This window comes from Pseudocolwellia agarivorans, from assembly GCF_002000085.1.
GTDB lineage: Bacteria > Pseudomonadota > Gammaproteobacteria > Enterobacterales > Alteromonadaceae > Pseudocolwellia > Pseudocolwellia agarivorans.
In genome coordinates this window covers 115,343-173,013 of the sequence record NZ_MUZU01000008.1, presented here as the reverse complement: position 1 = coordinate 173,013, position 57,671 = coordinate 115,343, and the positions used below count along the sequence as shown (strand labels likewise).

Below are 57,671 nucleotides of genomic sequence, written 5' to 3'. Positions count from 1 at the left end.
TGAATTAATTAACTTACCTGAAGACCATGTTATTAGTATGTTTGTGGCGATTGGTAAAGCTGAAAAACCTGCTTTTCCAAGGGGGGGGCAGTTACCTTTAAACCAAGTGGTTATTGAAAACACATTCACTTAGTTTTTGATTGCTTATCTCAAGTTCAGGTTACTTAAGCGCCTCTACGATGGGTCTAAAAACAATTTATGTTTCGTTATTAACTTTAGTCAGGTTCTTACATGGATGTAGACCTTAGATTTTGTTTGGAACGTAAAATCTGTGCCTAAATTGTTTTTAGTTCCCACTGAAACCTGCATCTTGAATGGTTACGGGGATAGAGGAGGGAATATGCAGTGGTTAGTTTTATAATCATCTAAAACCTTATTTAAACTTTTCTTGTTTAATGGTCTTGAGAAATAATAACCTTGTACCATATCTGCACCTAACTTTTCGATTACATCAAACTGAGCTTTATGTTCAACACCTTCAACAACCACGTCAACTTCAAGCTCTTGTAGCATTCTAATAATCGATTTAGCTATTTTTTGTTGGTTTAAATCTTCAGGAATATTTTTAATTAAAGAACGATCTATTTTTACCGTATTAAAAGGAAAAAGGGTTAAATAGGATAGTGATGAGTAGCCGGTACCAAAGTCATCAATAGATACTTTAAAACCTATGTTTTGGGCATTACTAATCCAGTCTTTAGCGGCTTTAAAGTTGGAAATTAATGAAGTTTCTGTGATTTCTAATTCAATTAAATGATAAGGCACAGTGTTCTTATCACATTCATCTTTAATAAATCCTATTGAGTTATCATCAGAAATTTGTGCAGCACTTATATTTATTGAAATAATAATCTCGTCAAAGCCACTATTTCTGAGCTCAACAAGTTGTAATATACATTGTCTAATAAGCCAGTAACTTAAGTCTTGAATATAAGAGGTTCCCTCAATGATGGAAACAAAAATATCAGGTCTGATAAAACCAACTTGTGAATGATTCCAGCGAGACAGTGCTTCTAACTTCATTATTTTTTGTGTTTTTAGATCAATGATGGGCTGAAAATTAAGATAAATATCGCCATTTTGAAGTGAGGTTATAAAGTCATTAGTAATGGTAAAACGTAGATTTGAATACTCCATCATCGAAGATTCAAATACGCAGAATCGATTTTTACCGAGTTTTTTAGCTTCGTACATTGCAATATCAGCTTGGCGAAGTAATTCACTATGGGATGATGTTGATAAATTACCTATTGCAATACCAATACTCGCCGTTATTTTTATGGTTGTACCGCTAATAATAAAGTTATCATTAAATAGTGATAATAATTGATCATATAAACGTTGTTTGTTGGCTATGTTTTCAATGCTCACTACAAACTCGTCACCACCTAAACGGTATGCAACAACCTTATCGATGGAAATGTTATTTAACCGTTGACCTACTTGTTTTAATACATCATCTCCAGCTTCATGGCCTAGATTATCGTTTACAGGTTTGAACCCGTCTAAGTCAATAAGGGCTAATGCAATCTCATTATGCTGCGGGTCTTCTTGTAGTTCTGTTAAATTTTGAATGAAAGCATTTCTATTTAAAAGTTGTGTGAGGTTATCTACTGTGGCTTGCTGTTTGAATGCTTTTTGGTTGGCGACTATTTTTTTTTCGTAACCTTCAATACGGTGCAGCGCTTTGTTCATTGCAAATGATAAGGTACTTAATTCATCATTACTGTCTGAGCTTTTAAGGTCTCCTAATATTTTTTTCGCTTGGTAATAGTTTTTAGCTCCAATGGCTTCAATCACATCGGTTAATAGGTGTAATCTTTTTAAAGGGAAAAAAACTAACATGACAATAACAATAATAATACCAAAGGAAATTGCAGCGCTATGAAAAAGTATGCTCTTTTTCTGAGTTTGATATTTGTGCATTGTGAGAGTTACATCTTTTAGGAAAATAAAAGTAGCTTCATTGCCTTTTTCGCCAAAAGTTTTCCCCCAAAAATAAATATTTTTATCTGTTACTTCGTTATGATAAAGGTAACCTGTTTGAAGTGTTGCTAACTCCTTTTTCTGCTCCGCCATTTGATTGATTATCGGCGCGTTATCTTTGATGTTGGTTAATATTTCAAAAGGGTAGGTTTTACTTATTTCATTGTTTTTAAATAATTTAGTTTGGTTAATAAGGCCAATATCAAGATCTAAAGATTCGCTGGCATAAACAATTGCAGGTAATAGTTCTGATGTTAGGGTGAGAGAGGCTGTTTTACCATGAATATAAATAGGAATAGATATTGCAATTTCGCAAGACAAACCACAATAAATTTGATGAAAAGGTTGCAGGTTTTGCCTAGCTTTCATCCCTTGCTGCATTAAAAATTCAGGTAGAGGTTTGCCAAGTAATAACTCTTTTTCTGAATCAAGATAAAGGCTGGTAAGCGAACGGTTAATTTTTACTTTTGGCCATATATTTTTTAAATGGTCTAACGAACTTTTTGTTTGCTTAGTACTGTTCTCTTTTAATAAAAACATTTCTTCAGCAAGAGATGTTAATTGTTCAACCCTTTGCTGAAGTAATACATTTAACGCTTGGTCAACTTGGTTTTTTATTTGATTAAGTTCATTCTTAATACCAATTTCTTGGCTGTAATTTGTATATAAATAGCTTAAATAAAAGGTAGCCAAAGCTATTGAAAAAAATACGGTAACGGATTTAAATAATAGCCCTTTGAACAATCCTTTCAATACTTAACCCTTCAATAATCTATTTTTTTATATACATTTATAATATCAAACTAAAATACATAAACAACTTCAAAAGCAGCCAGTGTCCAGTGCTTTTTCTCCACGGATTCAGGTACTTGATATGAAAACGGAGGAAGCCAACCCGAACCTTCTACATAATGTATATCAGCAATAACACTCCAATGTTCGTCAATATTGTAATTAAAGCCTATTGAAGACGTTGTCGCATTATTATACCACGCTGGATCTATGCCTATTAGTGTTTCTAAACCATTTTTGCTTTCAGCAAAGCGATAAAATTTCTCATGTCTTAACATAAGGTTGAGTGATGACGTTGCTGCATATTTTAATTGTGCGTAATAACCTTCCATTGGGCGGCTATTCGGCGGGGTTGGAGTATAACCAGAAACGACAACATCTCGATATGTATATTCACTGGTTATTTCAAATCGATTTATGTTGTACTGTATAAATGCAACGTAAGTACTTACTTCTACATCTCCATTACTTATTGAAGGTATTTTATTTCCTATAGGGTAAATAGGTAATGTATCGCTAGAGACTTTCAGGTATTCAGGATGAACATGATTATATGAAAGACCAAATAAGAGGTCGCCTGAATTATAACGTAGATCAAATACCGTTATATTACCTTCTGCCCAATCACCTGAAGTTTCAGAACCTAACGTTACATCACTGAAATTATCATCAATATGTAATTTACCGTACCCTAAAGTTAAATCAACGATACCCTGTGTTAATTGGTGTGAAGAAGATAGCATTACACCGTCGGTACTGAGCCAAAGATTACGAAATAAATCTAAATAGGCTGATTGAGGCATAATAATACTAGGGCGTGTAATAGGAGTATCTCGCGACGAGTTATACACACCACTGGGGATTTTTATGCGACCAATAGATAGAGACTGTTCAGAATCGTTAATAAAACTATCGGTATAGTTTAATTTAGCGTAGTCAATTCTTAGTGTTTTATCCGTAAAGTATTCACCAAATTCACGATAGGCGACTTGTCCTGCAAATGAAATATTATTGCTGTATTCGTAAGTTAGGTTTAATGCACTTTCAATTAATTTATTACTATCTTTTTCTGAATGAATAAAATTGTTATCTGATTCATAAACATAACCTACGCCTACATAAGCATTAATATAAATATCATCTGTGGCTTTACCTGCAGCATTAACGCAAAAAAGAAGAAAAACAATGTTAACCAATAATCGCAATAACATTATACATCTCCTTTAATTGTGTAAGTTCCGAGGTTTTAATAATCAAATAACCAATGGCATTATCATTATTTTTTATAAAAGCTAATAGGTCTTCTGTATTATCAAATGATTTCGGTCTTCTTGCTTTACCTGAAAAAATAGCTTGATCCCAGATACGCTTTAATTGGTATGGGTAATAATTAAAAAACTTTTGTGTAAAGCCTATTGTGTCTTCTGAATTAAGGGGTAAGGAGGTTAGCTGTACTCTTTCACTATTAGGCATTAATTTTTGTCTAAAAGTATACAAGTTACTAATAGCTTCAAGGCTAATTGTTTCGATGTTATTACTGGCTAGGATAATAAGCTTTTTATCTTCAGCTACAGCGTTTGCTGTATAGCAACATGTTAGATGAAATAACATATAAATGATGAGTTTTCTAAATTTCATATTAAATAAATACGGAGATCTAAGATATATAGTAGTGTGGCACACTTTAAATTAATCACCAATTAATTACTATAATTCCTTGTAAAAAATAGGGTTAATGTATTGTAATTTTAGTTGAAGAATAATTAGATGAATTTAATTCACGCTCTAATATGAGTGTTCATCTTTTTATCAATTACTTACATTTTTAAACAGGTTAAAAACATTTTTCAAACAGCTTGGCTCGAATGAATCACAGATAATAGTTTCATCTTAATTAAATATGATTTTACAAGGATCAAACATGAAACTATTCACTTCATTAACAACAAGCATTATAGCGTTAACCATTTCTACAGCAGCACTTGCTGGAACTCAATCACCTCACAGTGTTGGTATTCAACTCGGTGGTGGTAATATGGAATATAAAGGTGAAGAGGGGGAAGCTTACGGTACATCTTATTTATTTTACAACTACAAATTCGCACCTTTTTATTCAGTAGAAGTGGGCTTGTTAGGTGGCACTGATACGGATTGGGATTGTAAAGAAAGGTCGGGTGAGTGGAAGTGTTATTCTGACGATGACAGACACGACTTGTTTGAGTTAGCAGCAGATGATCTTGAATTAAGTGCTGTAGTGGTTGCATTAAAAACAGACTTATCTTTATCAAAACGTAACAAGTTATATGCTAAAGCAGGTTTAAGTTATTACAACTATGAGATTGAGTTAAACAAAACAAAAATTGCTGATGAAGATGGTGTTGGCTTTATGTTAGAAGGTGGTTGGGAATATCGTTGGGATATGGGAATTGGTATGAATGCCGGTTTGCAATACCATAAAATGGATGACCTAAAATCAAGCACCTTAAATGTAGGAATAAGCTACGCATTTTAATATTTTTAAGCGCGTATATACCCGTTATCATTCTAAGTGGTAACGGGTATATAATACGCGTTCATTTTGGGCTAGGTTATTCTTTAATTAAAGGTAACTTAGCGTCAACCCAACCCAGCATGTCGCCATCAAGGTGACGAAGATTCGAAAAGCCATTTTCTTTCAGTACATGTTCAGCGATTAGTGCTCTTTTACCTGAACGACAATGTACAACCACCATTTTATCTTTATATGTGTTTAACACAGACAAGTTATCTTTAACCGTATTATGACTCACGTTAATTGCGTTTTTTATATGTCCTTCGTTAAATTCTTGTGGTGTTCTTACATCTAATACAATAAAACTAGAGTCGTTTGGTTGCGTTAATAATTTCACAAGTTCAGCTTGGGAAATTGTAGGTGTTTGTTCTGCAAATACATTCAATGAAAGTAAGCTAAATAAAGCGAAGGATAATAATTTTTTAATAAACATATGTGCTCCGATGAAAATAATTGATTTAATACCAGTGTACTATAAAGGTTACTAGAACCTAGCTTTTTATGGTTAAAATTAAGTAAAGTGTGATTGAAAAAACAATAGATAAAAACGAAAAATAAAGTACTTGGTTAATACGTTTTGTTGCATAAATAATATCACTAGGTTCTGGCTCTAATGCACTGTCGTTAAAACTTAAACGCCTAACCTTGGTGCCGTTATACATGGCAACACCACCGAGTTTTTTACCTATAGCAAGTGCTAGCGCGTAAACCGCAATTGAGTTATTAAGGGCGAAGAAATGTTTTGTGATCAGCCGCCAATATAAAATAAAGTTTTGCCCTAAAGTACCTAGCATTAAAAAGAAAACAAAAAGTCGAGTAGGTAACCATTGCAATAAATGAACACACTTATTTACAAAGGCTCCAAAAGCTTTATATTGCGGCTGTTTTATATTCCAACTGTAATGCATTTCGAGTAGTAACCTGAAAGCTAATGCGACATAAGGCCCTAATAAAAAATATAAAAAAGCTACAGTAAAACATTGTTGAATAGTTTGTAATAACTGCATTTCAATGCAGGTTTTGGTTATACCTAAAGAAGATAATTTGTCGGTGTTTCTTAATGTAACAGGTGCAATGAATTGTTTAGCGTCGTAAGTATTCTTGGCCACCAAGGCTTTAGCTGTTTTCAGTGATGTGCGAGTTAAGCCGAATGACCCTAAAGCAAAATATAATAAAAATCCTTGCCAAAGCCAGTTGACTTCAATAAAGCTTTCAAATAACCAAAGTATAATGAGTAAGGGCGATAAAGTGATTAATGTTGCCATTAATCCAGCCACTTTTTGTTGGTTTACGCTGTTGTTTTGATTGTTCACTTTTTTTGCTAATTGAGTGCAAAAAAAGCGAAAGAGATGCATGGGTTCTTTAATAAAGAAAATAGAAAGAAATATTTTTACTAGAACAACCATAACAAATACTGTTAAGGGATAAACAAAAGGGCCGTCTAGTAAAAAATGATTCATGTATGCGATCTATTTATTTAAGTTAATGACTTATTTTTTAATACGTTTAGCATATTTATAACAAGCTGAGACGAGTTGATTGAAGCGGTTTCTAAGTAAGCTTCAAATGACGAAGGAGACTCTTTACCTGCAATATCAGACATTGAACGAATGACAACAAATGGAACGTTTAATTGATGACAGGTATGCGCTATAGCAGCACCTTCCATTTCAACGGCTGCCATGGTTGGAAAGTTTTTACGGGCTTTAGCAATATCGTTTTCCGCCGTCATAAAAGTATCACCCGTTGTAATTAAACCCAATAAGGTTTGTATGGGGGTATCTAAAGTTGAGCTTAGTGCATCAATACCTTCTTGCGCTGCTTCTACTAACGTTTTATGAGGGAAATAGGCTGGTGGGTTTCCAGGTAACTGGCCAATTTCGTAACCAAATACGGTTAAATCAACATCGTGATATCTTACTTCGTTACTTATTACAATGTCGCCCACTTTTAATGATTGCTCAAAACCACCCGCAGAACCCGTATTGACGATATAATCAGGTTTGAATTTATCAATTAAAAATGCGGTGGCTAACGCTGCAGCTACTTTACCTATACCTGACTGCACAATAACAACATCGTTACCGTTTAAAGAACCTTCGTAGAATGTATAACTCGCGTGTTCAGTGATTACACAGTTTTCGAGCTTACTTTTTAAAATGGCAACTTCAGGCTCCATTGCGCCAATAATTCCTGCTTTCATTAAATGTTTCCGTTAATTTTTTTTGAAATATTGGAGTAATTATAGCGGTAATGTTAAGGAAAAGCAGGGAGTATTTTTAGGGAGGCAGAACAGGTAAATAGCGATAACAACTCAGTCGTGAGTGGTTATCGCTATATATTGATTAGTAAAGGTTATATAAAAATTAGTGAGGTAAAGCCGCTACGTTGGGAGCGGGTATTTGTCTTGCTGACTTAGGCTTGTTCATGGCTTCTAATTGAGAGCGAGCAGCCGCAGGAGTTAATACACCTGCTGTATTTTTAGATCTTACGCGCACCATAGGCGCAGGGATCACACTGCCTTTCATTTTAGGTTCTGGTTTAGGCGTACCAATTAAACGTGTATTGATACATGAACGTATTTCTTCAACGGTATAATTGGCCTTTACTTTAATTCTTAAATGAGGAATTGAAGCGGCTTCTAGCGCACCACTCACAAACCAATCTTTTTTGATTTTGTAGCCTTTGCCTTGAGTATCAACTAAGTCTATCGCACCTAAAAGTTTCATAGAGTTTCGATCACAAAGAACAAAATCTAAATATTTTTTGTCAGCATTTTTAGCTGCTGCTTGACTTGCTTTACTCGATACTCCATTTCGAATGGTTAAAATATCAGACAGTTTAACGCGATTAAGTACGCGATAATCTGATCCCATAGCTTGCTCAACTAAGTTTTGAAAGTTTTTTTCGGCTGGCGTAAAAATGGCACTTTTACGATCAAATGGAAAAGGAAAGCTATTATCATTTAACCTACTAGCGAGTAGGGCAACAATAACAACAAGGCTTACCATGGCAAATAATATTAATTCCATAAGCTTCTCCAAGGATTCAAATGTTTGACGGTTTATTTTTATGTAATGAGTAAAGCACTATTTATGCCAAAAAGTAGCTTGTTTTTTTGCTAATAAATTGTATTTAATTTATATTGTTGCCGTTTTTACTCCCCTTATTGATAATTTTAGTTAAAAGGACTTTTCATGAAAAAAATCACACTCGCTTTATCACTTGTTTTATCTTTTCAACTACATGCTTTTGAAGAAACAGAAATGGTAACCGAGGCAGAAAATATCTATGTAGTAGATAACCAATGGGAGTGGAGTATTTCAGTTAATCAAACCAACTTTGATAACAGTGTGGGGCTTTATGGTATTGAAGATTCAGCGTTAGGGTTTAGTGTTGATGTTGATTATATTAAAAGCCATTGGATAACAACGTTGTCTGCAAGCTATCTTGCTTATGATGATAATTGGGAGTTTAGCCAAGAAGTTGTCGGTAAAGGATTTGGAAATAGAGGCGATAGATCAAATGAAACTTCAGATGCGAGCGGGGTTTTATTAGGTGCGGCGATAGGGCGTATCCACTTTTTTGGTGAAGCAAGTGATGTCGCTATTTATGGACAACTTGGTGCTGATTTCATGGTGTATTCTGAACGCTCAATTGGGTTTTGTGATGACTGCTATTCTGAAGATATTGATGTTGATGGCGGTGTGTTTTTAAAAGTAGGTGCAGTAAAAGATACTGATATTTTAAATATTGGTTTTCACGCTAAAACGTATCTGAGTGGTGATTCTATCGATACGGTTTTTGGTATTTCAGTTGGTTCAACTTACTAAAAATTAAAGAATAAAAAAAGGGAAGCGTTAGCTTCCCCCAAAACAACCCTATCAAGAGGTTGGCTAAGTAAACGAGCAGATAAATTTACTTTTTATCTTAATTTGTTAATTACAACGATAACTACAACGTATATTTGGCTGAAAACTGGAAGTAATTTGAGTCGGCGTCTAGTTCTTCCATTTCAAAATTACCTACCTCTAAGCCAAAAGAAAGTTCTTTGGTGTAGTCTTTAAATACATTAATTCCCCAATGAGTTCTATCACGGTCAGACTCGTCTGTAGTGGTATTGCCATAAAATACTGAACTACGAGTGTCTTCTGTCCAGAAATGACGATAAGCAACCATAACCGAGGTGGTTTCTTCTACTTCTTCTCCCACCATGTCTGTTGATGCGGTTACACCTACATAACGACCTACATTACCGCCATGAAGTTGAAAGCGAAAATCGTCTTTACCGTAGGTGTTTATACGACCAGCAACCCCGTAGCCTAATGCTGATTCTGTATTACCTGTTGCTGATTCTAGCTGGCGAGCAACACCAGACACCGATACATTACCCCAGTCACCTGAGAAGGTGTATTTAGCGATAACGTCAGGTGTGCCATCATTTGCTGTACCACCTTGGGTAATATTATTACCGCCGTAGGTTTCTGGGTTTTCAATCGCAACTTGTAATCCGCCCATGGTGTAACGAATTTGTCCTTGTCGAATAAAGGCCGAAGCAACTAAAGGTCCACCAAAGTCTGCTGACTCAGCTAGAGAGCTTGTGTTTTGAAAAGTGGTCCAGTATTGGCCAACTAAAATGTTTTTGTATTTTATAAAAGCATGGCGTAAGCGTGGTTTTGATGAATTAGAAACAATTTCATTACCGCCACCTGAAACAGCATCGCCGTAAAAGTCCATTTCAATAAAGCCGGTAACATCGCCATGCACATATTTAGTATTGATGCGTGTTTCATTGGCGGCAATGCCAAAATTAGAATTATCTTCAGTAAGTACTTTACCACCACCATACCAATAGTTATTCGCTTGAATGTTACCATCAGTATATCGCGTATCTACTTTGATATAACCGCCAAAAATCAGCTTACTATTTTCGCCGGTTTTTATTTCATAACTTGCATTTGCACTGCTGGTTATAGCTAATAAACCACTCATGATTAATACTTTATTTACGTTGAACATTTTATCCCCTTATTTAGCGTTAAAGACGATGCTTAGTATCTTTTGGCTAATTTATATAATGTGTAATGTTTTGTATTTTTAAGGTATTGCTGTTTATGTTTTATGTGGAGCTAGTGCTCCACATAGTGTGCTTTGTTTAATTAATTATTCTTCTAAGGTACTTAAATCACCTTCGTCTTGCCCTAATGCACGAGCTTTTAAAACTCTACGCATAATTTTTCCTGAACGTGTTTTAGGCAAAGAATCGATAAATTTGACACATTCAGGCATGGCGATTTTCCCCATTTCGGTGCCTACATGGTCGCGTAGTTCTTGTTCAAGAGCTTGATCACCTACTACACCTTCCTGCAAAATTACGTAGGTATGAATAGCGTTACCTTTTAATTCGTGTGGTAGGCCAACGGCTGCTGCTTCGGTAACTTTTGGATGACTCACTAAAGCACTTTCAATTTCAGATGTACCTAAACGGTAGCCACTGACTTTGAGTACTTCGTCCATTCGACCAATAACCCAGATGTAACCGTCTTCATCTATTTTTGCGCTGTCGCCCGCTAGGTAGTGCCATTCGCCATTTTCTTTTTGGGTCCAGTACAAGTCAGCATAACGTTGATCATCTTTAAATATGGTTCGTGCCATACCGGGCCACGGATTTTTTATAATGAGTTTACCTTCTTCATTAGGTGCAACTTCGTTACCGTCGTCGTCCATTACTGATATTTCGTTACCGAAGAAAGGTTTGGTTGCTGATCCCGGTTTAAGCGGGGTAATAGGTAGTGGACAAATCATAAAACCACCTGTTTCGGTTTGCCACCAAGTATCAATAATAGGGCATTTGTCTTGACCTATAACATGGTGATACCAACGCCATGCTTCAGGGTTAATGGGTTCGCCCACACTACCTAATAAACGTAAGCTTGATAGGTCGTGTTTTTGTGGCCAACGTTCACCAAAGCGCATCAAACCACGGATGGCTGTTGGTGATGTATATAAAATATTGATGCCGTATTTTTCAACAATTTGCCACCAACGATTCGGGTAAGGATAGTTTGGTGCTCCTTCATATAACATGATGGTTGCGCCATTAATCAGTGGGCCATAAACAATGTAACTATGCCCTGTGATCCAACCTGGATCTGCAGCACACCACCAACGATCTTGAGGTTTTATGTCAAAGGCCATGCGATGGGTTGTAGAGGTATAAACAGCGTAACCACCATGAGTGTGTTGCATACCTTTAGGTTTGCCTGTTGTGCCTGATGTGTACAGGATAAAGAGTGGATCTTCAGCTGATGTTTTTTCTGTTTCACACTTAGGGCTAGCGATAGGTAAGGCTTGTAGGTCGTGCAACCAAAAATCGCGAGAAGGTTCCATTTCTACGTCAAGTTCGTTATTTTTTACACAAATACATACTTCAATTGATGGGGTACGTTCCATTGCTTCGTTTGCAATGCTTTTCAGGTTGATTTGTTTACCTCGGCGCCAACCACCATCAGCCGTAATTAATACACGAGAATGAGCATCATCAATACGAGATGCCAGAGCATCGGTACTAAATCCGCCATAAACAACTGAATGGATAGCGCCAATTTTGGCGCAAGCAAGCATAGCAAAAATAAGCTCTGGAATTTGTGGCATGTAAATGGTGACGATGTCGCCTTTTTCTACACCCATACTTTTTAATACATTGGCAAACTGACACACTTCGCGGTTTAAACCATTATATGAATAGTTGCGTACTTGGCCGTTTTCTCCTTCCCAGATAATGGCCATTTTGTTGCGGTTAGCATTTTCAAGATGGCGGTCTACAGCGTTATGTACAATGTTTATTTCTCCGCCATCAAACCATTTATAAAAAGGCGCGTTGCTGTCGTCTAATACGCTGTCCCATTTTTTATACCAGTCTAGGGTTTCTGCTTGTTCAGCCCAAAAGCCTTCGCGGTCATTAATTGAATAGTTATACATAGCTTCGTAATCGCTTACGTTTGCCTGAGCGATAACTTCTTCACTTGGATAAAAAATGTCAGATTTATTTAACTCGTTCATGAGTTGCCCCTTTGCCGCTAAAATTTTAGCTAATGAATAGTTTGAAATTACCCAATAAACTAAACATTTCTTTGGCAATTGAATATTAGACCTAAGTCTAAAATTTCATAAAAAGAGCTATGACTTTAGTCTAATGGCAAGTCAATTAGGGGATTTAAAGTAATAGGTCAGACAGTGTTACTTTATTGGGGCTTGCCATAGCATTAACTTGTGCCATAAGTAGTTCAGCTGTCGCTATCGCATCATTTAAAGCATTATGTGCATGATGTTCTGGTAGATTATATTGCTGTCGTAATGCTGATAATCTAAGGGTGGAAGGATCGTAAGCTACGTCTCTATTATCTAATCGTTTTTTGGCTACCATTAAGGTGTCTATCATTGGAAACACGGGAGCCATGCCATAAAGATTTATACACGCTTGCTGTAAAAATTCACGTTCTATTCTGGCAAAATGCACTAACATGACTTTTCCGGTTAGGGCTTTGAGTAGAGCTTCAATAGCGACTCTAAGTGGCTCACCCTGATCTTTTTGGCTATCGGTAATTTGATGAATGGTGACATTGTCTGATTTTAAACGACCTTTGCTGCGCACTATTTGATGATAACTACTTTTTAGTGGAATGGTATTAGCAAATAAATCAACAAAGCCTACGCTAAGTAATTTGTCATTTTTGGCATGTAACCCGGTTGTTTCAAAGTCGACAGATAAAATAGGAGTATCAATCAATAATTGTTTTTTATCTGGGAAGGGGACAGATAGAAAGTCATGTAAAGGTCCTGCTGGCGCGCGTTTTAATAGGCGTTTTCTTTTTGCTTCATAGCCAAATATGTTGTTGAAAATCATTAACTCAAGCCCCTAATATGACGTTTGTCTGACGTCTTGCATGGTTTTTATGACTTTAAATGCGTCTTTAAGATGCTCTCTTTCTAATTTAGATAAGGCTTTGGGAGGCAATAAGTTATTAGGTTTTTTGTTATTTTGCATTCGTGTTGATTGGTTTTGCATACGTAGCATAGAAATAAACTCGTAAGCATCAATTAAGTTTGCCGCAGACTCTTTTGTTAATGAGCGTGAACCTGCGACTTGTTTTAATCGTTCTATGGTGTTTGTTGCGCTAATGCCTTCTGCTAACGCATAAATTCTAGCAAGGTCTACAATAGGTGCTATGCCGTTATGTTTTAGATCGAGTACTGATTTATTTTCTCCATCATGTTTTAGAACAAAATCTCTAAAAAAACCTAGAGGTGGCCTTAATTTTAAAGCATTTTTCGATAAGTGGGCGATAAATAAAGTGCTGCGTTTGGTTTTTTCTAGCATGCTATTACGCACATTTTCTAATAACGATGCATCACCATACACCGTGGTTAAATCAAAAAAAACGCTTGCGTTTAATAAGGCTTCAGAACTTGGTGTGTTTACCCATTTGTCGAAATAACGATGCCAAACCTTTTGGGGCTGTCGCCATTTTTGATTGGTAGCCATAATATCGCCAGGGCAATAAATAAAGCCACAAGCTGCTAAGCCATCGGAAACAAAAGTGGCTAAGTCAAAAAACCAAAAGCTATCTTCGGGTTTCATTTCATCAGATATGATCAAGGCATTGTCTTGATCTGAATGGGCAAGTTGTTCTTGACGAGCTTGCGAACCTGCGGCTAACCAAGCGTAGGGGACAGGCGCAGGGCCTAATAGCTTTTCGGCCATTTCAATTAAGCGAATAGTAAAGGCCATGGTTATAGCACTGATACTTTTACCTACGTGATCGGCTGTTGTGCCTAATTTAGCCATACGTATTTGTAACTTAGGTAGCATTTTACTTATTTTAGCTAACTCACTTACGGTAGTAGCCTTATGAATAATGCTGGTTAAGTTAACAGCGTTTTGACCTTCGTAATTCATTAAGTCAGTAACGGTTACCATGCCTTCAAGTTGACCTTGATTTGTTACAGGCAGGTGATGGATATGTTTACTGGTCATCACCATTAGCGCGTCATAAGCGTTGCTGTTGATATCAATAGTTATGGGGTGTTGAGTAATAATATCGGTAATGGGTTGGTTAAAAGGTAAACCTTGGGCAACACATCGACGACGAATATCTTTGTCGGTTACTATGCCGATAAAACTATTGTTATTTAATACGATTAAGCAAGAATAGCCCTGATCTGTCATTTTTATTGCGGCTTGTTGAATGGTGCTTTTATGAGAAATACTGGCTACAGGGGTGTGATAAAAGTGTGTTATGGGTGTGTTCATTAACGATGAAGAAATAATTGCGTCTTCATTAACACGGGTCATTTTTTTGTGTAGGCGTTGTTCTGCACTTTGCTCAAAAAAAGCAATAACATCAGGAAAGTCTTGTAATGTTTTTTGTAATGCAGGATACGACAAAGCGTACAATAACGTATCTTCGTTACTACATAATCTAATATTTATATTGGTTTGAGGGTGGCAGTAAAGTGTACAAATATCACTTTCACTAAACATGCCTAATAGCTCATTACTGGGAGAGTAATAGCTTAAAGCACCTTTTCTTAAAATAAATAAAGATTCTGTTACTAATGTGTTGGGGGGAATATCTTCTTGTTTTCGTAAATAGCAAATATCTATTTCTTTTACGACCATCTCTAACTGAGTGTCAGGCAGTAAGTCAAAGGGTGGGATCGCTTTAACAAATCCCAAAATGTCGGCGAGTTCGTTGCTCATATTATACTATCCTAGATAACGTTACCTATGTTTTAGGGTAAATAGCCCTATGCCGTCAACAATAATCCATCCACTTTAGACTAAAGTGTAATACTCCAATTGAAAAAAGCTTGTTAGTGTTGAATATAGATAGGCTTAGTATTCACCTGACTTTAATGAGTTACTCATTAGGAGCTAATTATGAATCTTTGACCTTTCTCAACATACATAAGCTGTTAACTAAGCGTACAAAAATAATAAACGCTCAATCGCTAGGAGAAAATGATGGAAGGTGAAACTACATATTGGCAGGAAAATCTGCGCTTAATATTTATTAGTCTTGTTATTTGGTTTGTCGTCTCATTTGGTTTAGGCATATTGCTTGTCGAACAGTTAAATGAATTTCGATTAGGTGGATACAAGTTAGGTTTTTGGTTTGCACAACAAGGTTCTATTTATACTTTTGTTGCTTTAGTTTTTTGGTATTCAGCAAAAATGAATGCTCTTGATAAAAAATACAAGGTGGAGGAGTCGTAATGGATGAGTTAAAACTATATACCTATATCGCTGTATTTGGCTCATTTGCTTTATATTTTGCTATTGCTTGGTGGGCTCGTGCGGGTTCTACTAGTGATTTTTATGTTGCAGGGGGAGATATAACACCGTTACAAAATGGTATGGCAATTGGTGCCGATTGGATGAGCGCCGCGTCGTTTATTTCAATGGCAGGTTTAATTGCTTTCTTAGGGTACGGTGGTTCAGTATTTTTAATGGGTTGGACAGGCGGTTATGTATTACTCGCCATGCTTTTAGCTCCTTACATGCGTAAGCACGGTAAGTTTACGGTGCCTGAATTTATTTCAGATCGTTACTACTCAAAAACAGCACGTATTGTTGCGGTTATTTGTTTAATTATCGCTTCGTTAACTTATATCATAGGTCAAATGAAAGGTGTAGGTGTTGCTTTCTCTCGCTTTTTAGAAGTTGATTACGGTTTAGGTTTAGGTATAGGTATGGCTGTAGTTTGGGTATACGCGGTACTAGGTGGTATGAAAGGTATTACTTACACGCAGATTGCCCAATACTGTGTATTAATTTTTGCTTATACCATTCCTGCTGTATTTATCTCATTACAATTAACCGGTAATCCCATTCCACAATTAGGTTTAGGTTCTACACTTGCTGATGGTAGCGGTGTTTATTTACTTGATAAATTGGATATGGTTGTTACTGATTTAGGCTTTAAAGAATACACCACTGACAACATGGGCGGCACATTAAATATGTTCGCCTATACTATGTCGTTAATGATCGGTACCGCAGGTTTACCTCATGTAATCATGCGTTTCTTCACGGTTCCATCTGTGCAAGCGGCTCGTTCATCTGCTGGGTATGCTTTAGTCTTTATCGCATTACTTTATACGGTTGCTCCAGCTGTTGGTGCAATGGCTCGTTTAAACTTAATGAATACTATTGAACCTGCTGCAGGTCAAAACCTTGAATACGAAGCTCGTCCACAATGGTTTAAAGATTGGGAAACAACGGGCTTATTGAAGTTTGAAGATAAAAACGGCGATGGCAAAATTACTTATGTAGCAGACGCTGAAAAAAATGAAATGGTTAAAGTTGACCGCGACATTATGGTACTTGCTAACCCAGCTATTGCTAACTTACCTAATTGGGTTATTGCACTAGTAGCTGCTGGTGGTTTAGCTGCCGCACTATCAACCGCTGCCGGTTTATTGTTGGCGATATCTTCCTCTATCTCCCATGATTTAATGAAAGGGGTGTTAACACCAAACTTGTCCGATAAAAACGAGTTACTCGCGGGGCGGATTGTAATGACAATTGCTATTCTGATCTCCGGTTATCTCGGGCTGCATCCTCCTGGCTTTGCCGCCGGAACCGTCGCCTTAGCATTCGGTTTGGCTGCCTCGTCAATATTCCCTGCATTAATGATGGGTATATTCGCTAAGAAAATGAGTGGTACTGCTGCTGTATGGGGTATGTGTTCTGGTATCGGTGTAACTATGTTGTATGTATTTCAACATAAAGGCATCATGTTTATCCCAGGTACATCGTTCTTAGGTGATATGGGGCCTGATTGGTTCTTTGGTATTTCACCTAACGCGTTTGGTGCTGTAGGTGCTCTTGTAAACTTTGCGGTAGCATTTATCGTGGTAAGATTTACAGGCCCAGCTCCAACTCATATTCAGGATATGGTTGATAACTTCCGTAGCCCTTATGGTAAAATTGAAGCTGCACATGATCACTAATTTGTAGTGGTATGGGTATCAAAGGCTAGACGATTTATCGCCTAGCCTTTTATTTTTTAACCTTCAGATAAGAGCATTATTATTTTATGAATAAACACACTAAACTTGCTTTATTAGTTGCCCCTTTTCTTATTTTAGGTGGGTATATTGCTTCTGATTTATATATTGAAAACGAAGCGGAAAAAACACGTGTTTTTCAATTAGAGCCGTCGGGTAATTGCGATGTTATTAATAAAAGCTGTATTTTGAAATCGGGTGAATTTGAAGTAAACATTTATGATGAAGAGGGTATTACTACGGTTAATTCAACTTTTCCGCTTGATACCGCAACTTTGTTCTTAGTGAGTGAAAATGAAGAAGTGACCGTTTATCCACTAGGTATGATTGATAGTGCCTATTATTGGAAAAGTTCTACCGCATTACGCCAACTTGCATCAACTCAAGGTGCGCAATATAAGCTACGTTTAATTGCTAATATTAAAGGTGGTCAATACATTAGTGAATTTACAACTCGCACTATGTAATAGATAAAACTTACAGTAGTTTACTCATAATGATTAAAATACAATAAGATGAAATACTGTAAGCATGTATTATTTAGCTATTTAATTACAAGAGAATACCTATGTTTCCTAATTGGCAATTAACAACATTAAGCTTCTTTTACATCTGCTTATTATTTTTAATTGCTTTTATTGGAGACAAATATCGCAACAAACTTCTTGAGCGTTACCAATCAAGTATTTACGCCTTAACACTTGGGGTTTATTGTACTTCGTGGAGTTTTTTAGGAACAACAGGGCAAACCGCCAATAATATATTTTCTCATTTACCTATTTATTTAGGCCCTATCTTTCTCTTCTTTTTTGCTTGGCCTTTTATACAACGCATTATTCGCGTTAGTTTAAAGTTAAATTTAACCTCTATTGCTGATTTATTAGCAGCTCGTTACGGTAAATCTCATAAGCTTGCGGTTTTAGTCACCTTAGTCGCTTTAGTAGGAACCATGCCGTATATCGCTTTACAGCTTAAAGCGATTGTTTATTCATTTACACAATTACAAGCTGAGCAAGACTTTAACGATTGGCAATTAGGTTTAGCGATTAGCTTAGTATTAGCTGGCTTTACTATATTATTTGGTATTCGTAATATTGATGTGACTGAACGCCACCCAGGCATTATGCTGGCGATAGCGTTTGAGTCGCTAGTTAAGTTGTTTGCATTTTTAGCCGTTGGTTTATTTACGACCTTTTTCCTTTTCGATTCACCTGCTGATTTATGGGAGCAAACCAGCGTAACCATTAAGTTAGAAGAGCAATTTAGCTTACCCAGTATTGCGTCAGTGCTTGCTATGTTGGTGATTACGATGGCGGCTTTTTTGTCTTTGCCACGCCAGTTTCAAGTGATGGTGGTAGAGTTAAAAGAAGAAAAAAACATTTATCTTAGTCGACGTTTATTTCCATTATATTTATTTATATTTGCATTATTTGCTATTCCGCTTGGGTTAGCGGGGCAGCTGTTGTTAGGTGATAGTGTACCTTCAGATGCTTACGTACTGTTTTTACCCAGCTTAAAAGATCAAACATGGCTAACATTATTAACTTTTCTTGGTGCTATTTCGTCTGCGAGCTCTATGGTGATTATTGCGGCTATCGCATTAAGTACTATGTTGAGTAACGAAATTGTTTTTCCTCATTTATATGGTACTAAAAAATCCAGCAACGTTGATTACGATAGTTTCAGATTACGTTTACTTCATATTCGTAAGTTTTTAGTATTTAGCGTTATATTGTTAGGCTTTGGCGTTTCGTTAATGTTGCCGTCAGAAACCTTATCTTCATTAGGTGAGGTTGCTTTTGGCGCTTTTGCCCAACTAACACCCGCATTAATTGCAGCTTTTTATTGGCGACGAGCAACATTAACAGGGGTTTATGCGGGGATATTAGTTGGTTTTATGTTGTGGTTAATGTTTAATTTTTTACCGCAATTTGGTTTATATATTCCGCCTTTTTCTGACGGTATTATTCCAGCGAGTAGTATGGCCACTTTGTTGAGTTTAGTGGTTAATATATTTGTGCTTTGGAGTTTATCGCAAGTCAGCCGACAAAGTGTACAAGAGCGTGTGCAAGCATCTATATTTTTAGAATGGCAATCTCCTAAAGTATTAACCTCACAAAAATATCGTCATCTTGATTTTCGTGAATTAGAACTGTTAGTTTCACGTTTTGTAGGTGAGCCTAAAGCAAGTCATAGTTTTAGTGAATTTCAGCAGAAAACTCTTCAAAAGAAAGTGGGCAATAATAATTATAATCAATTATTGCTGGAACATACCGAAAATACGTTAGCCAGTGTTATGGGAGCATCTTCAGCTCGGCTAGTGCTTTACTCTGCATTAGAAGGGCGTGATATCGCACTTGATGAGTTAACGGTTTTAGTTGAAGAGGCATCAAACCATAGACAAAAATATAGTCAAAATTTATTACAAAGTGCGATAGAAAATGCCAGTGAAGGCTTTTCAGTGATTGATGCCGATTTAAAACTAATGGCATGGAATAAAAAATATATCGACCTTTTTAATTACCCTAAAGAGTTAGTTTACGTAGGTTGCCCTATAGAAAGTTTACTGCGCTATAACGCTAAGCGAGGTTTGTTTGGTACGGGCAATGTAAACAAAGAAGTAACGAAACGACTCGAATATTTACGTAAGGGAAGTCCGCACTCAACGGAACGCCAATATGATAATGGGCGAGCTATTCGTATAGAAGGTAACCCTTTACCTGATGGTGGTTTTGTAATGATGTTTTCTGATGTAACAGCATACAGAAAAGCCGAGCAGGTATTAAAAGAGGCTAATCAAGATCTAGAAACTATTGTACAAGAACGTACTCAAAAGCTTGAACAAGCTAATCAAGACTTAGCAAATGCTCGATATAAAGCTGAGCAAGCACATGTTAATAAAAGTCAGTATTTAAAGGCCTGCAGTCATGATTTAATGCAACCATTAGAAGCTGCTAGGCTTTTTACTTCAGCACTGGCCGATCAGAAAAATCTTAATGAATTACAAGAGCGTCAAGTTAATAATATTGATCACTCATTAAAAGTAGCTAGCGATTTGCTGTCTGATTTAAGTGAAATTGCACGTATTGAAAGTGGCAATATTAAACCTCAAATAGAGACTTTTTCGGTGAAAGAGTTATTTGATAATTTAGCCAAAGAATTTTCAGCTTCAGCAGTAGAGGCTGAGGTAGATTTTAGGGTGGTTTCTACTTCTGTATGGATCAAGTCAGATAAGCGATTATTACGACGTATATTGCAAAACCTGATTGGCAATGCTTTCAGATATGCCAGTTCAGGTAAAGTACTGCTTGGCGCCAGAGTGGTAAAAGGCGAAGTAAAAATTCAAGTGTTAGATAATGGCCCAGGGATCCCAGAAGATAAACAAATATTGGTTTTTGAGCAATTTACGCAATTGGATACGGCAACAACAAAACCTAATCAAGGTTTAGGATTAGGCTTAAATATAACGCAAAGTCTTGCACAATTGTTAGGACACAAATTATTGCTTCAATCGAAGGTTAACCAAGGTTGTAAATTTACATTATCTGTTGCTCAGGCTGTTAAAGGTGATGTTAAAAAAGTTAGTGCTCCTATTGTTAGCTCAGGTTTTAAAGATGTAACCGTATTATGTATTGATAACGATCCGGACGTATTAGCCGGAATGGTGGCGCTTTTAGAGGCTTGGCATTGTAATGTACTAACCGCTGATTCATATGTATCAGCCCAAGAAATATTTGTTAAAGAAGGTGAACTTATACAAATATTATTAGTGGATTACCAATTAAACAATAATGAAGACGGACTAACTTTAATCGCAATGTTACGTGAACAATGTCAGCATTATTTACCTGCTATATTAATTACTGCCGCCACTGAAAGCGATGTTGACCTAAGGGCTGCTGAAGCTGATGTAGGGTTTATGAGAAAGTTGGTAAAACCAGCAGCATTGCGTGCAATGATGAGTGCTAAGTTAGCAAAAAACCTACAAAATAATTATTTATCTTAGAGGTTGTGGTTGGGTCAACTGATCTTAATCTAAATTAAGCTCAGGAATATCTAATTGCCCAATAGCAATAACTGCCTGTGTACGATTGCGTACATTTAACTTACGAAAAATAGCGGTAGCATGTGCTTTAATTGTTGCTTCAGATACATGTAAATCATACGCTATTTGCTTATTTAACATACCTTGGGCAAACATTAATAAAATTTTATATTGTTGTTGGGTTAAGCTCGCGACACGCTCAGAAATATCAGTGCTTTCGTTATTATTTTCTGAAGCTTCAAAAGCTTCTGGCACCCAAACATTCCCTAATAATACTTGCTGAATAGCGGTTACAATAAGATCAACAGGTGTTGATTTAGGAATAAAGCCTGCTGCACCATATTCCATTGATTTACTTATAGTATCTTGATCTTCGTGTGCTGAAACAATAACAACGGGTATTTGAGGGTAGTGGTTTCTAACATGTATAAGAGTATTAAAGCCGTGTGCTCCAGGTATGTTTAAATCAAGTAAAAGTAAATCACAGTCACTATTGTTAGTGAGTAATTGTTCTAGTTCAGGGATCGTTTGTGCTTCTAACCAACCTGTAGTAATAAATTTTGACTTTAATGTGCCCAATAAAGCTTGTCTAAATAAAGGATGATCATCAGCTATTATAATTTTTTCTGGCTGAATCATAAAAGTATTCCTTAAGAGATATCGTCTTCAGTATAAACGGTTTTCTGAAAAATATTTATTAGACTTTAGACTAAAAAAAATAAATTGTGGTGAGACTTTACATTTATTTCACTTAATAGTGAATTAGCAGTTTGTAGAAACGAAAAAGCCAATCGTGAATCTAGTTAACGATTGGCTTTTTCTTTTATTTGTATGCAGTTTATTTAGGGTATTTGGCTTCTAATGCTGCATATAATTGTTGTTGAAAGTCAGTGGCGCTTGGATCAAGTGTAGTAACAACATTTGCTAATACTTCGTTGTCTTCTTCGCCATTCCAAATTTTAATGTATGTACCTTCTTTGTAGCCATGATCTTGGCGGAAAAAGTTTAAGGTGTTTTTACCTACGTATTGGCGAAATAATTCGTTTAAATCCATATTCATTAATCGCATACAATCAGCAAGCGCAACAGCATCAAACGCTTTGTTTGAAACCGCCGCAGAGGCTAAATTTTCTAATGCTATTTTAAAATCTGTTTCAGATGTTTTTTCTGTTAACTCTTGAGCTAATTCAGCTGTAATACTTTCTACTGAAGCGCCTGTCATTAAGCGTAGGCTTAAACCAAAGTGAAAAATATCGACTAATTCTAATTGTACTTGAGGTACGTCAATCTCTTGATGTTTCCACCATTTCCAACCGTGGTGATCAAGCATTTCAGCACATTCAACCCAAATTGCGCGATACCATTCGTAGTTATTATCTCTCCACGTTTCGCTAACGCGAGAATTCATTGCATCTTGCATGGTTAACATTTGTGTAATTTGTGTAGTTGCAGTAGATAAGTTGCTCATGCATTGTCTCTTTAATGATTTTAATTAATATTCTGTTGTATAGGCGATATCCTACAAGTATTTACTGGATAAATCAGTATAATAGTTTAATTATTCGCGATAATTTTTCTTCAATTTTACGATAACTATTTATGAATCAAACAGCTTCCAAAGAAACACAACAAGATGCACTTAAAGTGGCTAAATCTATTCAAAAGCCTGGGCAAACTAAAGAGCAAACAAAGCTTATTGCACAAGGTATCGAAAAAGGCATTAGCGAATATAAAAAACAACAAAAAATAAAAGCTAGAGAACGTGACAAACAGCGAAAACAACAGCTTAAAGCTAAAAATACAACCGAAGAGAATAATGAAAAAAGCGTAAATGAATCAACAGAGTTAAACAAAGTAACCAGTAAGGTACTAATACCTTGGCTTTTACTTATTACAAGTTGGGTATTATTTGCCTTTTATATTCTAAATTGATCATTGAAAAATGTAATTAACCCCCTCATCTATAGCATCATCATTATGGGTAATCAGGACTTAATCAGGATTAAATTATGCGTAAAGCGTTAGAAATATCTAACTTAAAAAAAATATATAAAGGCGGATTTGAAGCACTTAAAGGCATTGATTTAACGGTTGATGAAGGTGATTTCTTTGCATTGCTTGGCCCTAATGGTGCTGGTAAATCAACATCTATTGGTATTATTACTTCGTTAGTTAATAAAACGTCAGGCTCGGTTAGTGTTTTTGGTAAAAACATTGATACAGAGCTTGAAGCGGCAAAAACCTTTATTGGTTTAGTACCACAAGAATTTAACTTTAATCAGTTTGAATCGTTAATGACAATATTAGTGAACCAAGCGGGTTACTACGGTGTTGATCGTAAAACTGCGTATCAACGTGCTGAGAAATATTTAAAACAGCTCGATTTATGGGATAAACGAGATAACGCATCACGTATGCTTTCTGGTGGTATGAAAAGACGCTTGATGATTGCGCGTGCCTTAATGCATGAACCTAAAATTCTTATTTTAGATGAGCCTACTGCTGGCGTAGATATTGAACTGCGTCGTTCAATGTGGGAGTTCCTTAAAGAACTAAATCAACAAGGCATCACAATTATTTTAACAACTCATTATTTAGAAGAAGCTGAAATGTTGTGTCGTAATATCGCGATTATTGATAAAGGCATTATCGTAAAAAATACCGATATGAAATCGCTATTAGCCTCGTTGAATGTTGAAACGTTTATTTTAGATTTAGATAGTAACGATGTAGCTGACCATTCATCTATCACGCTAACCGGTTTTACTAGCCGGCTAGTAGGGGAAAGTACATTAGAAGTAGATATAGATAAATCGCAAACGATGAATCAAATATTTACTCAATTAACTGACTTAGGCATTAATGTGAAAAGTATGCGTAATAAGAGTAATCGTTTAGAAGAGCTTTTTGTCAATATGATCAACCAGTCTCAAGATGCAGTGGAGGAGAAATAATATGAGTTCTTCAGTTAACGTTATTGCATTAAAAAGTATTTTGCATAAAGAAATACACCGTTTTATGCGCATATGGATACAAACACTTGTACCACCAGCAATTACCATTAGTTTGTACTTTGTTATTTTTGGGGAATTGATTGGCTCTAGAATAGGAGAAATGGGCGGCTTTGATTATATGTCGTTTATTGTACCTGGCTTGATCATGATGAGTGTTATTACTAACTCATACTCCAATGTAGCATCGTCTTTTTATAGCGCTAAATGGCAACATAACATTGAAGAAATGCTAGTTGCTCCTGTGCCTAATTGGGTAATTGTTGCAGGTTATGTTGGCGGCGGAATGGCACGCGGTATTTTAGTGGGGTTAATTGTTACCTTGGTATCCTTGTTTTTTGTGGATATTCAAATTCATAATATTTGGGTTATTATTTTAACGGTTTGTTTAACCTCTGCGACTTTCTCTTTAGGCGGTTTAATTAATGCGATATTTGCTTCAAGCTTTGATGATATTTCTATTATTCCAACCTTTATTTTAACGCCGCTAACATACCTTGGTGGTGTGTTTTATTCAATTAGTTTGCTGCCTGAATTTTGGCAAGGTGTTTCACAAGCTAATCCCATTGTTTACATGGTAAATGCCTTTAGATATGGGTTTCTAGGGATAACAGACGTAAGTTTAACTATTGCATTTTCTGTTTTAGGTGTGTTTATTGTGACTTTATACACGCTAGCAATGGTGTTGATCACTAAAGGTGTAGGATTACGTACTTAATGACAGAAAAAATAAATAAAATGGGGGACTCTAAAGCGATTGTTACTAATCAAGACGGTATACATGAAAAGCTTGAAGAGATTGTTTTAAAACATATAAAACATCCATTTAAAAAACCTTATCAACAACATACACAAGACGCTTTCGATGAAATAGATAAAGTGGTTCAGGCATTTGATGGCGAGATCATTTTAGACTCGTGCTGTGGGGTTGGACAAAGTACGCGATTACTTGCGAAACGAAACCCTAAAGCTTTAGTTATAGGGGTAGATAAGTCGGCTAATCGCATCAATCGTAATGTTGATGAGTTGGTTAATGAAGATAGTTTTCAAAAGGTTGAGAACTTTTATTTAATTCGAGCTGACTTGAACGATTTTTATCGTTTGGTATTAGCGGCTAAATGGTCTGTTACTCAACATTATGTTTTGTACCCTAACCCTTGGCCTAAGTCTAAGCATGTACAGCGTCGTTGGCATGGTAGCGCGGTATTTCCTGATATGCTTAAAATAGGGCATACCATGATTTTGCGCAGTAATTGGCGCTTATATTTAGAAGAGTTCAGCTTTGCGGTATCACTCTTAAAGTTGACCGGTGAGTTTTCTACAGTTGATGATAAAGAACCCTTAACCCCGTTTGAAGCTAAATATCGAGCAAGCGGCCAAGAATGTTTTCAACTAACCATTAAAATAAAGTAATCATAAAGGAATGTTTTCATTTTTGATTACATTTTGATTTTTGTCCTATACTTAACGCTTTGTTAAAAGTTACAATTATTGGCGAATTTAACAAATTTTTATATTATTTTAAATTATGATTTTATTTTATTGAATAAAATCATATGGTTATTTTTGGTGTGATATTTGAATCCTATTTACTTATTCATAATAAAAAATAGGATTTGATATGATTAGCAAGATAAAAAAACAAGTTTTCCTCTATTCTCTTTTCTGTCTTTTGATTTTAGAGTTAAGTTTAATGTTCATTTCTAGCGCTTTAACATAAAGCTCGCTTATAAAAAGTAGAGACTTTTTAGTTAATTTTTATTAAAGTGCCGCAATAACAACAAATCAAACTTATATTAACCTGAGTTCAGGTTATATTAGAATAAGTGATAAGTATGACAGCGAATAAGCGCAAAGCTAAAGCAACTCACAAATCTCTACACCGCATTTTTACTATTCCTGAAGCGCCAGACTCAACATTAGGCGCTATTGAAAAAGAAATGTCTCAAAATCTTGCGGGTTTTCTTGGTAACCATATTGTGGCAACCAATCAAGCGTTAACAGATATTGAGAAAGATTTTGCGGGTTCTAGCATTCCTGAAGAACCTAGCTTTGTTTCTGATCATATGCGTCATTTATTAGATAAGCTGGTTTCTCAGTCTGTTCACACCTCAAGCCCTAGTTTTATTGGGCATATGACCTCAGCTTTACCTTATTTTATTTTGCCGTTATCTAAGTTAATGGTGGGATTAAATCAAAACCTTGTAAAAGTTGAAACATCTAAAGCATTTACACCACTTGAGCGGCAAGTGTTAGGGATGATGCATCGTTTAGTATATCGAGACGATGAACCTTTTTATGAGCAATGGATGCATAGTCCAAATCACTCATTAGGCGCGTTTTGTTCGGGTGGTACTGTGGCTAATATTACCGCGCTTTGGGTTGCTCGAAATAACTTATTAAAGCCCGATGGCCATTTCAAAGGTGTCGCAAAAGAAGGTTTATTTAATGCTCTTACCCATTATGGTTATAAAGGCTTAGCTATTTTGGTGTCTGACCGTGGTCATTACTCTCTCAAAAAATCAGCAGATATTTTAGGTATTGGTGAAGAAAGTGTAATTAGAATACCTACCGATGAATATAATAAAATAGACTGTGTAAAATTACGTGAAAAATGCCAAGAACTCGCCAATAAAAACATTAAAGTACTCAGTATTGTTGGTGTGGCAGGTACTACAGAAACAGGTAATGTGGACCCACTTAATAATATGGCGGATATTGCACAAGAGTTTTCGTGTAATTTTCATGTTGATGCTGCATGGGGGGGAGCAACGTTATTATCAAACAAATACCGTACGATCCTCAACGGCATAGAACGCGCAGACTCAGTGACTATTGATGCTCATAAGCAAATGTATATTCCGATGGGGGCTGGATTGGTTGTTTTTAAAAATCCAAAATCTGTTGCTTCTATTGAGCATCATGCAGAATACATTATTCGTAAGGGCTCTAAGGATTTAGGTAGTCATACGTTAGAAGGTTCACGCCCTGGTATGGCTATGCTTGTGTATGCTAGTTTACATATTATTAGCCGTCCAGGTTATGAATTATTGATTAATCATAGTATTGAAAAAGCCAATTATTTTGCAGATATGATTAATGATCATGATGACTTTGAATTAATAACACGACCTGAACTGTGTTTATTAACGTACCGTTATGCGCCTAAAGTTATTCAACAATATCTTGCTACAGCGACTCTTGAACAACAAGATGAAATAAATAGCTTGTTAGATAAGTTAACTAAATTTGTTCAGAAGCGTCAGCGTGAAAATGGTAAGTCATTTGTTTCAAGAACACGTATAGAAGTGTCTCGCTATCAAGGTAAGAAAATTTTAGTTTTTAGAGTGGTATTAGCAAATCCACTTACATCAAATAAAATATTGCACAGCATCCTTGAGGAACAGTGTATTCTAGCAAATGAAAGTGTAACTTTTCTTCCTGAGTTACATGCTATTTGCGATTAATTTTCACGTCTATTAATACTTCATTATTTGTACCTATTTTAAAAACTATAAAAGACAATGCCTTACAGGTTTTGTCTTTTTGTTTTTAGACTATGTCTGAACTTTTTATCTTAATTCTAGTTACGGAGTGGTTTCGTTTTTATTTCGATGTTGTTTCGATTTGTGTTTTATTTGTTGATTTTTGTAATTGATTCTGTAATGATACAGCTCTAGTTACAATTATATTAGGTGGTGATTTATGGAACAATTTAATAACAGCGTCGCAATGCAATCAGTAGCAAATGAACAAATAAACTATGCGTTAATACAACAGCAGTTAGTTGAAGCAAATAAAAAAATTGAAGAATTAGAGTATGAACTAGAGTGGACTAATCGCTCTTACGAATAATTTCAAATTTACTTCATATATCAATTTTGAATTATGTCTTCTTGCTTTCGCTAAGTAGTCAATTAATCAATTAAGTATTACCACCTGTTTACTTATTAAATAGGTGGTATTTATATTACCAGGGTATAGCGCTTACCCTGTTTTTGCGTTTTGAAATAAAATGTTACACTTATGCTGGTTGAAGTGCTTCCATTCAAATAAAATAGTTAATATTCAATTTGTTAAGTGTTTGTGTTCGTATTCTTTCGTTGGCCTAAATCTTACTTTCCTCAACCAACCTCATACGTCATATGTTTATGTATTTGATATCTATCTTGTCGGGGTTTACTATTCTTATACAACTAAATCGTTAAAAATAAAGTGTATCTAATGGTATTTAAAAAGCTTCCTTTCATTATTTGTTCTTTCATGCTCGTACAATCAGCTCATGCTGTAGAGCGTGGTATTAATCACAACGCAGATAGTCCATACGTTAAGTTCAAAAATATTAATATTGATGATGCTAAATGGACTACGGGCTTTTGGTCAGAAAAATTTGACATGCTAGAGTCAACAATGATCCCGTATATGGGGGAATTGTTAAAGGGTGATATTGGCCATGGATATAATAACTTCAAAATAGCCGCAGGTTTAAAAGAAGGTAAAGCGAAAGGTTTTCCGTTTCATGATGGTGATTTTTACAAGTGGATGGAATCGACCATGTACTTATATGCCATTAATAAAGATGAAAAATTACTTGAGCAATTAGACGAAATTATTGCCGTTATTGCTAAGGCACAACGACCTGATGGCTATTTACAAACACATAGTATTATTAAAAATATTAAGCCTTATACTAATCGCCAATACCATGAAATGTATAATAGTGGTCATTTAATTAATGCTGCTGTTATTCATCATCGTGTTACCGGCCAAACTAACTTCTTAGATATCGCGACTAAAAATGCCGATATGATCTATAAGCTATTTAGCCCACGACCAAAGCATCTTGCTCGTTTTGGTTTTAATCAAACTCAAATTACAGGGTTGGTTGAATTATATCGTGAAGTAAAAGATCGACGTTATTTAGAGCTGGCTGAATTGTTTATTAATATGCGAGGCCAAGTAGAAGCAAATTTAGACGATACAGTTAGAATTAATATGATCGGTGATATGGTTCAAGAGAAGAAACCATTTCGTAAAGAAAATGACGCTGTTGGGCATGCCGTATTAGCTATGTACTTTTATGCGGGTGCAGCAGACGTATACGCAGAAACAGGCGAAAAAGCGCTTTTAGATGCTTTAAATCGTGTGTGGTCAAGTGCGAACGAACGTAAAATGTATATAACAGGTGCAATTGGCCAAGCTCATCATGGTGCTTCTGGTCACGACTCTGTTCATGAGGCTTTTTTACAAGATTATTTAATGCCTAATGCAACAGCATACAATGAAACCTGTGCAAACATTACTAATGCTATGTTCAACTGGCGTATGTTGGGATTAACAGGTGACGCTAAACATGCTGATATTATGGAAACCGTACTCTATAACAGTGCATTATCAGGTATTAGTGCTGACGGTAAGCATTATTTTTATACTAACCCTTTGCGTAGAAGTTTCGGTAGCGATACAAGCCGCTTTGGTAAAAAGGGAACAACAGCGACGTTAAAACGTGATTCTTATCTCAATTGCTTTTGTTGTCCACCAAACTTAATTCGTACCTTGGCTAAACTCTCGGGCTGGTCTTACAGCTTACCTGAAAATGGGATTGCCGTGAACATTTATGGTGGCAATACATTAGAAACCAATCTATCTGATGGTTCTGTGTTGAAACTTACACAAAATACGCAATATCCTTGGGAAGGGCGTGTTGATATCACTATTAATGAAGCAAAGGCGGAAGCATTTGATGTACTTTTACGTATACCTGGTTGGGCTGAAAATAGTACGTTAAAAGTTAATGGTAAAGCGACAGGCGTTAACGTAGTCGCGGGTACTTTTGCTAAATTAACACGTGAGTGGAAAGCCGGTGATATGATCACTTTAGATATGCCACTGAATATAGATTTTGTAGAAGGAAACTCACGTATTGAAGAAGTCAGAAATCAAGTAGCGGTTAAGCGTGGTCCTATTGTTTATGTTGTAGAAACACCAGACTTACCAAAAGAGAATAATATTTTTGATGTGTATTTAGCGGGCGACTCTACGTTTACCCCTACACACACTAAAGATTTTTCGGGGTCTCACGATAGTGTCACTACATTAAAAGGAAAGCTTCTTTTACGCAGTAACAATAAGAAAGAAAATATGTATAACAAAGTAAGTAAACCTGAGTTTACTGCTTACGACACACAGCTTGTTCCATATTATGCTTGGAGTAATCGTGGCGTTGCCGAAATGACTGTATTTTTACCGGTTGTTTGGGGAGAGTTAGATAAAGAAGCCAAAGATAAAGAAAGTAGTTGGTGGCCTTTTTAATACCAAACGCATAATGAATTGACCATTTAGGAATATAAATGATCAATTGGTTATTGTGATTGATATAAGACAGACTAACCGTTTACTTTAAAAGTAAAACGTATGAAATAAAAAATGGAAGTTAGGTAACTAACTTCCGTTTTTTTAAGATAGTGTTATGAATATTTAACGTTTATTTTAAAGAAAACCGCAAGTTATCTATTAAACGTGCTTTACCACAAAAAGCGGCAGCCAATATAACAAGATCAGTATCATCTTCACTGGCGGGTTGTAATGTTTTTGCATGACAAACGTGAATATAATCAGTTTTTAAACCTGCATTATTGATATATGATGCGGCTGTTTTAGCTAAACCAATAAAATCAGTGTTGGTTTTTAATTCGTTAGCAAGCCATTGAATATTTTGGCTTAATGCAGGAGCTATTTTAAGTTCTTCTTCAGTTAAATAACCATTGCGAGAGCTTAACGCTAAACCAGAGGCTTCTCTAATTGTATCAACAGGAATAATTTTAATCGGCATTGATAAATCATCAACCATGGTTTCAATAACCTGTACCTGTTGATAATCTTTTAAACCAAAGCAAGCAACGTCTGGTTGTACTAAGTTGAATAGCTTACAAACGACTGTTGACACACCTCTAAAATGGCCTGGACGGCTTTCACCACAATAACCTTCTGATACATTAGGTACTTCAACGTAGGTTTGTTTATCTAGCCCTTTAGGGTAAATAATTTCAGGCGTTGGCATAAATAATAAGTCAGTGCCCTCGGCTGCAAGCTTTTGTTGGTCAGCCTCCATGGTTCTAGGGTAGTTGTCTACGTCTTCATTTTCACCAAACTGCATTGGGTTGATGAAAATACTAGCAACAATTTTGTCTGCATGTTTATGGGCTTCAGTCACTAACGAAATATGACCCGCATGCAAATTACCCATAGTTGGCACAAAGCCAATTTTTAAACCTTGTTGGCGCCAATCTGTAATTATTTGGCGTAAATCATTTATGTTATCAACTGTTTTCATTATAGCCCCAAACTATTCGAAAATGTGTTCTTGACCAGGGAAGTTACCTAAAGATACTTCTTTAATATAAAGCTCTATCGCTTTTTTTATGTCGCCAGTATCGATTAAAAAATTTCTTGAAAACTTAGGCATATAACTACATGAAATTCCTAAAGCATCGTGCATTACCAGTATTTGACCATCAGTACTCTTACCGGCGCCAATACCTATAGTAGGAATTGTAACAGCTTCTGTAATCGCTTTACCTAAACTGTCAGGTATGCATTCTAGTACTAATAATTGTGCGCCCGCTGCTTCTAATTGTTTAGCGTGTTCAATCATTTCTAATGCTTTTGTTTCGTCACGTCCTTGCACCCTAAAGCCACCAAAGACGTTTACTGATTGAGGGGTTAAGCCTAAATGAGCACAAACGGGAATACCACGCTCAACTAAACCTTTAATGGTATCTACTAACCAGTTTCCACCTTCTATTTTAACCATGCTAGCACCTGCTTGCATAAGCTTAGTTGCGTTTATATAAGTTTGCTCTGTTGTGGCGTAACTCATAAATGGCATATCAGCAATAACGAGTGTATTTTCAACGCCATTACGTACACATTTAGTGTGGTAGGCCATATCGTCAATACTTACAGGTAATGTATCGTCTTCACCTTGTAAAACCATGCCTAGTGAGTCACCGATTAAAATGGCGTGAATACCTGCTTGGTCAAATAATTTAGCAAAACTTGCATCGTAAGCGGTGATTGTGGATATTTTTTCGCCTTGCTGTTTCATTTTGATCAAGGTTGAAGTTGTGATCTTAGCCATAAGATTTTCCAGTAAAATAAGTAGTGAACAATTAAGACAATATTAGCTTAATTGACTATGAATTTTTAGCCCGTTTGCAGGAATGTTCTGACTCAGTTTTTCAATGCTTTCACCGTCAGGAAGACATAGTCTGGGCGCTATTTCGTGAAGAGGTAATAGTACAAATTCTCTATCTTTTAGTCCGTAATGAGGAACGGTTAAGCGTTCAGAATCTATTACGTGATTATCAAATAAAAGTATGTCGAGGTCTAAAATACGTGGTCCCCATCGATTATCCTTTCGAACACGACCTGCTTGATTTTCTATTTTTTGGAGTTCATCCAGCAAAGTAAGTGGAGATAAACTAGTGGTTAACTCCGCTACGGCATTCATATAATCAGGTTGATCTTGAGGTCCCATAGGACGACTATAATAAAGAGAGGAAATACTCGACATCACGGTGTTTTCTATCTCTTTTATTGCTTTTATTGCATTTATAATTTGCAGCTTAGGGTTTTCTAAATTACTTCCTAAGCCGATGTAAGCTTTAACCATTTATGAGTTTTCTGTCGTTTTAATTCTTGGCTTACGTTTCTTTCTAGGTGAACGTCTCGCTGTTGAACGGTTGTGTATAACACTTTTAATCATTAACTCTCTTGTTTCATGAGGAGTCATTTGAAAATCTGTCCACCATTTTGCTAATTCTTCAAGTGCAGATGGACCGTTAGATTTATCTACATTAGCCGATTCAATTTCAGCGCGTAAAAGTAAGAAGTCGTATCCCGCTCTAAATTTTGGGTGTTCAAAGGTTTTATAAGCCTTTTTACCCTCTCTTCGAGATAACTTATCTTGCAATATTAAAATATCTTTCATTACTGCTTGGAAGCGCTTAGGTATAGCAATGCTACGTTGTTGCTCTGCCATAATCTCACTCATGGCTGCAAAAAAAGCATCTTGTGGAGTAAGTTGTGCGGTTTCATTTAATTGTTTCATTTGCTTTTGTAATGGATACCAAAGCATAGCGGCAAATAAGAAGGCTGGTGTTACACGTTGATCGTTGTTAACGCGTGTATCTGTGTTCTTTAATGCTTTTTTAATAAAAGGATATAAATAAGGTTCAGCGTCTTGTTTTAGTATTTGATCAACTAATGGGAAAAAGTATTGAAATAAATTGTATTCTCTTAATAGTTCAAAGTTTGCTTCGGCTTTACCTGACATGAAAAGTTTTAAAAACTCTTCAAACATTCTCGCTGGAGGAATATTGTCTAACAACGAGCCTAATGCTTTTATAGGTGCTTTAGTTTCAGGGCTTATTTCCATATTAAGTTTTGTCGCAAAACGTATTGCTCTTAACATGCGCACCGGATCTTCTCGGTAGCGTGTTTCTGGATCGCCAATTAATCTAATTTGTTTCGCGTTTATATCCGCAATACCATTGGCAAAGTCGTGAACGGTAAAGTCTTTAGCTGAATAATAAAGCGCGTTTATAGTGAAATCTCTACGCTCTGCATCTTCATCAATAGAGCCGTAAATATTATCGCGCAGCAACATGCCTTCATCACTTTGCTTAGACACTTTTGAAGCTTTGTCGTCTTTAGTAGAATCGTGATGCCCTCTAAAAGTGGCTACTTCTATTATTTCACGCCCAAAAACAATATGGGCTAATCTAAAACGACGACCAATCAAACGACAGTTTCTAAATAAACCTTTGATTTCTTCAGGTGTTGCATTAGTAACAATATCAAAATCTTTTGGAATAACACCTAATAATATATCGCGAACACCGCCTCCGACTAAGTATGCATCGTAACCACCGCTGTTTAATCTATACAAAACCTTTAGGGCATTGGTACTCATCAGCTTGCGTGATACGGGGTGCTGATCTCTTGTTAATACAACCGGCTTTGTTATTTGCGGTGCTTTAGATTTTTTAGTCGTACTTTTTTTAAGTACTCGTTTGCATAAATTGATAACGCTTTTGATAGTGCAGGCCTTAGAAAGTGGATAAAGAAAATAATTTAATTTAGGTTTTTCATTATAGTGCTAATGATATAACACAGTGTTTAAAAATAGAATGAAAACAGTGTATTTTCCAACATTCAGCAGCTTATTGTATAACTATTTGTTGCTTTTGGGTGATTTTACTCATACACCAATGAGTTATTGCCCATTTTATGATGTTTTCTACTGATTCAAACCTAAGATCTTCAGGTGGATTTTGCCCTAAATACCGTAATGCAGAAATAAGTGCAGGCTGAGGTTTTTGATTGTTAATCGCGGGAGCTTTATTTTGTTTACTTAATTTATAACCTGCGGGTGTTACTGCTAATGGGATATGGCTATAAATAGGTGAATTAGTCTTTAATATTTCGAAAAAACTTAATTGGCGCAAAGTGGGCTCTAATAAATCACATCCACGTACAACATGGGTAATGTTTTGAAAAATATCGTCAACAACTACGGCTAGTTGATAGGCAAATAATCCATCTTTTCTAACAAGTATGAAATCTTCTTCAGCAACTTTTTTATCGCCAGTAATTAAGCCTTGAATTGTATCGTTAAATTTAAAAATGCCTACCTTGTTTATAAGGCGAATTGCGTTATTTAGTGGTGGTAAATTTAAGGAGCGACAAGTTGATGGGTATATTCCGCCAAGCTTTTTAATTTGTGCGCGAGTACATTGGCAGTTATAGGTTAACTGTTTATGTGCTAATTGCTTAAGTGTTTGTTGGTAAATGTCTGTTTGTTGGCTTTGATATAAAACACTCTCATCCCAATGTAATCCATAAGATTCTAATGTTTTTAAAATTTTACTACTCGCACCAGCTAATTCTCTTGGTGGATCTATATCTTCAATACGGACAAGCCAAGTACCATTATTATGTTTTGCGTCTAAATAACTGGCAAGCGCAGTAACTAAAGAACCAAAATGGAGTAAACCAGAGGGGGAAGGAGCAAAACGACCACGATATAATGCGTGTGGTCGTTTATCGTCAAGATTTACCATAAGTAAACCAAACTACTAAAGTGATAATAATGTAACTAAAGTAATTAAGCAGAGATTAGCCTGCCATTTGACGTTCTTTGATTTCTTGAAGTGTTTTACATTCAATACATAAATCAGCAGTAGGACGCGCCTCTAAACGACGAATACCAATTTCAATACCACATGATTTACAGAAGCCAAAATCGTCTTCTTCAATTAATTGTAATGTTTTTTCAATTTTTTTAATAAGCTTACGTTCACGGTCACGAGTACGTAGTTCTAAACTGAATTCTTCTTCTTGAGCCGCGCGATCTACAGGATCAGGGAAATTTGCAGCTTCATCTTGCATATGAGTAACCGTGCGGTCTACTTCCTGACGTAACTGAGAACGCCAAGCATCTAAAATTAATTTAAAATGCTCAAGTTGAGGCGCTCCCATGTATTCTTCGTTAGGTTCTTCTTGGTAAGGCTTTACGCCAGCTAATGCCAGAAGTCCTAATGCTTTATTTGCGGTGTTTGGCATGCTTTTTCTCCTAATACGACTTAACCTATATTGAAGTGAATAACCTTTGTATTTGTTCACAACAACTTAAATTATAGTTATTGCCTACATGTAGACATTAAATATCCCAACTATATGGTGTTTCATTTACTTAAAAACAAGTTTTTTCATGTAAAAAATAAATTTAGCTTTTATAATCAAATAATTAGGCTGTAAAGTTGAAAAATATTTGATTGTAGCCAATTTTTACCATGACCTTTTAGCAGTCTTTACCGTGCATAGTCAATCTTTTTCACCTTTTATACCATATAAAGGTGATTTAAACGAAAATTGATGATTATTTTGTAAAATCATAAAAATCGAGTAATGGAACATGATATTCGAGAATGCTTACACCTCTGTGTTTGGCTTGTTCAAATAATTCAGCATATTTTGCGTCAAGGTGTTTGGCAGGTAATACAGATTTGATGCCTGAATGCATTACCGCAAAAATAAGTATGGCTCCTTCACCGTTTGCTGCAACGGTTATTAATTCTGTTAAGTGCTTTTGTCCGCGCACGGTTGTTGTATCGGGAAAGTAACCTTGGCCATCTTCTAATAGGGTTGCGCTTTTTATTTCAACGTAATGATCCGGCTTGTCTGCGTAAGTTAATAAAATATCTATTTTACTGTTTTCTATACCGTATTTTACTTCTCTTTTAAGCTCTGAAAAGCCAACTAAAGCTGGGACCTCATTTTTTTCTATGGCTGTTTGTACAAAAATATTAGCTTGATGAGTATTAACACAAATAAGGTCACCATTAGCTTTTTCTGTTAATTCCCAGCTAAAAGGGTATTTTCTTTTTTTATTTTCAGATGTGCTATACCAAATGGTATCTCCGGGGCTACCACAACCGCTCATCGCACCTGTGTTAGCTACATGTATAGTGGTTTCTTCGCCATTTTCTAAAATTACATCAGCAAGAAAACGCTTATAACGTTTAATTAATGTGGCTTTACGTAATGATATTTTTTGGGTCATAGTTTTTAATGCTTACTAAAAGAAGTTAACGATTCTGCCTTAAGGGATAGGGTAATGAAAGTTTTATGATTGGATTTCCTCTAATGATTAATATCTTTCACTATACTGCTAACATCACCAGGATATGATATAACGCCCTTAACGTTATTTTAGCTGTACTTTTATGATTCAACACTTTCCGATAGATGCGATTAAAGATGAATTTCTTTCTGCTTTAAAACAACATAATACTTTGATTTTAACGGCTCCTCCTGGCGCGGGTAAATCAACACGCTTACCTTTGTGGTTGCTGTCGTTAGCGCAATATAAAAATAAAAAAATCTATTTATTACAACCTCGTCGTGTCGCCGCTAAAAACATCGCCTGTTATTTAAGCCAGCAAATAGGAGAACCTGTTGGGCAAACTATTGGTTACCGATTAAAAAATGAATCTAAGATTTCTAGTAGTACGCGATTAGAAGTGATAACCGAAGGCATTTTAACGCAAATCATTCAAAACGATGCTGAGCTCAATGGTTGTGGTTTAGTTATTTTAGATGAGTTTCACGAACGTTCATTGCATGGTGATCTCGCTTATGCTTTGGCAAGAGATGTTCAGCAAGCCTTAAGAGAAGATTTACAACTGGTCATTATGTCGGCAACGTTGGCGATTAAATCATTAACACAAAAGCTACCTGATGCGATTACACTCGCGAGTGAAGGACGAAGTTTTCCGGTAGAAGTTGAGTATGTACCCAATGTAACTTCAAAACGTTTACAACAACATTATTCAGTAGCCAATCAATGGCGCGAACATGCCTTAAAAGTTATTACACAACAAGCTGTTGAACATGATGGATCTATTCTGGTGTTTTTACCGGGTGTTGCTGATATTAAATACTTGTGTCAAAACTTAGCCGATAAGCTCATCAATTCTGCTATTCAATTGTGTCCATTATATGGAGAGCTTTCTATCGCTGAACAACAAAAAGCGATTGCTCCATCAGCGAATGGCGAACGCAAATTGGTATTGGCGACTAATATTGCTGAAACCAGTTTAACCATTGAAGGTGTAACCTTAGTGATTGATTGTGGTTTCGAAAAAACAGCCATTTATGATCCTAAAACCTTAACTAATAAATTACAGCAGCAAGTTATTTCAAAAGCTTCAGCTATACAAAGAGCTGGGCGTGCTGGGCGCTTAAGTGCAGGTAAGTGCTTACGTTTGTATGGCCAAGAAGACTTTAGTCGACGCGATGAAAACAGTAAAAGTGAAATTCAGCAAGCCGACTTACTGCCATTTGTTATTGAAGCTGCGCGCTGGGGAGTAACTCAATTATGTGACTTACCTTTGATTGAATTACCTAATGAGGTAAAAGAGCAGCAAGCTTGGCAAGAGTTGCAATCACTCAATATTGTAACGCAGCAAAACCAATTAACTTCTCATGGTAAACAAGTGGCTAGCGTGGCATGTCATCCTCGTTTTGCTCATATGATCATTATGGCAAAGTCGTTAGAACAAAAGCATAACGTTAAAGGCCTATTATCTTTAGCGTGTTTAACTGCTGTATTATTAGAAGAGCGAGATGTATTTACCCGCGAACAAAGTCGCTTTGATTGTAATTTAACCCATAGAATTGATGCTTTATTACATGAGAAAGTTCGCGGTCATGTTGCGCATCAACTGTTTAAACAAGCGGATCAACTCGCTAAAAAATTTAGCAGCAGCGTAAAAGCACGCAGCCAATTACCTGTTCATTACACTGGCGTATTACTTGCCTTAGCGTACCCCGAACGTGTTGCTAAATATCGTTATGACGAAAGTTTATCAACTAAAACAACGAATAAAGGCAGCCAGCAAACAGGCGAATACCTAACAACGGCAGGCAAAGGTATAACGATAAATCACGAAGATGCATTATTGGGCGATGCCACTATCGTTGCGGCGCAAGTAAGTGAAGTTAATTTAAGAGCAGGGCAAGCTAAGGCCGGTCAAAAAGGCTTGATGGTGCAGCTTGCCGCACCTGTTGATATTGAACAGCTTATCGATTGGGATATTGTGCAAACCAGCACTGAAATCGACACTGCCTATAACGCTAAGGTCGATCGTATTACCGCGCAAAAGTTAACTAAAATAAACGCCTTAGTGATTGATGAACGAGGCGCTCCTGAGCAATTAACTAACGACTTGGTCGCACAGTTATGGGCAAAAGAATTAACCAAGCAAGGTTTACGTTTTTTGGCTTTAAAAGAGAAAGATCAAGCTCTTTTATTAAGATGGCGTTGGTTAACTTTATATAATAAAACAATAGACTTACCAAGTTGTGATGAGGAAAATTTACTGGCAACCATAGATACCTGGTTTTTACCTTTTGTTGGTGATATTAAAAGTAAAAAACAGCTAGATAAATGTAACTTCTCAGAGATGTTTTTGTCATTGTTAACTTATCAACAGCAGAAAACCTTAGAGAAAGCCGCGCCAGAATACTTTATCGGTCCTACTAAAAGGCAATGTGCTATTCGTTATACCGAAGACAAAATGCCCATTGTGTCGATGCCAATGCAAGAGCTGTATGGTTTAACGGAAACACCATGTATTGGAAATGATAAAGAAGGGGATAAGTCGGGTATTCCGCTTATATTAGAAATACTTTCACCCGCTAAACGTCCAATCCAAGTAACACAAGACTTAGCCGCCTTTTGGCAGGGCAGTTACAAAGCGGTTCAAAAGGATATGAAATCGCAATATCCACGCCACTTTTGGCCTGACGATCCTGCTAATGCGAAAGCGACTCGAAAAACAAAACGACATATGATGAAAGATGAAGACTTGAGCTAACAATAATTTCTTTATTTTCACCTCGGTATCTAGGCATGCTGTTTTTAAGCCTTAACTAATAAACTAAATGCCAGCTTAAGTGAATAGCTTAGTTAGAAGGAAGCTTTAGTTAGTCGTAGAGCTTAGTCAATAGGTGAGCTAAGTTGTAGGCCTTTAGCCATATAAATGTCGTCGTATCTTATTCCGCCATTACCATAAGGTTTCTTTTTAGGGCCTGTATTGCAAATGGCCATAAAATGCGTAAGAGCTTGTTCCCTTTTCATTCTAAAGTCGGCTTGCGTAAATACTTTTTGTTGTGTGTTAAACTCTCCGCCCCGAACATATAAATCGTAACTTTGGCCGCCGTCTTTTCTGGGCGAGTTATTGATAACGTACCATATTTCATACCACTGATTTTCCTGTAAAGGGGCTGCTTTTTTACCTGTTATTGGGTTTGTTATAGATTTATATTTCTTATGTGCGCCACTTAATACCATTAATGAACCATCGTTTTTTACACCATTAGATTCTGCTTTATCTGTAATACGTATCATAGGTTCAAAGGCATTGTAGTTTGCGGTTTTAATTTTTTCTGCAGATAAATTACTTAAACCAAATGAATGATTGTTAGGAAAGTATTCCACATTTACTCGAGTATAAAAGGTGAAAGTGTCTCCCACATTTACTTGCTCAGGTAAGGGGAGGAAACTGATGGCTTTTCGGTTGCCTACTACACCTTCAGCCGCTGGTTTTCTTAATAAATATTTATTATTTTTATCAGACTCACGCTCAATAATAGTAACTTGTGGATTTTCAATAAAAGGCTGTGTTTCGTTTTGAACATCCGCATTTACCCATTGATTGATGCTGGCTGGCGATTCAAAATTATCTATAAGTATCCATGAGTTTTCTGTGTAAGCGAATGTATAAGATGTAAAAAAAGTCGTTAGCAGTAAGCTAAAAACGGTAGCCGTATTTGAAATTGATTTGGCGCTCATTATTAACTCCTAATGCATTATTGAAATATGTTTCATTGCTTGTTCTAGTGTTGGTTTATTACCATCTAGCCAATGAATTTTCGTACCATTTTTTTCTAAGCGTCTTAACCAAGTGGCTTGTTTTTTAGAGAACAAATGAATAGCACTGTTGAGCTTTTGAAACATATCGTTTTTGCTAAGTTGCCCTTGTAAATATTGCGCGACAAAGCGGTATTCAAGGCCATAAAAATTTAATGTTTCCCACGATACGCCTTGCTGATGAAGTTGTTCTACTTCTTCAATTAAACCATGTTCTAATCGTTCTTTTAAACGCTGAGTTATACGTTGTTTAAGTATTTCTCTTTCCCAGTTAATCGCGGTTATAAAAGGAGTTAATTTAGGGAAGTAAGCAACATTTTCAGGCGTGTTTTTTTCACCTTCTGCAATTTCGATAGCTCTAATTAGGCGTTGTGTATCGATAAGATCTGTTGTGTTGTGTAAGTTGGGTTTTAATTCTTTAAGTCGTTCAACAAGTTTTTTGTGATCTTGTTCAGCTAATTCTGCACGTAATTCAGGGTTTTCAGGTACTTCAACTAATCTATAGCCTTTTATAATTGAATCGACATACAGTGCTGAACCACCCGCTAAAATAGGGAGTTTATTTCTACTGGTGATGTCTTCAAATGCACTGATAAAGTCGCGTTGAAAGTCGAAAATATTATATTCGTAACCGGGCTCTACAATATCGATTAAGTGATAAGGGATCTCCTGATATTCTTGAAGATCTTTACCGCTGCCTATATCAAGGCCCTTATAAACTTGTCTGGAATCAGCTGACATTACTTCGCCATTTAAAAATCGAGCAAGATCTACGGCAAGCTTGGTTTTACCTGAAGCTGTAGCGCCGAGAATAACGAGTAGGTTGAAAGCAGACATATAATTTCCAAGTAAGTATAGTAAACGTGATTATTATACGTGTATAGGAATAGTAAGGGCTAGTATATAATAAGGGCATTAATCATCATTATCGCAATCATTTAACTTAAATTATTTATGACAGTAAAAAAAGCTAGCACTAAAGATAAAACACAGAAGTCATCATCAACCCCTGAAGAAAACCGTAATCCTTCAAAAACTAGGCGAGTATTAGTTTGGGGCGCAATAACGTTTGCTAAAGTGCTTTTTATTCTTGTATTTTTTCTGGTGATTTATAGCATTTATCTTGATGGAAAAGTAAGAAACAAGTTTGAAGGCCAACGCTGGGAAGTGCCTATTCAAGTGTATGGCAAAGCTGAAGCTTTTAAGCGTTCACAAGCTATTAATTTAGCCATTTTATCTTCGTCACTGCAGTTTTCTGGTTATAAACGAGTAAGTAAAGTAACTAAGGCGGGTGAATATGCCCTGTCAGGTTCACGTATTGTAGTTTATCGCCGAGCTTTTAGTTTTGACAATGATATGCAGGTGGCAAATAAGGTTCAAATTGATGTAAGTAATGGCCGCGTGAGTAAAATTTACATTGATAATCAGTCGGTCAGTTCAGTTCGAATGGAACCTGTATTAATGGACCGTATTTTACCCTCAAGTAAAGAAGATCGTGTACTTACGCCTATAGGCGATGTGCCGGTGTTATTACTCGATACCTTACTATTAGTTGAAGATCGTAATTTTTATTTTCATAAAGGTATTTCTCCGTTAGGTATATTAAGAGCACTTTATAGCAATATTTTAGCGGGTAGAACGGTTCAAGGGGGCAGTACACTTACGCAGCAGTTAGTTAAAAATATGTTTTTAACCCGAGATAAAACCTTATGGCGAAAAGCTAATGAAGCGATTATGTCGTTAATTTTAGAGTATCGCTATAGCAAAGATCTCTTGTTAGAAGCTTATATTAATGAAGTCTACTTAGGTCAAAATTATGCTAATGCTATTCATGGTTTTGGTTTAGCCGCTGAGTTTTATTTTGGACAACGTATTGAACAATTAACAGCAGAACAAATGGCCATGCTAGTAGGAATTGTTAAAGGGCCTAGCTATTATGACCCATGGCGTAAGCCTAATAAAACAAAAGCTCGACGCGATTTAGTTTTAAAGTTGATGTTTGAAAAAGAATTTTTAACAAAAGCTGAGTTTGTTCAAGCAATAGAGTCGCCACTAACAGTAAGAAAAGCTCGCAGATTTTCCCGTCAGAAATTTCCAAGCTATGTGCAGTTGGTTAAGCAAGAGCTTGCTGAATTGATGACAGAATACGATCAAAAATCAGGTATTTCTGTTTTTACCGGATTCTCCCATTATAGCCAACAGATGTTAGAACAAACGATAGAAGAGCGGCTGCCTAAACTTGATACTACTGGAGAGCTGCAAGCAGCTATGGTGGTAAGTGATATAAAGTCGGGTGAAATAAAAGCTATTGTGGGAGGGAAAAAAAGTGGTTATGCCGGTTTTAATCGAGCGATAAACTCGAATAGGCCTATTGGTTCTTTAGTAAAACCTGCTATTTATTTAGCGGCATTAGAGCGCTATGAACAGTATTCTTTAGCAACGGTATTAGAAGATAAACCAATAACACTCACTTCTGATGAAGGGACTCAATGGAGTCCTAAAAACTACGATGGTAAGTATCGCGAGAAAGTTAATTTAATTGATGCTCTGGTTGAGTCATTAAATATTCCTACTGTTAATTTAGGTATGGCGATTGGCTTAACCAATATTGCTGATACTTTACATGTATTGGGATTTGATAAAGATATTACCGTACGGCCTTCTATGTTATTAGGCTCAATTAATATGTCGCCGGTAGAAGTGAATCAATTTTATCTACCTATAGCGTCTAATGGTTTTAGTAAACAAGGGCACACGATTACACGGATTACTTCCTCACAAGATGTAACCTTATTTGAATTTAAAGCGATAGATACGCAACTGTTTTCGTCTCAAGCTTCTTATTTACTTGACTATGCTTTATCTGAAGTAACTAAACGAGGTACCGCAAAATCATTAACTTGGCGGCTGAAAGGGAAAGAAATTTTAGGCAAAACGGGTACTACAAATGATCAACGAGATAGTTGGTTTGTTGGTTTTGATAATCAGCACCTTGTAACTTCTTGGGTTGGTTTGGACGATAACAAGCCTACTAAGCTAACAGGCAGTAGTGGTGCATTAGTTTTATTCGCAGATTACATGAATAAACAAGGTGTTATTGATAAAGAACTTAACTCACCTGAAAGAATTGAGTTGGTTACCTTTGAAAAAGAAACGGGTAATGCTGTATCTGATGATTGTAGCGAAACAATATTATTACCGGCAAACAGCAATTCTCTTCAAAAACTGGAAACTTGTTCGAGTTCTCCTGTTAAAAAGCTCTCATGGTTGGATAAATTATTTGGAAATTAGAAAAAATTTATAAATATTTACATGTTAAAGCTGTTGTTTAATTGTATACAATTTGTTAATAATAAGTTATTGATATAGAATATTATCTTACAATAGCAAATATTATTCGTTGTTTTAAACAGCTTAGAATGGTTCTTAATTAGTGAAGATCATACCTTTATATATTTTGAACCTTTATAGGTTGTGTGCTAATAATTGTTATTGTACACAGAAGTTTAAATACTTTTTCGCGTATTTATTTATGTTTTATAGGGTTTAATTAACGTACACGTTAGCTGAACTTTAAAGCACAGGAAGCTAAGTTTATTGCATATTACATACAAATTATAAGTTGACGTAAACAAAAGTCACGTAGAGGTAAATATGAAACACCGCTTAGATTTTGCATATCTTACCGTATTACCAAATAATATTATTGAAGTGGTTGTTGATGATGGCATTGAATTAACCTTAGAGATGGTCGAAGAAAGTCATAGGATACTGAAAAAATCAATGACTGATTGCTTCGCCTTATTAATTAATAATATTCATGAATTTGAAGTGACATTTGAAGCCAAGTTAACGATGGCTTCTCATGAACATTTAAAAGCCATTGCTTTTGTTTATTACAATCAAAATAATAAAGTAGAAATTGAAAACTTGATTGAGCTACGAAAAGTCGATAAGTGGAATGTAAAAGTTTTTTCTGGTTTAGAAATGGGTTGGCAAGAGGCACATAGTTGGCTTACGCATGAAATGGAAAGCTTAAAAGTTAAGTCAAATTAGTTTTGTAATGTAAATAAAGGTAGATATGTTTTTAATATCTACCTTTTTTGATCTATGCCATAAAATTCATTACAACTGGGCAAAACACTTATCAGCTGCGGCTAATGTTTTATCAATAATATCATCAGTATGAGCCGTTGATAAAAAGCCTGTCTCAAAGGCTGATGGCGCTAAGTAAACACCTTCTTTTAGCATTAAATGGAAGAATTTTTGGAATCTTTCGCTATCACATGCAGTTGCTTGAGCATAGGTTGTAATGGTTTCTTTAGAATCAGTGAAGAAAAATCCAAACATGCCGCCTACGTAGTTTACGCTTAGTGCAATATTATTTTTTTCAGCCATCGCTTTTAATCCAAGGGCTAATTTTTTAGTGCCTTCAGATAACTGTTGGTGTTTATTGCCTTGAGACAATTCAGTTAACGACGCTAAACCTGCTGCCATAGCTATTGGGTTACCTGATAGGGTGCCTGCTTGATAAACAGGGCCTACAGGAGCGATATAATCCATTATTTCTGTTTTACCACCAAAGGCGCCAACAGGCATGCCGCCACCAATAACTTTACCTAAAGTTGTAAGATCAGGAACAATATTATAATGAGCTTGAGCACCACCAAGTGCGACTCTAAAACCTGTCATGACTTCATCAAAAATTAAGACACTGTTGTATTGATCGCAAACTTCTCTTAAGCCTTCTAGAAACCCTTCCACAGGAGGAATACAGTTCATATTTCCTGCTACGGGTTCTACAATAATACAAGCGATTTCGTCTTTATATTCTGAAAAAATTGCTTTAACTTCTTCAATATTGTTAAAGCTAACCGTAAGCGTATGTTTAGCAAAATCAGCAGGTATACCAGGTGAGTTAGGTACCCCCATGGTCAATGCACCTGAACCGGCTTTAACCAGTAACGAGTCCGCATGGCCGTGATAGCAGCCTTCAAACTTTAATATTTTATCTCGGCCAGTATAACCACGAGCTAAACGTATAGCGCTCATGGTCGCTTCTGTCCCCGAACTTACCATACGAAGTTTTTCCATTGATGGTACAAGTTCTTTAACTTTTTCAGCCATGGTAATTTCAAGTTCGGTTGGAGCTCCAAAACTTAAACCGTTTTTAGCTGTTGAAATAACGGCTTCTAAAATAGCTGGGTGGTTATGACCTAAAATCATAGGTCCCCACGAGCCAACGTAATCTATATAGGCTTTATCGTCGGCATCATATATATAAGCGCCTTCAGCACGTTTAATAAAGCAAGGGGTACCACCTACGCCATTAAATGCTCTTACTGGAGAATTAACGCCGCCAGGAATAGTATGTTGCGCATTTTCAAATAGTTGTTCAGATTTATTCATTTTGTCGTTCCAATATTTATTTCGCTGTATGCCATGTCACTGGCTTTTCAAATTTAGTCAGATTATTTTCAACACCAAGCGTTAATGCAAATAGTGCCATACGTACGAGTACACCGTTTTGGGCTTGTCTGAAAATAGCTAGGTTGTCTAGATCATTGAGGTCGTTATCAAGTTCGTTTGCGTCTGGACGAGAGTCTCTTGGTAGAGGGTGCATAATTACCGTATTTTCTTTGCAATACTGAAGATAAGTTTCTTTATTTAAACTAAAGTGACCACGGTACAAATCAGCTTCATCTTTACTGGCAAAACGTTCTTGTTGAATACGTGTTTGATAAATAACATCGCAGGCGAGATTGCCTTCTATTTTATCTGTTTGAATAACCTCATGGCCAGCGTTTGTTAATGTAGAAATTACACCATCTGGCATTTGTAAGGCATCTGGCGATATCATAGTAACTTTTACATTTTTGTATAAGCTCAATAATTTAGATAAAGAATGTACGGTTCTACCATGCTTTAAATCACCCATTAGAGTAATGTTTAAATTATCTAAGTTTTTGTTAAATGGAGCCATTTCAGATTTAATTGTGAATAAATCGAGCAAGGCTTGAGTCGGGTGTTCATTCGCTCCGTCACCACCATTTATTACAGGAACACTACTTCCTTTTGAAAATTCTTCAACCGAATGCATTTTAGGATGACGCATGGCAATAACATCTGAGTAGCCACTAATAACTCTCGCGGTGTCAAATAATGATTCGCCTTTACTTAATGATGAATTTTCTTCACCAACAGTTTCTCTAACAAAACCACCCAATAAATTAAATGCTGCACCAAAACTTACACGGGTACGTGTACTTGGTTCAAAAAATAAGTTATTTAAAATAGCCCCGTCGAGCACGGTACAACGCTTTTTTCTCATGGCATAAGGAGCCATAAGAGAAGATATTTCTAAAATGCGAGAGATGGCATCGCGATCAAATTGTGATACAGAAAGTATATGACTTCCTTCAAATTTCATCATGTTGATATACCCAATGTAGTTGGTTTTGTAAGGAATGTATAAGCGTACATTCATTGAGAGCGCGCAGGAATATAGCATAAAAGCCCATTGAATATAATGAAAATTGCGCTAATAGTTACGCTGTTTTATCTCTTTTATAAGTTAAAAAGGTTTAACGTACACCAATATAATAATACCAAATAAGGCAAAAACGGGTAACTCATTAAACAAGCGATAAAAACGACCTGACTTTGTGTTTTTATCATGTTGAAAGTCTTTAACCAATTTAAAACAATACGCATGATAAATAACAACTAAAATCACTAGCGTAAGTTTTACGTGTAACCATTTGGAAGCAATAAACCAATCTATTCCATAATAATTAATTAACGCAATGCCCAAACCTATAGTGAGCAAAGAAAAAGGAGTAATAAAATAGAGTAATCTTTTTTCCATTCCTTTTAAGTGCTCTGCAACTTCTTTTGATTGTGTTTCAGCATGATTTACAAAGAGGCGAGGTAAATAAAAGATACCAGCAAACCATGCCGTCATAAAAGCAACATGAAAAGCCTTTAACCATAATAAAGTTGTCATTAACGTATTTTTCCTTCAACTAAAAAGCGTCTTATTTGTTCAAAAGTAATAACCCCTAAAATGTCGTCTATATTATCGTCATAAATATAAACACCACCTTTACGTTTTTTTACTAACAGTAAGTAGGCTTCTACTAGAGTTGATTGCGCATGTAATGGTAGTAATAAGTGATTAGTAATGACTTGACTGTTAGGGTCTGAATCATCTCTTTGAAGCCAATAATATAAGCTATTATCTGCGTTGTTATTATCAATTCTATCTAATAGTAAACTGTTCTCGCTGGCTTGCTTTAAATGTTCTACTTTTTCTTGTTCTGAAAGTTTGTGGCTAATGGTGAAATGCTCATTCATTAACCCTAAAACACCTATTCGCTGTAATGATTTTTCTAAGGGGGGTTTACGGTAAGTCAAATTTTGAACTTCAAGCTGCATTACAAATAAAGAGCGATTACCAAAAAACTGTCCAGATATTACACATGCTGTTCCAATAACTACCATTGCAGGCACAATAATTTCTAATTGATTTGATAGTTCAACAACTGTGATTAATGCAGCCAATGGTGCATTTAATGTTGCGGCCATCATGCCTGCCATTCCCATTAAAGCTAGGTCATTAGTTAAATGAACTTCAGGAAAATATAATTGCACTAATATAGCAGCACAACTTCCCGCTATGGCACCTATTCCTAAAATAGGGCCAATAGCACCTCCTGGTATTCCTAAACCTAACGCTGATATTGTCATCACTATTTTAGCAACTAATAACCCCGTAATGAGAATTAGAGAAGAGTTTTCACCAATAGAAAAACTAATGGCATTCATGTTGGTTCCTACCGCTTGAGGAAAAATATAACTGAGAGCTCCTGTTATTAGTGCAGCTAAAAGTAGGCGCTTAACAATATGAAATTTCTCTGAGTGTTTAATAATTAAAACTAAATAGCGATTAAAAACAAAAGCAACTACACCAATTGCAATAGCAAATACAATGAGCACAGGGTAATGTGCGAACTCCAAGGCGATATTGTTAAAATATTCTAATTCATGAGCCGGACCTAAAGTACTACTCGTTATCATAGATCCAACAAGAGACGCCATCATTATAGGAATGAAAATATGGACTTTATATTCGCGAAGAATAACTTCCATAACAAAAATAACAGCCGCAAGTGGAGTATTAAAACTGGCTGAAATAGCCGCTGCAATACCACAGGCACATAAGGTACGAATACTGTTATGAGGTAACTTTAATAATGTCCCCAAATAACTACTAAATGCAGCGCCAAGGTGTATAGCAGGACCTTCACGTCCTACTGAAAATCCGGAAGCTAAAGCGACAGCACTACCAATAAATTGGTTGATAGTATTACGCAGAGGGATCTCACCGTAAGCGACTTTTAAACGGTGTAAAACAAAAGGGATTCCGGTACGTAAGTATTTATATCCAGTGACCCAAGAAACTAATAATATAATAATCGCGCCAATTATAGGTATTATGAAACGACTTACTTTACTTAAGCTGTTATAGTTGTCCTTTTCGCTTAAATATAATTGCTGTAAAGCGTCTGTTGTGATCGTAAAGCCAACAATAAGTAGGGCTGATAGTGCGCCACCTATAGTTGCCAACATGCAAAGTTGCCAAGAGGTTATTGGGAGCGATAAACGTTTTTTTAATGAAAATAATATCATTATTAATAGATCATAAAGCGGTAGTTGTTTTTTACATAAATATGTTTTGAAAAAGTAATCTTAGTAAAAGATTCATTAACAACATATGATGTAAAAATAGTTCCTTATAATATTCAATATACTAATACTTTTTAAATGAATTGGTTAGCAAAAATAAATCTTAATGCTTTTGTGCATAAATTAGGTGTCTTTCGTTCATCGTTATTGTTGATCACCTTAATAATCACGTGTGTTTTTGTTGGTTATCGAATTGGTAATTATTTTCATGGACATCAATCACAAGCCTTATCTTATCATAAAAAAAGATTAGAGCTTTTGTATAAGCAAGAAGCAGAGCAAATAAAAAGAATAAATACTTTAGAAGCTGAATTAGAAGTGGAGAAAATGGCAGCTAAAAAGTCACTGGCTTTACTGAAAGATGTGGAAAATGAACATTATCAGCTGAAAAAAGAATTGGCTTTTTATGAAAAAATTATGGCTCCTGAAAAGCAAGCTGATGGCGTTGTTCTTGATGATTTTATTGTGTCAAAAACCGAAACAGACAATCGATATAATTTTAGAGTATTTTTAGTTCACCAGTTATTACAAAAAAGATATGCCAAAGGTTTTGTTGAAATTAAAATTTCAGGTAGTTTGGACAATAAAACGACCGTGTTAAATCTTAGCGATATATCAGAACTCACTCAAAAAGATCTTTCTTTTAGTTTTAAGTTTTTTCAAGTGGTTGAAGGTGTATTTTCATTACCTGAAAATTTTTCACCAGAAAAAATAAATATTATCATTACTTTACCTAAAGGCCGTTGGCAGAAATACCATCGCTTAGAAGAAAGTTATAAATGGAATATTAAATTAGGTCGTTTCGCTAAATCGATCCCTATAATACTTGACTAAAACAGTCAAGTTTAAGATAATCACCCACAGTTTCAATGTATCAAGTAGAGAATTATGTCTAGCCCAGAATTACCAATTAAATTTTCAGACGCTGCAGCAACTAAAGTACTTGCTTTAATTTCTGAAGAAGAAAACCCAGAGCTTAAATTACGTGTTTATGTAACAGGTGGTGGCTGTTCAGGTTTTCAGTATGGATTCACTTTTGACGAAAAAGTAAATGAAGGCGATATGACTATTGAGAAAAAAGGCGTCACTATGGTTGTTGATCCTATGAGTATTCAATATTTAGTTGATGGTGAAGTTGATTACGTTGAAGGCCTAGAAGGTAGCCGATTCTTAGTTAATAACCCAAATGCAACCACAACGTGTGGCTGTGGATCTTCTTTTTCTATCTAACACCACGACTGTTTCAGTATTATTTTCAGTTTAGGTAAACTTTTATCTAAACTGAAAATAAAGTTAACTTCGTTTCTTCTATATTCTTTGCTTATTAATATTTCTGCGTTTAATTGCCCCTTTTGTTCGTTCAATACGTTTGCATGTCGTCTAGTTATTATGAATACTGTAGTAACTACAATTAATGCTTAGGATCTTCAATGTTTAATAACTTATTAAAAATAGGGCTGTTTTCAATTGCTTTTATAAGTACTGCAGCGAGTGCTGATGTACTTAATGCGAATGAAAAAAAGCAAATAATGGCGTTAAAAGAAACGGCATTAACATCTGAGTTGTCGTATAACTTAATTGAATCTTTAACAACGGAGGTTGGGCATCGCCTTGTGGGTTCAGAAGGTGATAAAAAGTCAATTACTTGGGCAGTTAATAAGATGAAAGCTCTTGGCTTTGATAAAGTGTGGACTGAAGATGTAACTGCGACCTATTGGCATAGGGGAGAAGTAGAAGCTAAAGTTATTGCTCCTTATCCGCATAAAGTTGTTGCAATAGCATTAGGTGGTAGCGTAGGTACAGGTGATAAGGGCGTTAAAGGTAAAATTGCTCACTTTAATACATTTAAAGATTTAGAGGCGGCTGCAGATAATAGCTTGAATGGTAAAGTTGTTTTTATCTCATACCGTATGGAAAGACATATTGATGGTAAAGGGTATGGACCCGCAGTTGCTGCACGTAAAAATGGTGCAGCAGTTGCCGCTAAAAAAGGCGCTTCAGCCATTATTATTCGCTCAATTGGTACAGACAACAATCGTTTAGCTCATACGGGGTCTGTACGTTATGACGAAGGTGGTAAAGCAATACCCGCAGCAAGTATCTCAAATCCTGACGCAGATATGTTGCTTAATCAATTAAAACGTTCTGATGATGTAGAATTCTACTTAAAACTAACCTCTCATAGCGATCCTAAAGTGGTAGCTAAAACAGCGAACGTTATTGGTGAATTAACGGGAAGTGAATTTCCAGATGAATACGTAACGCTTGGTGCTCACCTTGATAGTTGGGATGTTGGAACAGGAGCAGTTGATGACGGTATTGGTGTAGGTATGATGATGGCAACTGTGCATCATATTGCTCAGCTTCCCGTTAAACCTAAGCGTTCTATTCGCGTGATTTTATTTGCTGCTGAAGAAATAGGTTTAGTGGGCGCAAAAACATATGTTGAAAAACGCAATGGAGATATGGCTGGTCATGTTATTGGCGCTGAATGGGACTTTGGTGTAGGACCTATTTATGAAATGAAAACAGGTGTTGGTAAAAAATCATTACCTGCATTATATGACTTTGCAAAATATCTTAAGCCTTTAGGTGTTAGTGTAAATAAAACAAATACAGCAAAAGCACAATCTGATATGAGCTTAATGAGTCAAGCTGGTATGCCTAGCGTAAATTTTGCGCCAGATGGTAGCTTGTATTTTGATTATCATCACACAGAAAATGATACATTAGACAAAGTAGACGCTAAAGCGTTAAAGCATAACACTGCCATATACACTATGTTTGCTTATTTTACTGCTCAGTCAGGCGTTGATTTTAGCCAATAAATCGTAAGAGAGTATTTTTTAGGTTCAGTTTAAAGTAATAAACCTCAGCTCGGGATAAGCAAAGTTACTCAACAAGCTATTTTTATGCCTAACTTCGTTGAATTTATTACTAATAGCTAGCTATTAGATAGAAAAATTCGCCTTGTTATACACAAAAATATCAATGTTGAGAGACTAATATAACTTAGGAAAACAACGATGCAGGTTAAGGTTTTGATAAATAATAATTTTAATTCATTATCTAACATTCATTAACCCGAGTTGAGGTTAATAAGTTATTTTAAATTGAACCTAAATTTTTGGTGGTTAAATTATACTGGAGTAAGAGGTTTGTAGTGTTGATGTAAACTATTCTGTTTCAAACTCTGTCATTTTTTTATTCATATAAAGTTGTTGATCCGCTTTTTTTAATAGCTCATTCATATTTAATTCACCATCACTGACTGCTGCACCACAAGTTATTGTAATAGGTAGTTTTTTATCTTCATATGGCATAGGATTGTCGATAAAGTATTGGCACAGCCTTTTAGCTGCCATTAATGCTTCTTTGTAGTTTTGGCTTGCTAAGGTCACAACAAACTCATCACCAGCATAACGAAAACATCGGTCATTTTCTCTAATGAGTTGTTTTAGTGTTTGTGCCACATAAACCAATACTTGATCACCACAATCATGACCATAGGTGTCATTAATTTTTTTAAATTTATTACAATCAATGAAAAGGACAGCAAACGATACGCCATAGCGTCGTTGACGGATTAACTCTTCAGTAATCGATGCTTCCATTAATCTCCGATTAGCAAGTCCTGTTAACCTATCGTAATTGGCAATATATTCTAACTGTTCTCTGGCCAATACATTTGATAAACATAAACTTACTTTTACTGCGAGTTGTTCTAAATGAAAGGTACCTAAATTGGGAGTAAAGCGTGTTTTATCTATATCGGTAAATAATAAACTCCCAAAAAGCTTATTCTCGAGAATTAAAGGTGTTAGAGCAAAAGATTGTCCGGTGCCTAGTGTTTCTTGAGAAAAGTTCACCAATAACTCTTGAATGTTGTCGGTTAAATAGGGTTTATTGTTGAGGTGATATTTTTTTAATTGTTTATGGGTAACACTGGTGGTGTTTTGTTGATACCAATAAGACTTTATATTTTCATTAATAAGGAATGAAATAGGAGTAGGGTCAACTAACAGTAAGCGAATATTGGTTAAATTAAATTTAGTTTTAATAGAGTTTAATAAACGTTGCAGTAATTCATCACTAGAATTTGACGTTAAAACTTCGGTTTCAATTTCAAATAATTTTTTAGAAATTGCTTCATTCGCTTTAGAATTTGCAATTAATTGTTCTAGTTCAGACATTTAATTAACTCTTTTCAAAATACCTTAAAACAACATTGTTATATGAACCTTGTTATTGTGCAAGCATTCAATCGTACTTTTATGGTATTAAAATTGCTTTGTTAGAAGTGATAGTTAAACAAAATTTTATTAGTATGCTTAATGTTTCTTTTTAATGGCCGATAATAAATATAATGTTTAGTCTGTGTCATATTTTTTTTCAATAGTTATAGGTTGTTTTATGAAGCTATCTTTTTTCTCAATATTATTTTTTATATTTATTTCTTTTCAGTCATCTGCTGAAGCATTAAAAGTGGTACAAATATATACAGATAATGAATTATTAGATCTAATTAAAGATAATAAACATTTAGGGCAAGTTGTTTTAGATGATTGTCAGCTTGTACAAGATATTGAAGCTAGGGCGATAAAATCACAAATGCCTTCTTACCAGTTTTTATGGGGAGATATGTTAGCTTATGGTGTTTGTGTGAAAAAAGACGTTGAATTAGGGCTTTACTACATGCAAGAAGCTGCTGATCAAGGTTTATCAGAAGGACTTGAACAACTTGGCCGTTATTACCATATAGGAAAGTTTGTTCAGGTGGATGTAGATAAAGCGATTCGTTACTTAAAAGAAGCTGCAACCCTCAAAAACTTAAAAGCTCAAATTAGATTAGCGCAAATATATGATCAAGGATTTGGTAGCCCACTTGATTTTCCAGCACTTTATTCTCAACTTCACCATGCGGTTACCGATGATAAAAAAGTACACAAAAAAATATCAACATTATTACTAAAACTTGCCGATAAAATGCCTGAGCGCGTTATTAATGCGGCAAAAGTTACCGAATATTAATTATATTGCGTTGTTTTATTTTTAAAGCGAAATTAACGTTCATTAATTCGCTTAATTTAGGGCAATTGCGTATAATAAACAAAAATATTATTGAATCTATACTGTGACTTTAAAAGACCCTTTTTCAAAACGTGAAGCAGAAAAATACGAACAACCGGTTGCAAGCCGAGAACTTATTTTATCTGTTATTCAAGACGCTCCTATCCCGCCAACTTTCAATGCACTACTCAAAACTTTTAACTACACCGATGAAAATAACAAAGTAGGTTTGAAGCGACGTTTACGTGCAATGGAAACCAGTGGTCAGATAATATTTAATAAGTTTAAACAATATGCTATTGCGCCTAAAAACAGCGTATTAACCGGTCGAGTGAGTGGTCATCGAGATGGGTTTGGCTTTTTTATTCCAGACGTAGTTCCTGGTGAAAAGCCAAGTAAAGACTTATACATTTCAGCTCATGAAATGAAGCGTGTTATTCATGGCGATATTGTCGAAGCTATTTTAGTTGATAGAACAGATCGGAAAGGTCGTAAAGAAGTTCGTATACTTGATGTTATACAACCAAGAAAAAGCGGTGTTGTAGGTCGATTGTTCGTTGAAAAACATATTGTTTATATGAAACCAGATGATGCTCGAATTAAAATAGATATTTTAATTGATCCTAATGAGCGTATGGGAGCAAGACACGGACAAGTGGTTGTTGTGGAAGTAACACAACGTCCATCTAAAAGAGCGAATGCTGTAGGTAAAGTGGTTGAAGTACTAGGCGAGCATATGGCTCCCGGTATGGAAATTGAAATAGCTTTACGAGAGCACGACTTACCTCATGAGTTTTCTGCCGAAGTGATGGAAGAAGTCAGTGTACTTTCGGACGAAGTGGAAGAAGCCCCTAAAGCCTGTAGAAAAGACTTAAGAGATTTACCACTAGTTACTATAGACGGTGAAGATGCTCGAGATTTCGATGATGCTGTTTATTGTAAACCTAACGAAAAGGGGGGCTGGACATTATGGGTTGCTATAGCCGATGTGAGCTACTATGTTCGTGATAAAACAGCGTTAGACGACGAAGCGATATCAAGAGGTAACTCTGTTTACTTCCCAAGCCAAGTTATTCCGATGCTGCCTGAAAAACTTTCTAATGGTTTATGTTCTTTAAACCCAAATGTAGATCGTTTGTGTATGGTTTGTGAAATGTCGATTGATGCTCAAGGTGAGCTAGTTGATTCTACATTCTACTCAGCTGTAATGCGTTCTCATGCTCGTTTTACTTATACAAAAGTGGCAGCCATTCTTGAAGGCGACGAAGCACTTAAAGTTGAATATGCTGCATTAGTGCCTGATTTAGAAAACCTAAACAGTATGTATCAAGCATTAAATGATTCACGCTTAAAACGTGGTGCTATTGCGTTTGAAACAGAAGAATCTAAGTTCATCTTTAATGATGATAAGAAAATTGCTTCTATCGAATCGCTCGTACGTAACGATGCACATAAAATCATTGAAGAATGTATGATTTTAGCGAACGTTTCTACCGCTAAATTTATTGAACAACATAAAGCTCACGGTTTATTCAGAGTACATGAAAAACCAAGTGGCGATAAATATAATAATTTTGTTACCTATATTCGAGAATTAGGTATTGAAACTCCAGCAAAAGAAGAACCTACACCTGCTGATTACGGACAAATATTAAAACGTATTGCTGACAGGCCTGATCAAGAGCTGATTCAAACCATGCTGCTAAGATCGATGAAACAAGCGGTTTATCAAAGTGATAATTTAGGTCATTTTGGTTTAGCTCTTGAGTCATATAGCCATTTTACTTCACCAATTCGTCGTTATCCTGACCTTGTCGTGCATCGTGTTATCAAAGCTATTCTAGAGAAGCAAGCAGAGAATAAATTAACTGGCGCAAATGACGGTGAATATACTTATACCTCGGAGCAAGTGATTGAACTTGGCGAACATTGCTCTATGACAGAGCGCAGAGCTGATGATGCGACAAGGGATGTATCTGATTGGCTTAAATGTGAGTTTATGCAAGACCACATTGGCGACAGTTTTAATGGTGTTATTTCAACCGTTACTAACTTTGGCTTATTTGTCAGGCTTGCGAACTTAGGCATTGAAGGTTTAATTCATATTAACTCATTAGGCCGTGATTATTATCGATTTGATGAAGTCAGATTGTGCCTAACAGGTGAAAATACTGGAACAAAATATAAAGTTGGCGATGCTATCGAAGTTAAGGTTGCAGCGGTTAACTTAGACGAGAAAAAAATAGACCTAATGATTGATGGCGTAGTGGTTGATGAAAAAGATCAACGACGTTCACGTTCTCCACGTAAAGGTATGAAGAAAAATAGTGCGAGTGATAAAGGCGTTAAAAAAGGCGCTAAAAAATCTAAAGGAACTCCAGCTACTGTATCAAGTGATACAAAAAAACCGAAAGCAAAAGCTAAAAAGAAAAGAGTTAAGAAGCCACGCCCTGGTAAAAACGCACGCTCAAAGGCTAAATAATTAATACTGTTAATTAAATAGCTAATACAAATTTGAAATATAAATTAGATAAGTAATAAACATGGCAAAGCAAGACGAAGTAGTATTTGGTATTCACGCAATTAATTCTATGCTTAAAAGAGCTCCTGAGTTATTCGTAGAGTTATGGTTTTTAAAAGGTCGTGAAGACGAACGCTTAAAACCTATTATTAATTTAGCAAGAAAATACGGTATTCCAACGCAATTAGTTAACCGTAAAGTACTTGATGAGAAAAGCGAAGGTGAGCAACACCAAGGTGTATTAGCCCGAGTAAAAGCAGGCAAGGTATACACAGAATCTGACCTAGACGACATAGTTGCAGCGGCCAATAAAAAAGAAGAATTACCTTTTTTCTTAATACTTGACGGCGTAACAGATCCACATAATCTAG

The 57,671-nt window shown here is 35.9% G+C and carries 50 protein-coding genes (2 of these 50 running past the window's edge); 23 read left to right on the top strand and 27 right to left on the bottom strand.

What is annotated here, in order from left to right; all coding sequences use genetic code 11:
- A protein-coding gene (locus B0X80_RS13585) for a nitroreductase family protein (protein ID WP_077341120.1) crosses the window boundary here: on the top strand, positions 1–133 show its 3' end. Its footprint begins 473 nt before the window's first position; 133 of the gene's 606 nt are visible here — the last part of the coding sequence; the start codon falls outside the window, past its left edge; its stop codon occupies positions 131–133.
- Between the two features lie 185 nt (positions 134–318).
- Here B0X80_RS13585 and B0X80_RS13580 read toward each other — a convergent pair whose 3' ends face one another.
- From B0X80_RS13580 to B0X80_RS13570, 3 genes are read right to left on the bottom strand one after another with little or no spacing between them, the layout of a single operon-like run.
- A complete protein-coding gene (locus B0X80_RS13580) occupies positions 319–2,739 on the bottom strand; it encodes a putative bifunctional diguanylate cyclase/phosphodiesterase (protein WP_077341118.1) in 2,421 nt (806 codons plus the stop codon).
- A 50-nt stretch (positions 2,740–2,789) separates the two neighbouring features.
- Positions 2,790–3,989 (bottom strand): hypothetical protein, encoded by a 1,200-nt coding sequence (locus B0X80_RS13575; RefSeq protein ID WP_077341116.1) that lies wholly within the window; start codon positions 3,987–3,989, stop codon positions 2,790–2,792.
- Positions 3,967–4,416: a hypothetical protein gene (locus B0X80_RS13570; RefSeq protein ID WP_139345323.1), complete on the bottom strand. Its 450-nt coding sequence runs from the start codon at positions 4,414–4,416 to the stop codon at positions 3,967–3,969. The genes B0X80_RS13575 and B0X80_RS13570 overlap by 23 nt, the downstream gene beginning before the upstream one ends.
- Positions 4,417–4,699: 283 nt before the next feature.
- Between B0X80_RS13570 and B0X80_RS13565 the strand changes: the two genes are divergently transcribed.
- Positions 4,700–5,290 carry an outer membrane beta-barrel protein gene (locus B0X80_RS13565; RefSeq protein ID WP_175623944.1) on the top strand — a complete coding sequence of 197 codons (591 nt, stop codon included), beginning with the start codon at positions 4,700–4,702 and terminating at the stop codon, positions 5,288–5,290.
- 76 nt (positions 5,291–5,366) lie between these two features.
- Here B0X80_RS13565 and B0X80_RS13560 read toward each other — a convergent pair whose 3' ends face one another.
- The 4 genes from B0X80_RS13560 to B0X80_RS13545 all read right to left on the bottom strand — a co-directional run bounded on the left by B0X80_RS13560 (position 5,367) and on the right by B0X80_RS13545 (position 8,361).
- On the bottom strand, positions 5,367–5,762 hold the full coding sequence (locus B0X80_RS13560; RefSeq protein WP_077341112.1) for a rhodanese-like domain-containing protein: 396 nt from the start codon (positions 5,760–5,762) through the stop codon (positions 5,367–5,369).
- A 58-nt stretch (positions 5,763–5,820) separates the two neighbouring features.
- Complete coding sequence (locus tag B0X80_RS13555) at positions 5,821–6,789, bottom strand: cobalamin biosynthesis protein CobD/CbiB (RefSeq protein ID WP_077341110.1); 969 nt, start codon at positions 6,787–6,789, stop codon at positions 5,821–5,823.
- A 17-nt stretch (positions 6,790–6,806) separates the two neighbouring features.
- Entirely contained in the window at positions 6,807–7,532 is a 726-nt protein-coding gene (mtnN, locus tag B0X80_RS13550; RefSeq protein WP_077341108.1) for a 5'-methylthioadenosine/S-adenosylhomocysteine nucleosidase, read from the bottom strand.
- Between the two features lie 163 nt (positions 7,533–7,695).
- Positions 7,696–8,361: a DUF2726 domain-containing protein gene (locus B0X80_RS13545; protein ID WP_077341106.1), complete on the bottom strand. Its 666-nt coding sequence runs from the start codon at positions 8,359–8,361 to the stop codon at positions 7,696–7,698.
- A 165-nt stretch (positions 8,362–8,526) separates the two neighbouring features.
- Between B0X80_RS13545 and B0X80_RS13540 the strand changes: the two genes are divergently transcribed.
- Positions 8,527–9,162, top strand: a complete 636-nt coding sequence (locus tag B0X80_RS13540) for a hypothetical protein (protein WP_077341104.1) — start codon at positions 8,527–8,529, stop codon at positions 9,160–9,162.
- Positions 9,163–9,283: 121 nt separating this feature from the next.
- Here B0X80_RS13540 and B0X80_RS13535 read toward each other — a convergent pair whose 3' ends face one another.
- From B0X80_RS13535 to B0X80_RS13520, 4 genes are all read right to left on the bottom strand, one after another.
- Positions 9,284–10,348 carry a hypothetical protein gene (locus B0X80_RS13535; protein ID WP_077341102.1) on the bottom strand — a complete coding sequence of 355 codons (1,065 nt, stop codon included), beginning with the start codon at positions 10,346–10,348 and terminating at the stop codon, positions 9,284–9,286.
- A 144-nt stretch (positions 10,349–10,492) separates the two neighbouring features.
- Positions 10,493–12,391, bottom strand: a complete 1,899-nt coding sequence (gene acs, locus B0X80_RS13530) for an acetate--CoA ligase (protein WP_077341100.1) — start codon at positions 12,389–12,391, stop codon at positions 10,493–10,495.
- 154 nt (positions 12,392–12,545) lie between these two features.
- Complete coding sequence (locus B0X80_RS13525) at positions 12,546–13,235, bottom strand: exonuclease domain-containing protein (RefSeq protein ID WP_077341098.1); 690 nt, start codon at positions 13,233–13,235, stop codon at positions 12,546–12,548.
- 12 nt (positions 13,236–13,247) lie between these two features.
- Positions 13,248–15,092, bottom strand: a complete 1,845-nt coding sequence (locus tag B0X80_RS13520) for a putative nucleotidyltransferase substrate binding domain-containing protein (RefSeq protein WP_077341096.1) — start codon at positions 15,090–15,092, stop codon at positions 13,248–13,250.
- Positions 15,093–15,356: 264 nt separating this feature from the next.
- Here B0X80_RS13520 and B0X80_RS13515 point away from each other — a divergent pair, with 264 nt between their 5' ends.
- The 4 genes from B0X80_RS13515 to B0X80_RS13500 all read left to right on the top strand — a co-directional run bounded on the left by B0X80_RS13515 (position 15,357) and on the right by B0X80_RS13500 (position 21,410).
- Positions 15,357–15,608 carry a DUF4212 domain-containing protein gene (locus B0X80_RS13515; RefSeq protein ID WP_077341094.1) on the top strand — a complete coding sequence of 84 codons (252 nt, stop codon included), beginning with the start codon at positions 15,357–15,359 and terminating at the stop codon, positions 15,606–15,608.
- A complete protein-coding gene (locus tag B0X80_RS13510; protein ID WP_077341092.1) occupies positions 15,608–17,347 on the top strand; it encodes a sodium:solute symporter family protein in 1,740 nt (579 codons plus the stop codon). Before B0X80_RS13515 ends, B0X80_RS13510 begins: the two co-directional genes overlap by 1 nt.
- A gap of 86 nt (positions 17,348–17,433) precedes the next feature.
- Complete coding sequence (locus B0X80_RS13505) at positions 17,434–17,871, top strand: hypothetical protein (protein WP_077341090.1); 438 nt, start codon at positions 17,434–17,436, stop codon at positions 17,869–17,871.
- Positions 17,872–17,972: 101 nt separating this feature from the next.
- Positions 17,973–21,410, top strand: coding sequence for a hybrid sensor histidine kinase/response regulator (locus B0X80_RS13500; protein WP_077341088.1), 3,438 nt, complete (start codon positions 17,973–17,975; stop codon positions 21,408–21,410).
- A gap of 24 nt (positions 21,411–21,434) precedes the next feature.
- Here the strand turns inward: B0X80_RS13500 and B0X80_RS13495 are convergent, their stop codons facing one another.
- Both B0X80_RS13495 and B0X80_RS13490 read right to left on the bottom strand, forming a co-directional pair.
- Entirely contained in the window at positions 21,435–22,088 is a 654-nt protein-coding gene (locus B0X80_RS13495) for a response regulator (protein ID WP_077341086.1), read from the bottom strand.
- Between the two features lie 199 nt (positions 22,089–22,287).
- Positions 22,288–22,917: a dUTP diphosphatase gene (locus B0X80_RS13490; protein WP_077341084.1), complete on the bottom strand. Its 630-nt coding sequence runs from the start codon at positions 22,915–22,917 to the stop codon at positions 22,288–22,290.
- 131 nt (positions 22,918–23,048) lie between these two features.
- Between B0X80_RS13490 and B0X80_RS13485 the strand changes: the two genes are divergently transcribed.
- The 7 genes from B0X80_RS13485 (at position 23,049) to B0X80_RS13460 (ending at position 30,772) form a co-directional block, all read left to right on the top strand.
- Positions 23,049–23,381 carry a DUF2956 domain-containing protein gene (locus B0X80_RS13485; protein WP_077341082.1) on the top strand — a complete coding sequence of 111 codons (333 nt, stop codon included), beginning with the start codon at positions 23,049–23,051 and terminating at the stop codon, positions 23,379–23,381.
- Between the two features lie 77 nt (positions 23,382–23,458).
- Positions 23,459–24,403 (top strand): ABC transporter ATP-binding protein, encoded by a 945-nt coding sequence (locus B0X80_RS13480; protein ID WP_077341080.1) that lies wholly within the window; start codon positions 23,459–23,461, stop codon positions 24,401–24,403.
- Position 24,404: 1 nt separating this feature from the next.
- Positions 24,405–25,178, top strand: a complete 774-nt coding sequence (locus B0X80_RS13475; RefSeq protein ID WP_076417196.1) for an ABC transporter permease — start codon at positions 24,405–24,407, stop codon at positions 25,176–25,178.
- The gene (gene trmB, locus B0X80_RS13470) at positions 25,178–25,873 is read left to right on the top strand and encodes a tRNA (guanine(46)-N(7))-methyltransferase TrmB (RefSeq protein ID WP_077341078.1); all 696 of its coding nucleotides are present in this window, start codon (positions 25,178–25,180) and stop codon (positions 25,871–25,873) included. Before B0X80_RS13475 ends, trmB begins: the two co-directional genes overlap by 1 nt.
- Before the next feature lie 422 nt (positions 25,874–26,295).
- Positions 26,296–27,927, top strand: a complete 1,632-nt coding sequence (gene panP, locus B0X80_RS13465) for a pyridoxal-dependent aspartate 1-decarboxylase PanP (protein ID WP_077341076.1) — start codon at positions 26,296–26,298, stop codon at positions 27,925–27,927.
- 238 nt (positions 27,928–28,165) lie between these two features.
- On the top strand, positions 28,166–28,315 hold the full coding sequence (locus B0X80_RS20450) for a hypothetical protein (RefSeq protein ID WP_175623943.1): 150 nt from the start codon (positions 28,166–28,168) through the stop codon (positions 28,313–28,315).
- A gap of 369 nt (positions 28,316–28,684) precedes the next feature.
- Complete coding sequence (locus tag B0X80_RS13460; RefSeq protein ID WP_089024883.1) at positions 28,685–30,772, top strand: glycoside hydrolase family 127 protein; 2,088 nt, start codon at positions 28,685–28,687, stop codon at positions 30,770–30,772.
- 172 nt (positions 30,773–30,944) lie between these two features.
- Here B0X80_RS13460 and panC read toward each other — a convergent pair whose 3' ends face one another.
- From panC to sfsA, 7 genes are all read right to left on the bottom strand, one after another.
- Positions 30,945–31,793: a pantoate--beta-alanine ligase gene (gene panC, locus B0X80_RS13455; protein WP_077341074.1), complete on the bottom strand. Its 849-nt coding sequence runs from the start codon at positions 31,791–31,793 to the stop codon at positions 30,945–30,947.
- Positions 31,794–31,805: 12 nt separating this feature from the next.
- Positions 31,806–32,600, bottom strand: coding sequence for a 3-methyl-2-oxobutanoate hydroxymethyltransferase (gene panB, locus B0X80_RS13450; RefSeq protein WP_077341071.1), 795 nt, complete (start codon positions 32,598–32,600; stop codon positions 31,806–31,808).
- Between the two features lie 42 nt (positions 32,601–32,642).
- Entirely contained in the window at positions 32,643–33,134 is a 492-nt protein-coding gene (folK, locus tag B0X80_RS13445; protein ID WP_077341069.1) for a 2-amino-4-hydroxy-6-hydroxymethyldihydropteridine diphosphokinase, read from the bottom strand.
- Complete coding sequence (gene pcnB / locus B0X80_RS13440) at positions 33,135–34,562, bottom strand: polynucleotide adenylyltransferase PcnB (RefSeq protein WP_077341067.1); 1,428 nt, start codon at positions 34,560–34,562, stop codon at positions 33,135–33,137. It lies immediately after the preceding gene.
- Positions 34,563–34,686: 124 nt separating this feature from the next.
- On the bottom strand, positions 34,687–35,586 hold the full coding sequence (gene gluQRS / locus B0X80_RS13435; RefSeq protein ID WP_077341065.1) for a tRNA glutamyl-Q(34) synthetase GluQRS: 900 nt from the start codon (positions 35,584–35,586) through the stop codon (positions 34,687–34,689).
- A gap of 55 nt (positions 35,587–35,641) precedes the next feature.
- A complete protein-coding gene (gene dksA / locus B0X80_RS13430; RefSeq protein ID WP_077341063.1) occupies positions 35,642–36,088 on the bottom strand; it encodes an RNA polymerase-binding protein DksA in 447 nt (148 codons plus the stop codon).
- A gap of 316 nt (positions 36,089–36,404) precedes the next feature.
- A complete protein-coding gene (gene sfsA, locus B0X80_RS13425) occupies positions 36,405–37,088 on the bottom strand; it encodes a DNA/RNA nuclease SfsA (protein WP_077341061.1) in 684 nt (227 codons plus the stop codon).
- Positions 37,089–37,251: 163 nt separating this feature from the next.
- On the opposite strand from sfsA, the gene hrpB reads away from it, so the two are divergent.
- Complete coding sequence (hrpB, locus tag B0X80_RS13420) at positions 37,252–39,906, top strand: ATP-dependent helicase HrpB (protein ID WP_077341059.1); 2,655 nt, start codon at positions 37,252–37,254, stop codon at positions 39,904–39,906.
- Between the two features lie 122 nt (positions 39,907–40,028).
- On the opposite strand, the gene B0X80_RS13415 is transcribed toward hrpB, so the two are convergent.
- On the bottom strand, positions 40,029–40,883 hold the full coding sequence (locus B0X80_RS13415) for a hypothetical protein (RefSeq protein WP_077341057.1): 855 nt from the start codon (positions 40,881–40,883) through the stop codon (positions 40,029–40,031).
- Positions 40,884–40,892: 9 nt separating this feature from the next.
- A complete protein-coding gene (gene miaA, locus B0X80_RS13410; RefSeq protein WP_077341055.1) occupies positions 40,893–41,798 on the bottom strand; it encodes a tRNA (adenosine(37)-N6)-dimethylallyltransferase MiaA in 906 nt (301 codons plus the stop codon).
- Positions 41,799–41,915: 117 nt separating this feature from the next.
- Between miaA and mrcB the strand changes: the two genes are divergently transcribed.
- Both mrcB and B0X80_RS13400 read left to right on the top strand, forming a co-directional pair.
- Positions 41,916–44,252, top strand: coding sequence for a penicillin-binding protein 1B (gene mrcB / locus B0X80_RS13405; RefSeq protein WP_077341053.1), 2,337 nt, complete (start codon positions 41,916–41,918; stop codon positions 44,250–44,252).
- Between the two features lie 363 nt (positions 44,253–44,615).
- Entirely contained in the window at positions 44,616–45,017 is a 402-nt protein-coding gene (locus tag B0X80_RS13400; protein ID WP_077341051.1) for a hypothetical protein, read from the top strand.
- Between the two features lie 69 nt (positions 45,018–45,086).
- Here B0X80_RS13400 and hemL read toward each other — a convergent pair whose 3' ends face one another.
- The 4 genes from hemL to B0X80_RS13380 all read right to left on the bottom strand — a co-directional run bounded on the left by hemL (position 45,087) and on the right by B0X80_RS13380 (position 49,592).
- Positions 45,087–46,370, bottom strand: coding sequence for a glutamate-1-semialdehyde 2,1-aminomutase (gene hemL, locus B0X80_RS13395; RefSeq protein WP_077341049.1), 1,284 nt, complete (start codon positions 46,368–46,370; stop codon positions 45,087–45,089).
- A 16-nt stretch (positions 46,371–46,386) separates the two neighbouring features.
- Complete coding sequence (locus tag B0X80_RS13390; RefSeq protein WP_217697152.1) at positions 46,387–47,394, bottom strand: aspartate carbamoyltransferase; 1,008 nt, start codon at positions 47,392–47,394, stop codon at positions 46,387–46,389.
- A gap of 141 nt (positions 47,395–47,535) precedes the next feature.
- Positions 47,536–47,967 carry a CopD family protein gene (locus tag B0X80_RS13385; RefSeq protein WP_077341048.1) on the bottom strand — a complete coding sequence of 144 codons (432 nt, stop codon included), beginning with the start codon at positions 47,965–47,967 and terminating at the stop codon, positions 47,536–47,538.
- The gene (locus B0X80_RS13380; RefSeq protein WP_245825463.1) at positions 47,967–49,592 is read right to left on the bottom strand and encodes a chloride channel protein; all 1,626 of its coding nucleotides are present in this window, start codon (positions 49,590–49,592) and stop codon (positions 47,967–47,969) included. The genes B0X80_RS13385 and B0X80_RS13380 overlap by 1 nt, the downstream gene beginning before the upstream one ends.
- A gap of 195 nt (positions 49,593–49,787) precedes the next feature.
- Between B0X80_RS13380 and B0X80_RS13375 the strand changes: the two genes are divergently transcribed.
- From B0X80_RS13375 to B0X80_RS13365, 3 genes are all read left to right on the top strand, one after another.
- Complete coding sequence (locus B0X80_RS13375) at positions 49,788–50,543, top strand: DUF6776 family protein (protein ID WP_077341044.1); 756 nt, start codon at positions 49,788–49,790, stop codon at positions 50,541–50,543.
- A 54-nt stretch (positions 50,544–50,597) separates the two neighbouring features.
- Positions 50,598–50,939: an iron-sulfur cluster insertion protein ErpA gene (erpA, locus tag B0X80_RS13370; RefSeq protein ID WP_076417178.1), complete on the top strand. Its 342-nt coding sequence runs from the start codon at positions 50,598–50,600 to the stop codon at positions 50,937–50,939.
- A 200-nt stretch (positions 50,940–51,139) separates the two neighbouring features.
- Entirely contained in the window at positions 51,140–52,537 is a 1,398-nt protein-coding gene (locus B0X80_RS13365) for a M20/M25/M40 family metallo-hydrolase (RefSeq protein ID WP_077341042.1), read from the top strand.
- 348 nt (positions 52,538–52,885) lie between these two features.
- Here B0X80_RS13365 and B0X80_RS13360 read toward each other — a convergent pair whose 3' ends face one another.
- Positions 52,886–53,902: a sensor domain-containing diguanylate cyclase gene (locus B0X80_RS13360; RefSeq protein WP_077341037.1), complete on the bottom strand. Its 1,017-nt coding sequence runs from the start codon at positions 53,900–53,902 to the stop codon at positions 52,886–52,888.
- Between the two features lie 220 nt (positions 53,903–54,122).
- On the opposite strand from B0X80_RS13360, the gene B0X80_RS13355 reads away from it, so the two are divergent.
- The 3 genes from B0X80_RS13355 to rlmB form a co-directional block, all read left to right on the top strand.
- The gene (locus tag B0X80_RS13355; protein WP_077341035.1) at positions 54,123–54,740 is read left to right on the top strand and encodes a tetratricopeptide repeat protein; all 618 of its coding nucleotides are present in this window, start codon (positions 54,123–54,125) and stop codon (positions 54,738–54,740) included.
- A gap of 103 nt (positions 54,741–54,843) precedes the next feature.
- A complete protein-coding gene (rnr, locus tag B0X80_RS13350) occupies positions 54,844–57,261 on the top strand; it encodes a ribonuclease R (protein WP_077341033.1) in 2,418 nt (805 codons plus the stop codon).
- 61 nt (positions 57,262–57,322) lie between these two features.
- Positions 57,323–57,671, top strand: the 5' end (the start) of a protein-coding gene (gene rlmB / locus B0X80_RS13345) for a 23S rRNA (guanosine(2251)-2'-O)-methyltransferase RlmB (RefSeq protein WP_077341031.1). Its footprint extends 413 nt past the window's final position; 349 of the gene's 762 nt are visible here — the first part of the coding sequence; the start codon lies at positions 57,323–57,325; its stop codon lies beyond the right edge, outside the window.

What these genes read in the sequence shown, in the direction of transcription:
- B0X80_RS13575 (WP_077341116.1), bottom strand. Translation starts at nt 3,989, where the DNA reads ATGTTATTGCGATTATTGGTTAACATTGTTTTTCTTCTTTTTTGCGTT.
- B0X80_RS13570 (WP_139345323.1), bottom strand. Translation starts at nt 4,416, where the DNA reads ATGAAATTTAGAAAACTCATCATTTATATGTTATTTCATCTAACATGT.
- B0X80_RS13565 (WP_175623944.1), top strand. Translation starts at nt 4,700, where the DNA reads ATGAAACTATTCACTTCATTAACAACAAGCATTATAGCGTTAACCATT.
- B0X80_RS13560 (WP_077341112.1), bottom strand. Translation starts at nt 5,762, where the DNA reads ATGTTTATTAAAAAATTATTATCCTTCGCTTTATTTAGCTTACTTTCA.
- B0X80_RS13555 (WP_077341110.1), bottom strand. Translation starts at nt 6,789, where the DNA reads ATGAATCATTTTTTACTAGACGGCCCTTTTGTTTATCCCTTAACAGTA.
- mtnN (WP_077341108.1), bottom strand. Translation starts at nt 7,532, where the DNA reads ATGAAAGCAGGAATTATTGGCGCAATGGAGCCTGAAGTTGCCATTTTA.
- B0X80_RS13545 (WP_077341106.1), bottom strand. Translation starts at nt 8,361, where the DNA reads ATGGAATTAATATTATTTGCCATGGTAAGCCTTGTTGTTATTGTTGCC.
- B0X80_RS13540 (WP_077341104.1), top strand. Translation starts at nt 8,527, where the DNA reads ATGAAAAAAATCACACTCGCTTTATCACTTGTTTTATCTTTTCAACTA.
- B0X80_RS13535 (WP_077341102.1), bottom strand. Translation starts at nt 10,348, where the DNA reads ATGTTCAACGTAAATAAAGTATTAATCATGAGTGGTTTATTAGCTATA.
- acs (WP_077341100.1), bottom strand. Translation starts at nt 12,391, where the DNA reads ATGAACGAGTTAAATAAATCTGACATTTTTTATCCAAGTGAAGAAGTT.
- B0X80_RS13525 (WP_077341098.1), bottom strand. Translation starts at nt 13,235, where the DNA reads ATGATTTTCAACAACATATTTGGCTATGAAGCAAAAAGAAAACGCCTA.
- B0X80_RS13520 (WP_077341096.1), bottom strand. Translation starts at nt 15,092, where the DNA reads ATGAGCAACGAACTCGCCGACATTTTGGGATTTGTTAAAGCGATCCCA.
- B0X80_RS13515 (WP_077341094.1), top strand. Translation starts at nt 15,357, where the DNA reads ATGGAAGGTGAAACTACATATTGGCAGGAAAATCTGCGCTTAATATTT.
- B0X80_RS13510 (WP_077341092.1), top strand. Translation starts at nt 15,608, where the DNA reads ATGGATGAGTTAAAACTATATACCTATATCGCTGTATTTGGCTCATTT.
- B0X80_RS13505 (WP_077341090.1), top strand. Translation starts at nt 17,434, where the DNA reads ATGAATAAACACACTAAACTTGCTTTATTAGTTGCCCCTTTTCTTATT.
- B0X80_RS13500 (WP_077341088.1), top strand. Translation starts at nt 17,973, where the DNA reads ATGTTTCCTAATTGGCAATTAACAACATTAAGCTTCTTTTACATCTGC.
- B0X80_RS13495 (WP_077341086.1), bottom strand. Translation starts at nt 22,088, where the DNA reads ATGATTCAGCCAGAAAAAATTATAATAGCTGATGATCATCCTTTATTT.
- B0X80_RS13490 (WP_077341084.1), bottom strand. Translation starts at nt 22,917, where the DNA reads ATGAGCAACTTATCTACTGCAACTACACAAATTACACAAATGTTAACC.
- B0X80_RS13485 (WP_077341082.1), top strand. Translation starts at nt 23,049, where the DNA reads ATGAATCAAACAGCTTCCAAAGAAACACAACAAGATGCACTTAAAGTG.
- B0X80_RS13480 (WP_077341080.1), top strand. Translation starts at nt 23,459, where the DNA reads ATGCGTAAAGCGTTAGAAATATCTAACTTAAAAAAAATATATAAAGGC.
- B0X80_RS13475 (WP_076417196.1), top strand. Translation starts at nt 24,405, where the DNA reads ATGAGTTCTTCAGTTAACGTTATTGCATTAAAAAGTATTTTGCATAAA.
- trmB (WP_077341078.1), top strand. Translation starts at nt 25,178, where the DNA reads ATGACAGAAAAAATAAATAAAATGGGGGACTCTAAAGCGATTGTTACT.
- panP (WP_077341076.1), top strand. Translation starts at nt 26,296, where the DNA reads ATGACAGCGAATAAGCGCAAAGCTAAAGCAACTCACAAATCTCTACAC.
- B0X80_RS20450 (WP_175623943.1), top strand. Translation starts at nt 28,166, where the DNA reads ATGGAACAATTTAATAACAGCGTCGCAATGCAATCAGTAGCAAATGAA.
- B0X80_RS13460 (WP_089024883.1), top strand. Translation starts at nt 28,685, where the DNA reads ATGGTATTTAAAAAGCTTCCTTTCATTATTTGTTCTTTCATGCTCGTA.
- panC (WP_077341074.1), bottom strand. Translation starts at nt 31,793, where the DNA reads ATGAAAACAGTTGATAACATAAATGATTTACGCCAAATAATTACAGAT.
- panB (WP_077341071.1), bottom strand. Translation starts at nt 32,600, where the DNA reads ATGGCTAAGATCACAACTTCAACCTTGATCAAAATGAAACAGCAAGGC.
- folK (WP_077341069.1), bottom strand. Translation starts at nt 33,134, where the DNA reads ATGGTTAAAGCTTACATCGGCTTAGGAAGTAATTTAGAAAACCCTAAG.
- gluQRS (WP_077341065.1), bottom strand. Translation starts at nt 35,586, where the DNA reads ATGGTAAATCTTGACGATAAACGACCACACGCATTATATCGTGGTCGT.
- dksA (WP_077341063.1), bottom strand. Translation starts at nt 36,088, where the DNA reads ATGCCAAACACCGCAAATAAAGCATTAGGACTTCTGGCATTAGCTGGC.
- sfsA (WP_077341061.1), bottom strand. Translation starts at nt 37,088, where the DNA reads ATGACCCAAAAAATATCATTACGTAAAGCCACATTAATTAAACGTTAT.
- hrpB (WP_077341059.1), top strand. Translation starts at nt 37,252, where the DNA reads ATGATTCAACACTTTCCGATAGATGCGATTAAAGATGAATTTCTTTCT.
- B0X80_RS13415 (WP_077341057.1), bottom strand. Translation starts at nt 40,883, where the DNA reads ATGAGCGCCAAATCAATTTCAAATACGGCTACCGTTTTTAGCTTACTG.
- miaA (WP_077341055.1), bottom strand. Translation starts at nt 41,798, where the DNA reads ATGTCTGCTTTCAACCTACTCGTTATTCTCGGCGCTACAGCTTCAGGT.
- mrcB (WP_077341053.1), top strand. Translation starts at nt 41,916, where the DNA reads ATGACAGTAAAAAAAGCTAGCACTAAAGATAAAACACAGAAGTCATCA.
- B0X80_RS13400 (WP_077341051.1), top strand. Translation starts at nt 44,616, where the DNA reads ATGAAACACCGCTTAGATTTTGCATATCTTACCGTATTACCAAATAAT.
- hemL (WP_077341049.1), bottom strand. Translation starts at nt 46,370, where the DNA reads ATGAATAAATCTGAACAACTATTTGAAAATGCGCAACATACTATTCCT.
- B0X80_RS13390 (WP_217697152.1), bottom strand. Translation starts at nt 47,394, where the DNA reads ATGATGAAATTTGAAGGAAGTCATATACTTTCTGTATCACAATTTGAT.
- B0X80_RS13385 (WP_077341048.1), bottom strand. Translation starts at nt 47,967, where the DNA reads ATGACAACTTTATTATGGTTAAAGGCTTTTCATGTTGCTTTTATGACG.
- B0X80_RS13380 (WP_245825463.1), bottom strand. Translation starts at nt 49,592, where the DNA reads ATGTTGGCAACTATAGGTGGCGCACTATCAGCCCTACTTATTGTTGGC.
- B0X80_RS13375 (WP_077341044.1), top strand. Translation starts at nt 49,788, where the DNA reads ATGAATTGGTTAGCAAAAATAAATCTTAATGCTTTTGTGCATAAATTA.
- erpA (WP_076417178.1), top strand. Translation starts at nt 50,598, where the DNA reads ATGTCTAGCCCAGAATTACCAATTAAATTTTCAGACGCTGCAGCAACT.
- B0X80_RS13365 (WP_077341042.1), top strand. Translation starts at nt 51,140, where the DNA reads ATGTTTAATAACTTATTAAAAATAGGGCTGTTTTCAATTGCTTTTATA.
- B0X80_RS13360 (WP_077341037.1), bottom strand. Translation starts at nt 53,902, where the DNA reads ATGTCTGAACTAGAACAATTAATTGCAAATTCTAAAGCGAATGAAGCA.
- B0X80_RS13355 (WP_077341035.1), top strand. Translation starts at nt 54,123, where the DNA reads ATGAAGCTATCTTTTTTCTCAATATTATTTTTTATATTTATTTCTTTT.